The organism is Streptomyces sp. NPDC048275 (genome assembly GCF_040652275.1).
Taxonomy (GTDB): domain Bacteria; phylum Actinomycetota; class Actinomycetes; order Streptomycetales; family Streptomycetaceae; genus Streptomyces.
Map to the genome: position 1 here is coordinate 1 of NZ_JBEZLR010000091.1, position 40,897 is coordinate 40,897.

Here is a 40,897-nt window from a genome sequence, read left to right on the forward strand (position 1 = left end):
CGCTTCGTGGGCTGCAGTCTCCGCAGAGATCGCCACGGGTCTCGAACCGGAACGCGTAGCTCTTGATCCCCTACACCACGTCGCGGGACACGGCCTCGAACTGGAACGCGTAGCGCTTGATCCCCTACACCACGTCGCGGGACACGACCGAGGAAGCCACTACTGACCGCCCCGGACGCTAATGCCGCGGCAGGCAACGTTCGCCCCGCCGCGACGCCCAGCACGCTCCCCCACTACCTCAAGGGCGTGGGAGGTGCTCCCACTCGCCGCACCGGACGAAAGCCCAAGTACGTCCAGTACGAGGGCTTTCGGCCGGTGCGGCGAGAGCACCCACCGGACGTCGCTCCTTGATGGGAAAACGTTGCCTGGTGCGGAAACATTCGGCGCGGGAGTTCGAGGGCCTGATGGGGCGGATCGTGGGCCCCGCTGTGCATCGGAATGCTCCGTTGAGGTCGGCGTTGACCAGCTCGTCGGGGTTCAGCTCCGGCGATTACGACGGCAGGAAGTGCAGCTCGACGCATTCGGGGTGATCGGCGAGCCAAGTGCCGATCTTGCGAGATCGGTGCGCGGCGAGGCCGTCCACGACGATATGGACCCAGCGGTCGAAGCGGCCGGTGAGCCGGTCCGGCAAGCGGCACACCACGTCGGCGTCGAAGGTCCCGCTGGGCACCTGCGCCGCCGACCGCGCCAACACCGGCTGCTCCCCCGAGCAATTCCAGACCCCGTACGATGCCTCGGCTACCGCCTCGCCCTGGACCACAAGGTCGATGACCGCGGACCACAGGGCAGCCGGCAGGGAGCCCTTGCTCGTCGACGGCTCCCTGGCGACCAAACAGGGGCACGATGCCCGGCTCCGCCCCCCGCACCCCGGGCCCGTCGGCTGCGGTGATCGATGTCAGCGACCGCCGCCAACACGCCACCCGGCCCACCGTCCAGCTCCCCCAGAACGAAGGGCTCAGCGCGCCACCGACGGACAAACTCCCCGCTGTCTTCGGCAAGTCCGAGCCAGGTCGCCCAAACCATCCTGGTCGCCCTCATGGTCACCGTCGGCAACCTCGACATCCTCGAAACGTGGCTCTACCAGCGCACCGGCGCCCAACTTACCGATACCGACTACGCCGACACCCTCCTGCGGCCACCAGCGCAGTCGGAGAAAGCCCCGCCCGCGCGGACCGGACGGCCTCCTCCGCCCACCCGGTGAAACCCCAAGCGCAGAACAACCCCAACACCTGATCGCGGCCGGCCCCGGCCCCCGGGGCTGGCCGCTATGCCCTCAGCAGCCTGTGGCAGCACACCAACCCAGCCCCCGCTGGCGACCGCCGTCATCCATCACCCCGAACAGGCTCGAACAAGCCCCGGAAATGACGAAGATCCCGACCGATCATGCAAATCGGCGGGATCTCGTCAACCGCTCCCGAGCTAACTCAAAAGCAGTCGCATCAATCAAGGCGAACAGGACAGCCCCGCACTCCCTCGTATGCTGTTCCATGTGCCACCCTCCCGCCTGCGTCGCGTCGCCGTTCTTGTGCTTGAGGGTGCGAAGCCGCTCGATGTCGGAATTCCCGCGCAGGTTTTCACGACCCGCGCGAGCATGCCGTACGAGGTGCGGGTGTGCGGGGCGACACCTGGTCTCGTGACCGGTGGCGATGGCCTCGCGTACTACGTCGGCCATGGACTTGACGCACTGGAGTGGGCCGACATCGTCTTCGTCCCCGGCTACCGGTTCCCGGACCGTGACGATCCGCCGCAGACCGTCGTCGACGCACTGATCGCCGCCCACGACCGGGGCGCGCGGCTCGCCGCCATCTCGACGGGCGCCTTCGCGCTCGCCGCCACGGGGCTGCTCGACGGCAGGCGCGCCACGACGCACTGGCACTACGCACGGGCGCTGGTGGCGAGGCACCCGCTCGTTCAGGTCGACGAGAACGTGCTGTTCGTCGATGAGGGCAGCGTGCTGACGTCGGCTGGCGCCGCCTCGGGCATCGACCTGTGCCTGCACATTCTGCGCGGCGACCTCGGGGTGGCTGCATCGAACCACGCGGCCCGGAGATTGGTCGCAGCCCCCTACCGCAGTGGCGGTCAGGCGCAGTACGTGCCGCGCAGCGTCCCTGAGCCGTTCGGCGAGCGGTTCGCCGCCACCCGCGAGTGGGCGCTGCACCGGCTCGGCGAGCCCCTCACGCTCGACATACTGGCGCGGCAGGCGGGGGTCTCGCCGCGTACGTTCTCGCGGCGCTTCGTCGAGGAGACCGGCTACACGCCGATGCAGTGGGTGATGCGAGCCCGTATCGACATGGCCCGCGAGCTGCTCGAGCGTTCGCAGCGCAGCGTCGAGCAGATCGCTGCCGATGTCGGGCTCGGCACCGGTGCGAATCTGCGGCTGCACTTCCAGCGCATCCTCGGCACCACGCCGAGCGAGTACCGGCGGACCTTCACCCCGGGCGAGTAACCCGCCCGGAACCGCGTGGCGGGATCCTTTCGAACCGTGGCGATATCGCCACTGTCAGCGGTGCCAGCCGCGGACGAGCATGGTGGCGAAGGGAAGGTACATCACTCATGACTCGCATTGCCATCAACGGATTCGGCCGCATCGGACGCAATGTGCTGCGCGCACTGCTGGAGCGCGACAGCGCCCTCGAGGTCGTCGCCGTCAACGATCTGACGGAGCCCGCCACTCTCGCCCGGCTGCTCGCCTACGACAGCACGGCCGGCCGGCTAGGGCGCCCGGTGACTGTCGACGGGGACGCTCTCATCGTCGACGGCCGTCGGATCACGGTGCTGGCCGAGCGCGAACCGGCGCAGCTGCCGTGGGCCGAACTCGGCGTCGACATCGTCCTGGAAGCCACCGGCCGCTTCACCTCGGCGAAGGCCGCCCGGGCCCACCTCGACGCGGGCGCGAGGAAGGTACTCGTCAGTGCGCCGTCGGACGGCGCCGACGTCACGCTCGCGTTCGGGGTCAACACCGACGCCTACGACGCGGCCGTACACACGATCGTCTCGAACGCCTCTTGCACCACCAACGCGCTCGCGCCGCTGGCCGCGGTCCTCGACGAGCTCGCCGGTATCGAGCACGGGTTCATGACGACGGTGCACGCCTATACGCAGGAGCAGAACCTGCAGGACGGTCCGCACCGCGACGCCCGTCGCGCCCGGGCCGCCGGTGTCAACATCGTGCCGACCACGACCGGCGCCGCCAAGGCGATCGGCCTGGTGCTGCCGAACCTCGAGGGCAAGCTGTCGGGCGACTCGATCCGCGTTCCGGTACCGGTGGGCTCGATCGTCGAACTCAACACGACCGTCGCCCGCGACGTGACGCGCGACGACGTGCTGGCGGCGTACCGCGCCGCGGCGGATGGACCGCTCGCCGGCATCCTCGAGTACTCGGACGACCCGCTCGTCTCCTCCGACATTGTGGGCAATCCCGCCTCGTCGATCTTCGACTCGGCCCTCACCCGCGTCGAGGGCCGCCACGTCAAGGTGGTCGCGTGGTACGACAACGAGTGGGGCTTCTCGAACCGTGTGATCGACACACTCGAGCTCCTCGCCACCCACTGACTCGGCGCAGGGAAGGCCCCCGACCCCCGACCCCGCTTACGAAATCACCGGCATTGCTCTGAGCTGCAATGCCGGTGGTTCAGCGCATCAGTGCAGGTAGAGCGCGTGCTGATAGGGACTTGTTCACGCCTTTCGCCCAGCGTCCGTCCGGCCTCGCTGCCGGTGAGGGTGGTGGCATGAACAAAGTGTGGGAGTCGGCTGCGCAGGCGGTGGCCGATGTGGGCGACGGCGCGTCACTCGGGGAGAGACGCTTTGACGCGGGCAAGAAGGTTAAGGGCCGCAAGCGGTTCATCGTCACCGACACCCTCGGTCTGCTCTTGGCCGTCCATGTCGTCGCGGCGAACGTTCAGGACCGCGATGGGGGCAGGCACCCGTTGCTGTGGACGCGCCTTGACCACCCGAGCGTCCGGAAGATTTGGGCGGACCAGGGCTTCGCCGGCCGCCTGGTCGACTGGGCCGCGCAGATCCTCGGCCGCGAGGTAGAGGTCGTTCGCAAAGACCCCGGTCAGCGAGGATTCCAGGTACAGCCGAAGCGGTGGGCGGTGGAACGCACTTTTTCGTGGCTCACCGCCCACCGGCGCCTGGCCCGCGACTACGAAGCCAGCCCGGCTCACTCGGAGACCATGATTCGTTGGGCAATGATCGGCATCATGGTGCGCCGGCTCACGCGCACAGGTCCTGCTGCACGACCGGGTCCCCGACCGCTCACCCAGGTCTCGGCAGCGGGACAGACGCCTGGCTCGTAGGGGGATCGGCTCAGTCCACATCGTCACCGAGAAGGATCGCCTCCAATGCGAGCAGGTCCGCGTCATCGAGCTGTGGGACCGTCCAGCCGTTGGCTTGCGCGTGCGCGATGAACTGCGGGTCGAGTGTCACGTGGTAGCGCTCGACGTAGTGGGCCAGGTCCGAGTACCAAAGCCAGCACCCGTCCGTCAGCAGGTGCAGTCCGCCGATCACAGCGTTGTCGGGGCTCAGAACGTCACGCACGAGCGTGGTCGTCGCAGCCAGCAGGGCACCGTGCCGCAGGTATTCGACCAGCTCACGAGCATTCGCCGACGCCTCGACCTTGACCGCGGACCGCAGCGACGGCCCGTCTGGGCTGCCCTGTTCAAGCTCTCTGAAGTCGCCGACAAAGGGGACGCGCGCATCGCTCACCAGCAGAGGCTAGAACATCCCTCCATCCACGATCGGCGTAGATCTCAAACGCAGTCTGAAAGAGCGTTTTGTCCTGCCAGTAGTGTTTGGTCCCTGCCTGGAGGGCGAGTCAGCCTGGGATAGCTGAGGCGGAAGTTCTCGATGCGGCGTATGTGGCAGGTGACATCACGCGTCGGCCAGTTTCGGTCAACTCGCTCCTGTCTGATCCCAAAGCGCCCCCGGTTAACCCCGTTTGTGCCCTGGGGATGCACCGCGTCCGACGGTACTACCGAAACATGACGCGACACCGCCCGTATCCCAGTGATCTGTCCGAAGCCCGCTGGGAGTTGATCGAGCCCACGCTCACAGCATGGCGGGTCGAGCGGAGGGGCAAGGGCCTGGACATCGGTCGCCCGCCCGAGCATGACCTGCGCCGCATCATGGACGCCATCCTGTACGTCGACCGCACCGGGATCCCCTGGCGCTACCTGCCACACGACTTCGCCCCCTGGGAGACGGTGTACGGGTACTTCGCCGCCTGGCAGAAGGAGGGCATCTTCGCCCAGCTCAACGACCTCCTGCGTCGTCTGGTGCGCGAAGCCGAAGGCCGCAACGTCGAGCCGAGCGCCTGTGTGCTGGACGCACAGAGCATCAAGACATCCGCCAACGTGCCCGCGACCGGCCAAGGCATCGACGCGGGCAAGGAAATCGCAGGCCGCAAGCGCCATATCGGCGTCGACACTCTCGGCCTCCTGCTGGCTGTCTGGGTCACCGCCGCCAGCGTCTCCGACAACGCCGGCGGCATCCACCTGCTATCCCGCATCGCCGCCGCGAACCCCTGCGTGACCAAGGCCTGGGCCGACACCGGTTACCGAACGAAAGCCATCGACCATGGCGCCCGCCTCGGCATCGACGTCGAAGTCGTCCAACGCGACCCCGGCGTCAAAGGATTCAAGGTCATCCCCCGACGCCGGGTTGTCGAGCGGACCTTCGGCCGGCTCATGCACCACCGCCGCCTCGCACGCGACTACGAAACCCACCCCCACCGCTCCGAAGCCATAACCCACGTCGCGATGATCGACCTCATAAGCCGACGCCTCACCCGCGAATCCACCCCGAACTGGCGCGACACCTGAACCTCGAACCAAACACTACTAGCGGGACAAAACGCTCTTTAAGACCTCATTTCAATTGGCGAGTCTGTCATGGCAGACGAGTGTTTCTGCCACGTTCCCCGAAGCGCCGCCGACCGGGCTGCGGATGCCGTTGGCGGCGGGGTTCGGTCAGTCGCTCTCCCGGTAGTTCATGAACCAGTGGGTGTCGAAATAGCGGGCCATCGTGAACGGGTGGTGCGGGTCGATGAGGATGCGGCAGACGAACTCCGCGGCCTGGCAGTCGAAGGGGACGTCCTCGCCGTCGAAGGAATGGACCACGACGGGCCAGCGGTCGGGGTCGTCACCGTCGACCCTCCAGCAGTACAGGTTCTTGTGCTCAGTGCTCGCCCAGATGAGCAGGCCGTCCTGCCTGAGACTCGTCCACGGCTCCTGGTGCAGGTCCAAAAATCCGTCGAAGGCACCCTCGCCGAACGTCTCGACCATGCGCTTGTAGTCGCTCGGCAGCGCGGTGCCCAGGCGTGACGCCATCCCCGCCCAGTCCACGTCCGGCCGCTGGGCGGGCGGTACCCAGCCGGTGATCCGTATGAGCCGCTCCATCCAGTCGACGTCCTCGTCCGGAGCGACCGTCAAGGGTTCTGGCACCTCCCTGTGAGCGACCACCAACACCGGCCGCTCGTCCCCCTCGGCGTCCCGCGCCGTACCCGTGCCGACCCACTGATCCCCGTACGCCCACGCCCTTATCTTCACCGCCCGGTCCTCGAAGGGGACGAGAAGAGCCGCGCCCCTGGACTCGTCGACCGTCGGATCGGTGAAGCCGTCGAGGACAAGGGTGCGCGCGGCGCCGTACCTGCCGTCGAGCAGGTCGATCAGGTCCTGCGGGTCCAGGTCGCCGGGCAGGTACATGTAGCCGTCTCCCGAGCCGAGTTGGGCCAGCAGGTCGTTGACAGTCTCTTGCGTGAGCTCCATGGCGGACAGCAAAGCGCACCGCACTGACAATGGACGTGCTCACAGACGTACCGGACGTCGATCCGGGAGGCGTTGGACCCCGCTTCACTCAGCCCGGATCCACCGCAGGACCGCCAGCACGATGCTGGCGATCTTACCCGCGGGCTGGGCCCGCCACCGCGAGCCGATCTTCTTCAGGTGGCCGCGTATCAGGCCGGCGAGATAGTTCAGGGTGGCGCTCGACCAAGTCCGTCAGGACCCCTCGGTGAGACCGTTGTTTTTCTTCACATCAAACTCAACTGCCGCCGGGGGCCCGCCAGTTACACAGCTATTCACAGTTGGCCATGGTGGCCTGCTGATTCAAGCGTGTGCGCCGTGGGTGCTCGGGTCGCTGAGGTGGAGTGATGGCGCGGCTACCGTGGGTGCACGGCGTAGGTCAGGTGCGTCACCCGCGACGACGGCTCCGAACGGACTGGCTCCAGCGCGACCCTGGACGCGTCCACGCCCTCGAACAGGCGGATTCCGGAGCCGAACAGCACGGGCGACAGCGCGATCGAGAACTCGTCGATCAGGCCGGCGTTCACGTACTCCAGGATCGTCGCGCCGCCGCCCGCGATGCGGACGTCGCGGTCGCCGGCGGCCTCGCGGGCCTGGTCGAGCGCGGTCTCGATGCCGTCGTTGACGAAGTGGAACGTGGTCCCGCCCGGCCGCTCCCAGGGGTCACGCTTGGTGTGCGTCACGACGAAGACCGGCGTGTGGAACGGCGCCTCCTCCGGCCACATCTGCTCGCCGGCGTCGAACATGCGCTTGCCCATGACGCTCGCGCCGGTGCGCTCGAACGTCTCCCGCACGATGTCGTTGTCGCGACCCTCCTCGCCGCCCTCGCCCAGCTTCAGGTTCTCCCGGAAGAACCGCTGCGGGAAGATCCACTGCTGCAGTTCCATCCACTGCTGCCCCATCAAGTCCCCGAGGGACTCGGGCGCGATGAACCCGTCCAGCGACATCGACACGCTGAAGAACACCTTCCCGGCCATCAGCGCTCCGCCCCCTTCCGAACGATCTCGGTGACGTAGGCCGCCAGGTTGCTCAGGGTCTGCTGGCCGCCCTCGATCGCGTGGTACTTCTCGACCGCCTCGTCGCGCAGTTCCTTGGTGGGGAACACCGTGCGCATCACGATCCGGGTCGCCGCGCCGTCGGGCGCGAAGGTCAGGAAGGACTCGAAGGCGTTCGGGTCGTCGCGGGACTCACCGTGCAGCAGCGCGATCCGCTCCGGCGGGGCGATCCGCAGCCAGCGGATCCACTCGGAGTAGTCGGTCCCGTCCGGGGCGTGCAGCACGAAGTCCCACTCCCCGCCCTCGCGGAACTCGAAGGACCGCGTGGTGGTGGTGAACCCCTCCGGACCCCACCACCGCGACAGGTGCCGGACCTCGGTGAACGCCTCGAACACCAGCTCCCGCGGGGCGTCGATGACCCGGGAGATCACGATCTCCCGGTCGGCCGTCGCCGGCTCCGCCGGCGTTTCTTGCCTTGCCCTTGCCATCGGTCATTCCTCCTGCTGTGTCTGCTTGAGGTCCTGCACATAGGTGTCCAGCCGGTCGAAGCTCTCGTTCCAGAACCTCTCGAATCCGCCGACCCACTCGTGGACGGGCCGCAGCCCGCGGGCGTCCAGGCCGTAGAGGCGCTGCTTGCCCGCCCCGCGGACCCGCACCAGCCCGACCTCCCGGAGCACCCGCAGGTGCTTGGACGCCTGCGGCTGGTTCATCCCCAGTTCCTGGGCCAGGTCGGTCACCGGCCGCTCACCCGCCCGCAGCAGCGCCAGGATGTCCCGGCGCTGCGGCTCGGCGATCGCGTTGAACGCGTCCGACGTCGTCGCTGCTCGTGCCATGGCAGCCATCATATTCCCATATCGGAATACGTCAACCGGTTGGGAATCGGGCGAGTCTTGTCGGATGACGATTGCAGCCCCCAGCCCCGCCCAGCTATGGACGTGCGGTGAACCGCCCGTCAGGGCGCTTGTGCAGCCAGCCACGGTCGGCGAGCTTGGTCCTCTTCGCCCGCAGCGGCTCCAGCCTGCCGCGCACCGACGCGTCCAGGCCCAGCCGCTCGCCAACCGCCCTGACCTGCACCGGGCCGTCCGCTTCCCGCACGATCGCCAGGATCTTGCGGTAGTCGCCCGGCAGTGCACCCTCGTCGGCCACGTCGCTGCGGTGCGGGATCAGCAGTACCGCCCGCCCGGCCACCTTCGCCGATACCGGAGCGACCGCCTCGATATCGGCTTGGGCCTGCTCGGCCAAACGATTCAAAACCCGCTCCGCGATCGCCAGTTCCTCCCGCTCGACCTGCAACTCCTGCAACTACTTGGTCAACCGCTCGGCGAGGGCGTCCAGTTCGCTCCGGCGAGCGGTGATCCACTGCCGCTCCTGCATCTCCGCAGCCTCCCGCGGTCTCATGACGTGCCGCCCTGCTGGCGGACGTTGGCGGGGGTCGGCCACGGGCGCAGCCGAACCCGGCAGACCGTCGGAACCGGACCTGCCCGATGATCTACGGCACAGACAACAGCCGCCGACCGGCACGAGCCCCCGAATCGTCACTCACACCAGACCCGCGACCTGCGATTTCACGATGCACGTGGAACGTGCTGTCGGTGATGGACTGGGCCGTCGAGGCGGTCGAGGACTACGTCGAGAACGTCCGGCCGCGCTTCGGGTTCCCCGATCACCCGGCTCTGTGGATCACCGAACGCGGGGGACGCCTGCAGCCGAGCTCGATCAACGACCGGTTCGAGGCATACCGAGACGCCCTAAAGCTCCCCAAAGAACTAGTTCCGCACTCAATTCGTCATTCTTACGTCACGCATCTGACCGAGGACGGGGTGGACCGGCGCTTCATTCAGCAGCAGGTCGGTCACGAGTGTGACAGCTCCACGGCCATCTACACGCACGTCAGCGACGACTTCATGAACACTGCCCTGAGCAAGGCCCTGGCCCCGGCGTTCGCCGGCGTCTGACGAGGAAGGACCCGATGATGGCCGCCAAGCTCGACTACCACTGGCACCTGCGCAAGGTCATGGCGGACCGCGGGATGTTCTCCACCACCGACCTCATCCCGCCACTGAAGGAACGCGGCATCACACTGTCGTCGAGCCAGGTCTACCGGCTCGTCGTCGAAAGGCCCGAACGCCTTAGCCTGAAGATCCTCATGGCCCTGCTCGACATCCTCGGCTTCGCCATGAACGATCTCATCGAGCCCATCGCCGTGGCCGGCTCCGCGAAGAGGCCGAAGAAAGCTGCTGCGGGAGGGACTTCGGTTGCCGAAGGAGTCGGAGAACTGCGGCCCCGGCGGGCTCGGATCAGCGGAGTCGACCGGTGACCGGTCTCGCCGAGGAGGTCGTCGCGGATCCAGTCGGCCTGGTCGTGCGGCTCGTCGGGAACGTCGAAAAACACCTGACCGCCGAGCACGTCCGCGACGTCGTCTGCACGGTCGTACGCGCACGAGCAGGCCGCCGCAGCCTCGCCCAGGCCCTGCACGACGCTCCGTCGCTGCTACGGACCGGACAGCCACCGGCACCCTACTGCGTCGCGAAACTGCTGATGGCCCTGCACGACGCCGGAGCCCAGGACGTCGCACTGCCCCGCTGCGGCGAATGCGGACGCGCATGCCGCTACGTCGGCAGCAGCACCGGCGGACGGTGGGGATGCTCGCCCTGCTTCGACAAGCCGGCCGTCTGCGCGGGCTGCCACGAAGAACGACGCGTCGTCAGCCGGGACCGCAACGGCGAGCCCCGCTGCCAGAACTGCCCCGACACCGACGGCGATCCGCTTCGGGAACTGACCAAGCTGGTCACGAGCCTCGATCCCGCCCTCACCGACGACGCGGTCCTGGCCGCTCTCGGACGAGCCACCGTCCGGCCCGCCGGGCAGCGGCGCCTGGCCTGGGCCGTCGTCGCCCGCCCCGAGCTGCTGACCGGCGCCGGTTACGAAGCCCCCACCCCGGCTGCCCTGCGGTTCATCAACGAGCTCGTCGAGGCCGGGGCGACCAAGGTTGTCCGGCCGGCCTACCCGCGCTGCCACGAGGTGAAGGCGCTGTCCAAACTGCTGGAGGGCAAGAGGATCTGCCGGGCCTGCTTCGCCCGCCACGCGGCCGTCCCCTGCTCCGGCTGCGGAGCCGTGCGCGAGCCTGCCACCCGCGACACCGATGGGCGGCCGCTGTGTCCGAACTGCATGATCAGACAGCCCGCGAACCTGAAGGAGTGCGTCGGCTGCCGCCGACGCATGCCCGTCGCGAACCGGCTGCCCGACGGCCCGCGCTGCAACAACTGCCGCCCAAGGATCACCGCTGAGTGCGGCATCTGCGGGCGGATGGCGCCCTGCGAGATGTCCCGGGCCACCGGCCAGCCGTGGTGCGAACGCTGCCAGCACCGATGGGTGACCTGCAGCGGCTGCGGCACCGTCGCCCAGGCCCGCGGCGGCACCTGGGAGGCGCCGTTGTGCGCGAAGTGCACCAACCCTGACCCCGACTTCTGGGGCCGCTGCCCGGTCTGCACCACCACCTGGCAGCTCAGCCCCCGCCCTTGCCAGCGATGCGTCCTCGATCAGCAAGTACGCGACCTCCTCGGTGACGCCACCGGAGCCATCCGCCCTGAACTCGCTTTGTTCCACGCGGCGTTGATGAGTGTCGAACGCCCGGATGTCGCCGTTGCCTGGGTCTCTCGCTCGAAGGCGCGCGACCTCCTGGAGCGCATAGGACGCGACGAAAGGCCCGTCACACACGAGGTCCTCGACGAACTGCCCCCGGGCAAAGTGCTGGCCTACTTGCGCAGTGTGCTGGTCGCGACCGGCACCCTTCCGCCTCGCGACGAACGGCTCATCGCCCTGGAGAAATGGGTCGCCGAGACAGTCCAGGCCCGCACCGATCTCGCCGAGCGCCGGATCCTGCACGGCTACGCGGTCTGGCACCACATGCGCCGGCTCCGACGACGCCTTGCCGAAGAGCACGCGACTCGACTCCAGGACCTGAACGTTCGCTGCCACGTCACCGCAGCCGACAGCTTCCTCACCTGGCTCAACAGCGAAGGGCTGACGCTGGGGACCTGCACCCAGCTGGACCTGGAACGTTGGATGGCCGATGCCACGGTCAGCTATCGCGACGAGACCGGCCACTTCGTGCGCTGGTCGGTACAGCACCGGCATGCCCGCGGACTCACCTACGGCACCGTCCGCTGGACCGGCCCACAGGGCACCATCGACAGTGAGAAACGCTGGGACGATGCACGGCGCCTCCTCAACGACGACTCACTGCCGACCCCGGACCGCGTCGCCGGACTGCTGCTGATCCTCTACGCACAGAAGATCGCCACCATCAGTCAACTCACCGTTGCCGACGTCCACATCGACGGCGACACCGTCACGATCATATTCGGCAGCTCGCCGGTCGTCCTCCCCGCGCCGCTGGCCAGCCTGGTCCGCGAGCTCGTCGCGACCCGCCGCGGCAAGGCCAAGATCGGCACTCCGGACGATGCCCCCTGGCTGTTCCCGGGCGGCCATCCAGGGCGCCCTCTCACCGACAGCCAGATCGGCAAGCGCCTCCACAACATCGGAATACGACCCAAGCAGGATCGGTCCACTGCGCTGTTCACACTCGCGACCGAGCTTCCCGCCGCGATCCTCGCCCGGATGCTCGGCGTCCACATCAAGGTCGCCGTCCAGTGGCAGAAAGCATCGGCCGGGGACTGGGCCGCCTATGCCGCCGACGTCGCCAGCCGGAAGATCCCGTGAGTCTTGCCTCATGCGCTTGGCTACCCGAGACCACCATTGCTCTGGAGAAGCTGGGCGTTGATCCATCCGCCCTCTGCCGAGCAGAGGAACGTGACCAGATTCGCGCAGTCCTGCGGCACACCGAGGCGTCCCAGGGGCGTGAAGCGGATCATGTCCGCCTTTTGCTCTTCGGTCATCCACCCGGTGTCAGTCGGCCCGGGATTGATCGCGTTACAGGTCACTCCCAGATGGGCAAGCTCGCGGGCGGCGGCCAGCGTGATCCGGTCCATTGCCCCCTTGCTCGCCCCATAGGGCAGGTTGCCAGCGGTGTGGTCGCTGGTCAGGCTGACGATCCGCCCGCTTCCGTGCTGCCCGCGGAATCGCAGTCCGTACTCCCGGATCAGCAGCCACGTTGCCCGCGCGTTGACCGCAAAATGCAGGTCGAAGCTCTCCACAGTGGTGTCCAGCAAGCCGGAGTCAACCGACTCGCAATGGCAGAGCACCAGCGCCGTGACGTTCCCCAGCTCCCGCTCGACGCTGTCGAAGAGCTGAGCCGGCACCGCCGGGTCGCTCAGGTCCGCCTCGACCGCAAGCGTTCTCGCCCCATGGGACGCCACCTTCTTCCGCAGCTCTTCGGGCGCACCCGGCTCCATGCCCCACTGCATCCGCGCGTCATACGGAGTCCAGTACGTGAAGGCCACGTCCCAACCGGCCCGGGCCAGATTCAGTACCACGGACGCCGCGATCCCCGCCGAACGTCCCGCCCCCGTGACCAAGGCAAGCGGGCGCCCCGCCACTCCCACGTCCTGCCAGCTCCCCACGCGCGTCTCACCAGTCATGATCCTCATCCTGGCGGTCCGCCCTTCACGTGGCACTCGATTTTCCCGGGCCCTGCCACGCTCACTCCCCTTGAGGCGCGCAGACCCAGCCACCACAAGGAACACAAGGTGCGGATCAGACAGGTACTCGGGCAGTTCCAATACCCGACTCCACCATTAGGAACCTCGGCCTCCGGATTTGCCGATGAGGTCGCCGCCGACAAGGCCGTCGCCCGGTTGGACTACGTCGAGGACCTCTACCACGACTGGAACGAAGGCGGCCGGTCCTCCGGCGGCGCGGACAAGCGTGTTGAGGCCGAGTTCGACCGCATCCGGGCCGAGCTCGGCGACCTGCCAGGGGCCGTCGCCAGCCCGGAACGGCTCCGAACGATGCTGCGGCACCTGACCCGCACCCTGCACCCCGGCGCACTGAACGACTGCTTCCACCATGCGGAGACCGCCGTTTGCGGCAAGCGAGCCAAGACCATCCGGCAGCCCCTACCGATGCTCAACATGTGCGTGACCTGCCCTAACTCCCGTCGGTCGGCGGTCCATCTTCCCCGAATCCAGCTCACGCGAGACCTCGCTCGCGAGGAGTTCAAGGACGCCAGGGACCTTCCTCACTTCCAGGAAATCGCCATCCGCGAGTACCAAACCACCCTCGATAGCTTGGTCGCTGAACTCACCGACGAGGAAGGCAGCAACCAGTGACCGGCCCACGCACTCCCCAGACTGTCTTCGCCCAACTCTCCCGCGAACAAGAGCTGAGCGACATGGACCGGGACATCATGCGCGCGTTCGAGCGGCTGCTGGACGGCCGCCCGGAGATCACGGACGGCTCCGTCAACGTCGTGAACATCGCCGCCGAGGCGGGCGTCTCCCGGGCGTCCTACTACCGCTCGCCTGTCGCCAGCGTCATCAAGGAAATCCTGACCGCCCCCGACGCCAAGCGTCCCGAGGTTGACGAGCTCAAGGCCGAGGTGACCCGGCTGCGGAAGGAACTGCGCGAGTTTCGCCGAGAGAAGGCCGAGGAGGTCCGTGAGTTGAAGGCCACCGTCACCGTCTACGCGAACCAGATCCAGGTCCTGGCCTTGCGCAATGCCGAGCTGGAGGTCGACGCGGTCGCCCTTCGAGGTCAGATCGCCGAAGCGACCGGTGGCAGTGTCCGGCCGCTTCGGAAGCCATCAGCTCCCTGATCGTCGTGCCCCACCAGTGGCTGCCCCGCTTCGCTTGTCATTCAGCGTCCGGCCTCGAGCAGGCGGGCCTGATGATCACCCGTCCCCGCGTCCTGCCTCGGAAATGGCCGGCCTGGTGCCCGCCTCGCAGCGCAGTCGCAGCACTTCGGCACCGAGGCCGGCCCGCTCGGGCATGATCGGCTCCAACTAGAATCGGCGATGAGATGGGGGTGTGACGTGGGCGAGTGGCGGACCGATCCGACGTTCGCGATGTGCCGGGCGTTGGTGGACGGGGCGGAGCTGTCCTCGTTCGTGGGCGGCCCGTTCGACGTGCGGGCGGTGGCGGCCGCTATTCGGCCCGAGGCCATGGACGGATTCCTGCTCGACGAAGTTCCCTGGGAGCACTTCCCACAGGGGGATCACGTCAGAGAGGCCGTTCACCTGCTGCACACCGGCGACTCTCCCCTTCGCACCGGAACGGGCGTTGTGAGCGGCATGTGCGCCAACGACATGCGGGCCGCGACCGTGCTCGCCGTACCGTTCCTGATCCGGATAGCCGCCGACACCCGCCACCCCCACCATGCCGACGCGCTCGCCGAAGTCTCCTCCCCTGCCCGCGCCCGCCACTTCGGCGTCGCCTCCCGCAACGAACTTCTGCTCCACCGCGCCGACACCCGGGACGACACCCTCTACGACGATTACGGCGTCGAGGTGACCGGCTACCCGGCAGGCTGGTCGGTCGCCGCCGCCCGGGCCGTGATCACCGCCGACACCGCCCTCCTGCTGCCCCTCCTCAACGACCCCGGCCCCGCAACCCGCATCCGCGCCGCCTACGCGCTGGCGACCGCCGCCGACCCCGACCGCGCGGTCCGTGCCGCCTTCCGCACCTGGCTCGGCACCGAACAAGACCCGATCGTCCGTGCTGCCCTGGTCCTCGCCACCGCCGAAGCCACCCGTAACCACCCCCACCCACCGACCACCGAGTGGATCCGAGAGCTGTGGCGGGACCGGACACAGGTACCTGAGGTCCGACTGGCCGCCGCGATCGGCTGGCTCTGCCTCACCGACGAACCCACCCCTGACGATCTTTGCGCCGCCGTCGACGACCTCGCCTCCGACGAGCGCGCCCACGCTATGGACGCCCTGCCCTGGATGGCCGCTGCCAGCAGGTCCGGCGAAACGGGGCTGCGACACTGCATCCGAGAGATGCTCCATCCCGAACAGCCCGACCCGGCCGGGTACGACGACCCGTGGGCGCCGCATTGCTGACGGCGGTGGAGGGCGGCGTGTATGACACGTCGGCTTCTTACCCTGGCAGCTGTCGGCCCGGCACCACTCCTTCGTACCGCGCCATCCGTGAGACACCACATCTCTGGACACGCGTTCCGCTTGCATAACGCAGCGCGGGCAAAAGCCGCGGTGCAGGGTCGGCCAGGTCGAGTACAAGGTGGGCTCGCCGCCGGGTCCGGTCCAGAGCAACACCTCCCTGCGGAATCCCACCCACAACACGGCCGACCCGCCAGAGATCCGGGTGTCGTGCTCGCAGGAACACAATTCCCTGTCAAGTCCATGTGTTCAGCACTTGTGCTCCTCTGTGCGGTGGCAGCCGTCGAAGGAGTGAGACGGCCACCCAACGGTTGGGAAGAGCCGCTCCCGTCAGGAAGACTGTGTCTCATTCGCTGGCGCGATGTAGGCCGCTTCGAAGAAATTGATGAACCTGTGTTGGGCGACTCTCAGTTCGCCGCTGATTTCCCACCCACCCAGATTCTTCGAGGCGGCCCGCAGTTCTCTTCCTGCGGTGGTCGGTCGCTCCCTTCTCGTCAGGTCTCGACGGCCTGAATTCCTCTAGGAAGTAGCCCAGTGCCTTTCTGAAGCCGTCCTGGTTAAGCATCCCTGAACGTTTCGGACTACCGCGCGGCCCTCGCAGAGTTCTCCGTCATCCTGGCCGAGCAGATCCCGCTTTGGGTCTCAGCCCGGGAGCTGGCGCCCTGCCGGTGGGCGGGGACAGGATGCTGGCCGGGACCATCGAGGGTGCGGGTGAAGCCGCCGGCCAGCGGACGGGCGGTCAACCAGCCGCGCTGTGCTCGGTCTCCGGCACCGGAGGCAGCCAGTGCACGGCGTTGTCGCGGAAGGAGGTGTGGCTGGGCACAAGGTCTTTGCCGGTGGTGTCGTCGAGGGCGGTGACGTTGATGCCGATCTCCGGGATGTCGCTGTCGATCGCCGCGACACGGCTGCCACAGGTCGAGCAGAAACGGCGCTTCGCCTCACCCCCGAAGGTCTCGTACCAGGTCGGCTCGCTCTCACCGGTCCAGGTGACCGTCTCGAAGCCCACCCACCACATCACGGGGGTGCGGCCGGGTTTCTGGCAGTGTTCGTAGGCGCAGGTACCCGGTCAAGTTGATGTGTTCAGATCTTTCGCCTACGCCTGAGGCTGTGTGGGTGCGGCAGTAGACGTCGATGGGGCTTCGCCGAGCCGTGACTGACGCTATGTCAGCGCTGGCGGTCGGCTGCTGATGTGGCCAGTTCGGCGAGCTGGGTGGAGTGTGGCAGGCCGGTGAGTTCGGCGCGTGCTTGTTCGGCGCAGGAGGATGCCATCCGGGTCGCCTTGGCGAGAGCGCCGGTGCGTGTCAGCACAGCGAGAATGTCTCGGTGTGCGGTTGCGGGGTCGGTGCCGCCGCGGAATACGGTGGTCAGGCGGTTGCGGTCAGCTTCGTCGGCGGCTTCGTAGGCGAGCAGGACGGGCAGGGTGGGTTGGAGGTTGGCGACGTCGCTGGTGGCTGTCTTGCCGGTGACCTGGTCCTCGGTGGTGTAGGGGAGCAGGTCGTCACGGATCTGGAAGGCCATGCCGAGGTGTTCTCCGTACTGGCGCAGGGCCTGGTGCTGCTGTGGGGTTGCTCCGACCAGGATGGCGCCGGCCTGGCACGCGGCGCCGGTCAGCGCGGCGGTCTTGGCTTGCATGATGTTCAGGACGGTCGGCACTCCGCAGGTCAGGTCGCCGCGGATTTCGGTTTCGCGCATGAGGCCCTGGCACATGTGGCGCAGGGCCTCGATGGTGAACCGTGCTGCCTGCAGCACGCGCTCGGCGGGGCCGGAACTGAGCAGGGCCGCGACTCCGGCCATCGACAGGCCATCGCCTGCCACCAGGGCTTCGGCGAAGCCGTACTGCTCGGCGGTGGAGGCCCGCCCGCGTCGTACCGGGTCCTGGTCGATGATGTCGTCGTGGATGAGGCTGGCGACGTGCAGGCATTCGATGCCGGCCGCGAAGGCCAGCACCTGGTCGGCGGTGCCGCCGACGGCTTTGGCCGACTCCATGCACAGCACGGGGCGCAGGAGCTTGCCCGGGGGGAACAGCGCGTCCAGGCAGGCCAGCTCCAGCAGGCTGTCGCCGCTGCCCACCCAGCGCAGCAGCTCGGCCTCCAGGAGCGGAATGTACGTGTCGCCGGTGGAAGTCACAGCAAGAGACACGGCGCGTCCTTTCACAGGTCAGCAGGGGATCACGGTGCGCATGACGGGGCGCCACACATCGAGCAGCGTGCCCAGGGGAGGCTGCACCGGTCGGTGGAGGACGTCCTGGCTCGCGGCCAGCACGGCGGCGATGAGCAGGGCCAGGTGCTCACAGCGGGCGCGCCAGATGGCGCTCACGGGACCGTGGTCCACATCACGGGCTTTGTGCAGTTGCTCGGTGACCCGCTCGGCCTCGAACGCGATGAGGTCGGCCATAGCTGGTGTCCAGCGTTTGGACTTGATGTCCTCGGCGCGCACGTTGAACCGGTCGAGGTCCTCCAATGGCAGGTAGAGGCGCCCGTCGTCGAGGTCTTCCGACAGGTCGCGCAGCGCATCCGTCAACTGTGCGGACACGGAGAACTCGCGTACCAGCAGCTCATATGCGGGTTCGGTCGCGGCGCCCATCACCCGGTAGACCATGGCCATCGGGCCACCGGTTATCTGCATGCACCACTGGCGCAGGTCATCGAACGTGGGGAAGTCACGGAAGTCGAGGTCCCGCTGCATCGCGCTGAACATGTCCTCAATCACCGACAGGTGCATACCGTAAGTCCGGTAGGTGTGGACCGTGGCGTGCAGGACGGGGTCGTGAGAGCCGCCGGCGGCGAAGGCCGCCCAGGTGTCCTCGACAAATGCGGTGAAGTGCCGCTGACGGTCTTTGACCGGGCCGCTGTCGACGCAGAGATCGGCGCGGCACCCGTGTGCGAGCAGTGCCGCCACGTGAGGCCGAGCCGCTGCGGGAGCGCTGCGCAGGCCGTGATAACGGGCCGTCCCTCCGTCGGCGTTGGCCAGCTCTCGCACGCACACCGTGTAGCAGTGCCGAAGGACGGGATCAGTGATATCCGCCGCATCCAGCCATCGCCTTACCAGCATCTTTCAACCCTTTCTGCTCGACCGGCTCTCTTCCGGGGCCGGCGCTTCGCTCTGCGTTGAGGGCGCGACCCTCCCTTCGGAGGGCCCGTGTGAGCCGTCGCACCCGGGCGTTGCTCAGCGGGCTGTCGACGTGGCCCGTGCCGGGCTCGCAGGTTGGCGGTGCCTGGGTGGCCAAGGCAGACGGAAGGGCGGCCGTGTGGTCAGGGCGTCTTTGGTGCGGCGGTGGAAGGCAAGCAGGCTCAGAAGTGCAGCGCCGGCGAACCACAGGATCTGTACGGCCAGATCGCCGGGCAGAGGTGTGTGGGTGAAGCCCGCGGCGGTGGCGGCCTGCATGGTGCCGTAGGTGGGCAGGAATTGCACGGCAGCGCTTTTGGTGCCGCCGCTGGCCAGAGGGCTTTGCAGGCCGACATCGACGAGGCTGGTCATGACCAGGGCGAACATGCCCTCCACTTCCCGGCGCAGCAGGGAGCCGAAGACCACCCCGAGTGCGCCGTAGGTCATCGCTCCGCAGAACAGGGCCGCGGCAAGCTGCACAGGCTGGCGCGGGCTCCAGGCAGTGCAGATCACCGCGGCGGCATAGGCGGCGATGGTGCCGGAGGCCAGGGTCAGTGACGTGGTCTTGGCCAGGACAAGATGGATGCGGGGGTAGCCGGCCATGGCCAGGCGGCGGTCGAAGCGTCCGCCGTTGAACGTGACGGCGAACATCATGAACCCGGTGATCAGGGTGACGGCGTTGATGGCACCGGTGATCTGCGTGATCTGGTTGCCTGCGGGTGCCAGGAGCAGGCCGGTCGCGCGCAGCCTGAAGGTCAGGGGCCTGCTGGGGATGACGGCGTAAGCCAGGCTGATCCAGCAGGGGATGAACAGGGCGACCAGGACCATGGCGAGCCTGTTGCGGGTGTGCTCGACCAGGTCGAAACGGGCTGCTGTCACATACAGACGCAGGTTGCGCCTCACGCAGGCACCGCCATGGTGGGGTGCAGGACGCCGTCCTGAAGCCGCCACAACTCGTCCAGGCGCTCGGCGTCATAGGCCAGATGCGAGACGACGAGGACCGAGCGGCCCGCATCACGTAACCGCGCCGCCAAGTCCCAAAAGCGCTGGTAGGTGTCCCAGTCGAAACCCTGGTAGGGCTCGTCCAGCAGCAGCACCTGCGGGTCATGCATCAGCGCAAGGGTCAGGTTCAGCTTCTGACGGGTTCCGCCACTGAGCAGACCGGCACGCTCATCGGCGTACTCCGTCAACCGCAGCGCCTCCATGACCTCCCCGGCGTGCCGCAGATCAGGCAGCCCCCGTGCGACGCGGAAGAACTCCAGATGCTGGCGCACGGTGAGGGCGTCGTTGACCACCACGTCCTGTGGGCAGTAGCCGAAACGGGCTCCATGACGGACCGCGCCACGCTGCGGACGCAGCTCACCGGACAAAATCTTCAACAGCGTCGACTTGCCCGCACCGTTCTCCCCGACGATCCCGGCCAGCACGCCAGGCCGCAGATCAAGCTCTAAGCCCCGCAGAACCTCACGACGACCGTACGCATGACGCACGTCCCTAACCTCCACCACGCCCCCGGCTCGTAGACGGTGGTCAGGAACTCGCTGCTGACCACTCGCCGTCACGGGCAAGGTTAGGCATCGCATGTGGTCAAAAGTGCAGGTGGAGCCGCTGAATAGCCCGCACGAGTGAAGGTCGCGCCGTAAACGCGCGTGGACGGGCGGTCAACCGGTCGTGCTGTGCTCGGTCTCCGGCACCGGAGGCAGCCAGTCCACGGCGTTGCCATGGAAGGACGCGTGGATCGGCACGAGGTCTGCGCCGCTGGTGTCGTCGAGGGCGGTGACGTTGATGCCGATCTCCGGGATGTCGCTGTCGATCGCCGCGACACGGCTGCCACAGGTCGGACAGAAGCCACGCTTCGCCTCACCGGGGAAGGTCTCGTACCAGGTCGGCTCGCCGCCCTCGCCGATCCAGGTGAGCGTCTTGAAGCCCACCCACCACATCACGGGGGTGCCGCCGAGTTTCTGGCAATGTTCACACTCACAGGTGTGGGGGAACACCGCGGGGCCCTGGGCGGTGAAGCGGATGCGACCGCAGAGGCAGCCGCCGGTGCGATCCTCGGCTGGTTCGGAGCGCTTGGCGTCGGCGGTGGGGGTGGCGTTCATCAGGTGATCTCCCAGACGTGATGGGCAAGTTGGGCAGATCAGTGTGCCATCGCTTCCATGTTCGTCAGGAAGCCGTCGGCGGCCTGCGGTGACGGCAGCGGATGGACGGAGCCGTCCGGCGGGACGCTGGCCGATGTTCGGCTGCTCTGGCGTGTCGCCGGCCGCGTGCGCCGATTGCGGCCACTCAGCGCGAGTCGTCAGGGGCGGGTGGCGATGATGGCTTCGGTGCGTACGACTTCGTCGAAGACGCCGTCGGGGTTGAACTCGGTGAGCGCCTGGCGCAGATCGCGTTCGAAGGCGTCCTTGTGGTCGCCGAGTTGGGCGGGGCTGGAGTAGCTGTAGGAGAACTGCAGGCCGATGACTTCGTCGAGGGTGCGGGTGACGGTGCGGTCCCAGCGGGCGGTTTCGACGTTGGAGAACGGGGAGCGGGCCAGCACGTCCTGGTGGCGTTCCTTGGGGTGGGAATAGGTGCCCGACCCGGCTCGGCGCTCGGGCCCGAGGTAGCCGGTGCGGACATCGGCGATGACCTGGAGCCAGGGGGCGGGCTCAAGGTCGCCGGGGGCGCCGCCGGAGGCGAGGACGACGGCCCCGTTCGGCTCGATGAGCTGGTCGAGGTCGCGCAGGGTCTGATCTCGGTTCATCCAGTGGAAGGCCGCGCCCATCACGGTCAGCAGAACCGGTTCGAGGCCCATGCTGAGCAGGGTGGTGGAGTCGCCTTGGCGCCAGTCGATGTTGGTGATGTCCTGCTCGGCGGCGAGCTTGCGGCCCTCGTCGAGCATGCCGGGCTCGGGGTCGACGGCGGTGACGTGGCCGACGAACCTGGCGAGGGGGAGCGCGAGCACGCCGGTGCCGGTGCCCAGGTCCAGGACGCGCTGAGTGCCGTCGAGAGCGAAGCGCGCGGCCAGCATGTCGTAGAAGGCTTGGTCGTAGCCGGGCCGGAAACGGGCGTAGTAGGGGGCGGTGGAGGTGAACAGCTCGTCAGGCGTGTAGGAGGTCATCTCTTCAGTCTTTCGCGTCCAGTTGGCCGAGTGCGGTGTCATTCCGAAGAACGAGCCGGGTCCGGGTTGAGGTGCTGCCACCAGGTGCGCATGGGCGCGGCTCCGGCGCCTTCGTGTGCGACGGAGCCGTCGGGGTGGCGGTCTGGTCGGCCGAACAGCTGCCGCTCGATGTCGGTCAGGTCCTCGCGGTCCAACAGGTGGGGGGCCGGGTCGTCGACCGGGGCGAGCCAGCGGTAGCCGTACTGCATCATCACTGCCAGGCGGGGGTGGCCGGAGGTGTTCAGGCCGCCCGCGTGCCAGGTGCGGTTCTCGAACAGCAGCGCATCGCAAGGGCCGACGTCGGGGGTGATCGCGCCGGGCGGGTCGATGGCTCCGGCCGGGACGGTGACGGGCCCGGCGTCGGGGTGGCTGCCGGGGAGGATCACGGTGACGCCGGCGTCGGGGGTGAGGTCGCTGAGGAAGTAGGCGGCCTTGATCGACAGTCGCGGAACAACCTCGGTGCCGAGGTCGCGGTTGGTGGAGCTCATGTCGCGGTGCCAGCCGTGCCGCTCGGGAACGCGGATGGTGCGCGTGTCGCCGGGCGGGATGGACGGCATGTAGATCAGGTTGCTGGACATCAGCTGCAGGTTCGCGCTCAACAGGGCGACGAGGGTGGGCAGCACCTTCGGGTTGGTGACCAGCGGCAGGAAGACGTCGTCCATCGCGACGATGCCGCGGAAGCCGTCCTTGCCGTCGACGCTGCGGTCCCGTCCGCGGATGCGGTCGCTGGCCAGCAGCCGCATCGCCGCGACCGCGGCCTGTTCGCGCCACTCAGGGGCGATCACGTCGCGCAGGACGACGAAGCCTTCGCGTTCGAAGGCGTCCAGGACCTTCGGGTCGGGCCGGGAAGCCGTATCGAGGGGCGTCATCCGCTGTGCTCCTTGATCATGAGGGCGGCCTGGGCGGAGAGGGAAGCGGCCGAGAGGCCACAGTGCTCCAGCAATCCCTCCGGAGTAGTGGGGCGTGCGGGTTCCCGGTAGCCGACGACGTGGAACCGGCTCGTCTCGCCACGAGCGGCCAGCAGGGCGCGGACCGTGCCGGGATGGGTGGGGACGGCCATCAGGACGGGGGTGTCGGTGCCGAACATGCGGGTGAAGGTCCTCTCGGGGAGAGCGTAGGGCCAGTGCGGGGCCGGGCCGAGGACCGCGAGGTCGTTGACATGCAGATAGCGGATCTTGATCTCGGGGTGCGACCGACGTAGCAGCGTGACGGCGGCGGACAGCTCGCGGGCTGGGATGTCGCCGGCCGAGGCGAGGACGAGGTCCGGGCGACCGTGGTGGCTCAGGTGGGGCCAGACGGCGGCACCGTCGGTGAGCTCGTCGCGGAACGGGTCCGGCGGGAACGAGGGGCCCGGGTGTTTGTCGGTGATCAGGAAGTTGACGCGGTCGTGCCCGGCCAGCATCACCGCGAGGACGGCGGCGGCCCGCATCGCGTCCGCCGGGGTGTAGACGTGTACGAAACCGTCCTCGGTCTCCAGCATCGAGGAGACCAGGCCAGGGTTCTGGTGGGTGTAGGTGTTGCGCCAGCCCAGCGAGGTGATCAGGTAGTTGACCGACGGCAGCCCGCCCTGCCCGGTGAGGTAGCGCAGGCGCCGGTGCTTGAGGTGCTGGACAAGCAGGCTGGTGTTGACCGGGGCGAAGGCTTCGTAGGTGGCCAGCAGTGCGTCCCGGCCGGTCTCGGTGTAGCCCTGCAGCCAGCCGTGGCAGATCTCCTCGTTCAGGATCTCGCTCGCCCAGGGCGGCAGCGAACCGTCCGCCGACAGCTCCAGCCGGTTCGAGGCGATCTCGTCCGGGCTGAACAGGCGGAACGCCCCGTTCGCCGCGCGTTCGCGGACGACCGCAGACACGTCCGGCCAGGACTGGGGCCCCTTGGAGGCGAGCGGCGCCGACGGCCGCACCGTCTCCGGCTCGGCGGCGGGGCCCGGCAGCGCCTGGCGGACCAGGTCGGCCGGGCGGCCCTGGGTGGTGAACAGCTCGGCCGGCCGATAGGAGGCAAGCCAGGCCGCCAGGGCCGCGAACTCCGCGTCGTCGCGGCGGGGGTCTTTCAGCGGGGTCTTGTGGACGGCCGGGGTTCCGATGATCTGCCGCCCGGCCACCCGCTCCGGTCCGGTGTGGCCCTTGGGCATGGTCAGCACGATCACCGGCTGCCGCCCGCCCTCGCTGAGCGGCCGCAGCCGGGTGAAGGCGTCGGCCAGCAGCTGGCGAAAGCCGGGCAGGTCGGCACCGTTGTGGATCAGCGGCTCGTAGCCGAGGCCGGTGAAGTAGCCGCGTACCTCGTCCTCGCTCATGCCGGCCAGCAGGGAGACGCCGCCCATCTTCAGGCCGTTGGCCAGTACCACCGGCAGCACTGCCCCGTGATCTCCGCTGCCGGCCAGAGCTCGGCGTGCGATCCAGGCCGCCGCGGTCGCACCGGTTTCCAGTTCACCGTCCCCGATCAGCGGGACGACCAGGCGGTGCGGGGCGTCCAGCACCATGCCCTGCGCGACGGCAAGGGCGGGGCCGAGCTGTCCGCCGGTGTGCCGGACACCGGGGACGAGTGGAGTGATCTCCCCGCCGAACCGCTCCGGATTGGGGGAAGCCGGTGATCAAGGCCCTCAGTTCCGGCATCGACCAGCCCGGCCCGGTCCCGGTCAGGTGCAGGGTGCCGTTGAGGTAGGCGTGCGCGAGCGCGGACGGTCCCGCGTGCCCGGCGCCGTGCAGCACCAGCAACTCGGACCCGGCGGGCCGCCAGGCGGTGAGCGGACCGAGGTGGGCGAGCAGGAAGTTGACGGGCGGGCAGACGCCCCAGTGCCCGCGAGGGGTCTCCTTGACGTCCGCAGGTCGGAGCGGGCGAGCGAGGCGGGGGTTGTCGGTCAGGTAGAGCTGGGCGGCGGACAGGTGGTTCAGGGCCCGCCAGCAGGCGTCGACGGCTTGGTCGGGCACGGCCTGCGCGGCCTGGTGGGCGGTGTGGCTCCAGTCGGGGAAGCCGGACGGCCCGGGCGGGGCCGGGAGGCCGGTGCGCGGGGTGGCGGTGAGGGCCATGGGTCAGCTCCGGGTGCGGGTGGCGACCGCGTCGATGACGGCGGTGATTCGGGCGGCGCGGATGTCGTCGGTGGCGGATTCGCTGATCAGGTGGAGCATCTGGGCCTGCTCGTGGGCGGGCAGCGCCGACCAGTCCAGCCCGGCCTTCTCCAAGGCGGCGGCCAGGTCGTCGGGGACACCGCGGGCGGACTTCTCGCGGACGGGCTGGAGCGTAAGCGGGACGCCGGGCCCTTCCGTCTCGACGGTCTCGTGGGAGATGGCGGCCTGGCCGTGCAGCGAGATGGCGACGGCGGTGCGGGCCGTGCCGTCCGGGAAGGTCACTCGCAGCCGCTTCCCGCGCAGGCCGGCCGGTCCGGTGCAGGGCAGCATCAGCATGCCGCGGGCCCCGGATCCGACCGGACGGGCGAGAACGTGCAGTCTCTCACCGGTTGTCGGCAGCGGCAGCAGGGTGCGTCCGCCCCTAGGCAGGGCCTGGCCTCCGCGCGGCGGGGGCTGGGTGACGGCGATGATGCCGCCTTCGCCGCCGCTGTTGCGGCGAGCGGCTTTGTGCGTGAACAAGCAGCGGTCCACCGCGGCCAGCAGCCGGTCGGTGAACGCGTGCTTCCAGCCGCCCAGGCCGCGTTCTGCGGGGAGGTGCTCGGCGGAGGCAAAGGTCAAAGCGAACGAGACGCGGACCGGCAGCTCGTTGGCGAGCCGGTCCCGCAGTTCGGCGACGGCCCGGTGAAAGGCGGACGCATCGTCCAGCGCCGCGGCGATGATGACCTCGTCCCCGCCGAACGTGGCCGCGCATCCGGCTTCCCAGGGCTGGCTGTGGAACCAGTCCCGGGTGACGGCCCCGAGGCGGGCCATCACCTTGTTCCCGGCCAGGTGCCCGTAGCAGTCCGGCTCGGTGGCGTTCGCGCGCTCGACGTGGTCCTTGAGCCCGTCGACGTCCCCGATCGCCAGCCCGACCAGTCCCCCTCTGGTCAGGGCGGTGGCGAGGGCGCGGGGGATGTGGCTGTGGAAGTCGGGGAAGGCGATCAGGCCGGTCACCGCGTCCTCGCGGCTGCCGGTGCACCAGTCGCGCAGCGGCAACTGGCCGGGGTCGAACAGCGGCACCGAGCTGGCCAGCGGGTCGTGGGCGGGCGCCTTCGGGCAGTGCTTGCCGGTCGGGTCCATCAGCGGGCCTCCGAGGTCGTTGTCGGGACCGGTGCGGGCCCGGCGGGCAGCAGCAGGGGCAGGGTGGTGAGGGTGTGGAGGCGCACGGCGCGGGCGGAGGTCATCAGCGGGCCGCCAGCCATGCGGCGGTCCAGCCAGGCGGTGTGCCAGCCCGCCGCAGCGGCTCCAGCGACATCCGCCCGGAGCGAGTCACCGACGTGCAGGAGCTGGCCTGGTCCGAGCCCTGATGCGTGTTCCACGGCGGCGAATGCTTCACGCTCGGGCTTGACCGCACCGGTGTCGGCCGAATAGACCATCCCGTCCAGCAAGTCCCGGAACGCCTGCGGGGTCTCGGCCGGGATGGAGGAGCCGAGGCTGTTGGTCAGCGCGAACAGCGCGAAGCCCCGCTGCCGCAGCGCGATCAGGGCCGGTTCGGCGTCCAGGAACAGGTCCGGTTCGGCGGCCCGCTGCCGGGCCCGTTCCAGCACGTGCGTGAGTGGGCCGACCAGAGCGCGTCGGCCAAAGGCGGCGGCCAGGTCATGGGCGAGGTCCTCGGGGGTGATCCGGCGGCGCTTCGCTCCTTGTTCCATCAGCGAGCGGGCCTCGCCGAGCGAGATGCCCAGCACCTGGGCGACCTGTCCAGTGGTCGGTTCGGCTTCCGGACGCACCAGAGTGCCGCCCAGGTCGAAGCAGATCCCCCGCACTCCTGCCCACAGAGTGCGGCGTAAGCGGGGCTCGGCGATCACGATCCCGTCACCTCCATCACCGCCGCCCTCTCCGGCAGCACGGGAAGCTCGGCGAGCCCTGGGATCGTGCGGACCGGCAGCAGCCCGCCCTCGGCCCGGAGCGGGGTGGAGAAGATCTGCTGCCGCAGCGGCTCCAAGGTCATGTGCCACTCGACGGCCGGGACCTTGTCCCGGCAGCAGGCCCCGGCCAGGGCCAGGGCGGCGTGCAGCCGGTCGCCGTGCGGGAAGGTCGCCATGCCCAGATCCGCGGCGAGCTCGGTGGTGTGCAAGGAGCGGGCGAGCCCGCCCGACCAGCCCGGGTCGATCTGCCAGACGTCCACGCCGTCGCCGGTCAGCAGCCGGATCTGATCGGCCTCGTCGACGGCGTGCTCGCCCGCCGCCAACGGAACCCCTGCCCCGGCCGCGCGCAGCCGGTGCCAGCCCCAGGAGCCGGCCGGCATCAGTTCCTCGGCGAAAGCCACCTCCAGGTCGGCGAAGACGGGCAGCAGCCGCATCGCCTCGTCCAGGCGGCAGCGCCCCAGAGCGTCGACCATGAACCGGGCCTCGCCCGTGGCCTCCCGTAACGGGCCGAGCGTCTTCGCGACTGCCTTCGGCCCGGCGAGGATCAGGGGCTTGGTCAGCGGCCACTTCTGTCCCCAGAACCCCGCGTCCGTGATCCAGGCCGCCGCCTCGCGGGCCGCCGGGTGGGCCGGGTCGAGCCCGAGGGCGGAGGCGTAGGCGGGAACGGCGGGACGGATGGTGCCGCCCAGCAGATCGGTCACGCTCACCTCGGCGGCGCGGGAGGCCAGGTCCCAGCAGGCCAGTTCGACCGCGGAGGCGGCCTGCCGGGCGTGCGCCCCGCTGCGGTGCCGCCCGGTCTTCTTGCGGTAGGCCAGGCGGCGTGGTGCGGCGGCGTCGTGCCCGATCAGCCCGGCGGCCAGGTCGTCGGTGATGATCTGCGCGACCGTCTCGCCGACCGGGGCCTGCCAGCCGGAGATACCGTCGCCGACCAGTTCGATGGCGAACCGGGTGCGGTGCTCGGCCCAGGCCGGGCCCGCTGGCGGCTCACCCGCCGCGGCGGTGATCGGCGCGGGCAGGCCGGGCGGGAGCCCGGCGGGCTGCGGGGGCAGCTGCCAGGCACGAACCGTCCGGATCACGCTCGCCGCTGCGGCGGCCGTCCGGGCGGGGGCGGGGATGGTGAGGGCCGTCATCAGACCTTCGCCCCCGTCAGTTCCTCACCGGCGAAGGTGAAGCACCACGGGCTGCGGTAGTTCTGCCACCACTGCGGGTGCAAGCCCGTGGGGCCGAAGAGCTCCTCCAGGCTGCGGCGCATGGTCAGGTGCCACTCGATCGCCTCCGACCCAGGGGTGCGGTAGACGTCCATGAACGCGTTGTGGGCCTGATAGGTCTGGAACCGGGGGAAGGTCGTGGTGACCGGCACGAAGTCCTTCAGGTGCTCGACTGCGTCCTCGATCGGGTCCAGGCCGACGATGTAGGTGAAGTCGGTCGTGATGCCCCGCTCCTTGGCTCGCCCGAGGGCTGTGGTCATCTCGGCGGGCGTGAGCTTGGCCTTGGACTCCTTGAGGATCTGGCGGCGTTCGGTGAAGCACTCGGCGGTCAGCGTGAGGTGGAACGGGGCCAGGCCGGCGGCGGCGTCCATGCCGTCCTCGCTGGTCAGCACCGAGGACAGGAAGTGCAGGGTGCCGGTGCAGCCGTTCGCGCTCATGGCCGCGCGGACCTCGGCGAGGTGATCGAGCGCGAGATGCTCGTAGAGGAAGCAGCCGGTGCAGACCGTCACCGTCTCCACCGGGGCGAGGTCGGTCATGCCGGAGTTCGCCGCCAGCGCCCCGAGGTAGCCGGACAGGTCCAGGGCCTTGATCTTCGGGTCGGAGGCGTCTTCGAGGGTGTTGGGGCAGAACACGCAGCCGGTGCACTGGCTGCGTGCGTTGGAGTTGAGGGTGAGCATCTTGGTGCCGTTGCGCCAGTAGCCCAGCACCGCGTCGTCGTCCTCGATGCCGTCGACCTCACCGACCTTCTCGCCGTTCAGCCGCAGCTCGTGCTCGTCCAGTTCGAACGGCGAGTCCTGGCGGCCGAGCGAGAGGATCAGGAACAGCGGGGTGTCGGGGCGGGAGTCCAGCCGCAGTTTGAAGCGCATGCGGGGCTTGGCCAGCGGGGACCGGGCGCCGGACGCGTTCAGCGCGATCAGCAGCACATCCTCGGGGTTGATGTTCCACTCGCGGGCCACCTGGTCAAGGTGGCGGACCGATTCGAGCATCTGCATGTCCCTTTCTCGTGGCGGGAGTTGGGCAGCGGAGGTTTGGTGCGGACGTGCGGTGGATCAGGCGGGGACGGGGACCAGGGGCAGGCGGACGACAATCCGCTTGCCGCCGGTAGTGCTGTCCGGGACGACCTCGGCCCGGCCATGGACCTCCCTCACCAGGGCGTTGACCAGGAACAGGCCGCGGCCCCCGAGGTCGTGGGCAGCTGGCAGGGGCTTCGGCTTGAACGGGTGGGCATCCGCGACGGCCAGCACCAGCTCGGCCCCGTCCTCGACGGTGAAGGTGACCGTGGCGGTAGGCGAGAGCAGGGCCGCGTGCCGCACCACGTTCGTCACGAGCTCGCTGATGATCAGGCACGCGGTGTCCACGACCTGCTCGGACATGCCCCAGCTTGCAAGGACTTTGACGGTCTCGCGGCGGGCCAGCGGGACGTGCTCGGCCGTGGAGATCACCTGGAGGTCGTGGTGCATCGCAGTGCTGGACATCGCGCAGCTCACCCTCTCTCCGGGCGGCAGCCGCCCGGACCGTGACCGAGGTAAGGGCCCCAGCACACAGGGGTGTTCACCGTCGTGAACCCACCGGCCCCGAACCGGTTCAGGGCCGACGAAGCACCGCCGCACGGAGTGTTCGCGTACGAAGCAACGTGCTCCGTCGCGTATGGACTCCACGCACGGGTGTGTACGGGCGAACGTGCTCAGCCACGTACGAGCGCGCACTCAATCGCGTACGGGCTTATTGTCCCCAGCCGGGCGCAGAGGCGCCGCCGGTCAGAGTGGTAGACCGATGCGGTGGGCCAGGCCCCGCAGGTCCCGGGCGGTGTGAGTAGGCAGTTGCCGGTCGGTGAGGAACTCGACGGTGTTCCTCACCGGCGCGTTGGCGTGGATGCGCTGAGGGGCGATCTGCTCGGCGGTCAGCAGGGCCGCGACCGCCTCGGCCTCCCGGCCGCGCAGATGGGACAGGGACCGGCCCAGATCGGCATGAAAGGCGGCCTGCCTCCCCGGAGCGTGTTCCAGGGCCTCGGGATGCACCCCGCCCCCGGCGGTGACGGCCTCGCCGTGCAGACCGAGATCGGTGTTGAGACTCACCTGGTGGATGCCGACGTTGGTGGGGCCGAAGTTCAGATGCCAGGCCCGCGTCTCGCCAGTGCGGCCGGCGAGGTTCGCGGCCTCGGCGAGGTGGCCGCGAACCTCTGCAGCGCGGGCCCTCCCGGACCGTTGCCGATCCTGGGTCAGCGAGGTGGCGGAGATCAGGTGGAGTTCGCCGAGCAGAGCGTGCGCGTCCGAACTCGTCAGATGTGCTTCTAGGGTGTTGGCTGCGGCGGTGGCCTGGGCCAGGGCCTGGGTGGGGCTGCCGGCCGACATCAGCACATGGGTGTGGAAGAAGCCGGACAGGGCGGAGTAGACCGGGTCGTCCAACTCCGCGATCGCTTCGGACGCCCGGGTGACGGCGATGAACGCCAGGTCGGTGTAGCCGAGGTTCTTCAGCAGCAGCGTGCAGGCCGGGTGGTAGGCGTCCGCCAGCAACTTCAGCAACGCGAGCCGGGCACCGCCGACGGCGGCCTCGGCAGCGGCGTGCAGGTCGGCCAGTAGCGCGGGCAGCCCGGCGGCGAGGGTGCCGTATTCGGCCGCGTGGTAGAGCCGGTTGGCCTTCTCCACCCGCTCGGCCAGCACCGCCGCCGGAACCCGGGGCGGGCGGCGGTCCGGCGGGGTGGCCATGGTGATCCCCATCAGCGTCAGCCGCAGGGCCGGGATCGCCTCATGCGCCGCGCTCGCGTGCGGGTCTGCCGGGGCGAAGGGTTGGCCGGTCAGCTCGGACGGGGCGATCTGCAGGGCCTCGGCGAAGGCGGTGATGTGGCTGGAGCGGTCCAGCAGCCGTCGGCCATTCTCCACCATCGACAGGTAGCCAACCGACACCCCGGCCAGGCCGGCCAGGTTGCGCAGGCTCATCCCGCGCTGGCGGCGGGCCGAGCGCAGACGCTCGCCGATCCTCCGGGCCTGTTCTTCGTCCATCGCCCCGCCTCAACTTCCGTGCGTCAGCCGTAGCGTAGAGCCCGTCTTCTGCCCCCAGGGGTCTTTCCCGCCAAGACGGGCGGCATCACCGCAGCCCGGCACGCTCGGCCAGATCCCGGACCGCCGCGGCCTGAACGGTGGTGCGGTCAATGAGCGCGGCGACCAGGTCCCGGGCGAAGGGGTCCAGCCGCAGCCGCAGCGGTGCCACGGCATCGGCCTCGACGAGCCGGGCCGCGGCCTGGTCGGCGCGGCCCTGGCGGGCCTCAGCCGCTGCGGCGACCAGCAGCAGACCGGAGCGGTTGGCGCCGCTGAGGGCTGTCTGGTCCGCTGTGCGGGCGTGGTCGGCGGCCTCGCCAGCGTCGCCGTACTCGGCGGCGACGACGGCGCGGGCCGCGACCACCAGGGACGACTCCCGTGCGTCGGTGGCCCGTTCGGCGGCGGTGGCAAGGAGTTGTTCGGCCTCCGGGCGGTGCCCGGCCATGGCCTGGGCGACAGCGGCCAGCGCCGCCACTTCCCAGTCGGCTCCGGCGTCCTTGGCCCTTTCGGCGCGGGCCAGCGCGTACTCCGGCAGGCCGAGATCGATCAGCAGCCGCACCTCCTCGACCAGCACCGGCAGCGGCTCGAGCGTGCCGGGGCGAGCTCGGTGCAGCAGCATCCACGCCAGGTCCTTGTAGCCCAGGCGCCGCAGCAGCCCGGCGCCCAGCACATGCGCGTCCACGCGCAGCCGCACCGCCTCTTTCCGCCCGGGCCCCGCAGCGGCGGCCATGGCGCGGTCGGCCGCCTCGATCAGCTCCGGCAGTGCGAGGGCGAGATGGTGCTCGTCGCCCGCGGCATCGGCCCGTGCGGCGGCCCGGGTCCGTTCCGCCAGGTCTTCCAGCAGCACGCCGGGGGCCGTGTCAGCTTGTCGGCGGACCAAGCGGCGTCGCAGGTGGAAGGCAACCGCCCGCACCGCCGCGTGCTCCTCCCCGCGCGGCGGGTAGGGCTGACCGGTCAGGTCCGCGACATCGAGCCGCAAGGCGGTGGCCAGCGCCGCCAGTCGGCCGCGGCGGTCCATCCACTCCCGGCCTGCCTCCAGCCCGGCGAGGTAGTCGAGCTCCAGACTGGTGCTGGAGGAAAGGTCATCCCGGGTCAGTCCCCGGCGGCGGCGCCAGGCGGCCAGGCGGGCTCCAATCGGGCCACCGGCGGCCGTCTCATCCAGCTCGCGCATCACCAGATTGCTCGCATACCCACTCGCCCGAACCGTGTGCTCTGCCAGGACAAAGGGCCGCCCTCTCGTTCCGGGGAGGATCAGGTCCCCCGTGGCGGGCCGCATATGCCTGTCGCGCGACACATTAGTCACACCGCTGAAGGCCACGCGAACGGGCAGGTGGCGCGCTCGGTCAGGGCAAAGGAGAACTTGGTAACCAGTCCGTCGACATCCTCGCCCCCGTCCAGTCGAGCCGGGCCAAGGACTACGTCCGCGAGCTCAAACCGTCCTTGCCGCTGGCGGCGTGAGCCGGCCGTCCGCGAGTTCATCCTCCGGCCCCGCAAGAAACTCGGCGTCGCCGCGTGACGGTCTGCCCTCTTCAATCGCCGGACGGGCGGAGCGGGATGACGTTGCCGGGGACAGGTTGCTACTGGCTGTCGGGGCGCCGGAGGATGAGGACGGCTGCCGCGAGGGCCATCTGCTCTGCTCGATGCCGGGACTCGGCCTCGGCAGCCCGGGAGTCCTTGAGAGCTTCCTTCAGGCGGACGACCTCCTTGCGGAGCCGCTTTTCGACTTCCGGCGTCTGGTGCGTTTCCGTACGCACCCGCGCGTAGAACTCCTCCTTGAGGTCGGCGTGGCGCTTTTGCAGAGCCATGCGGTGAACACCGGCCTCGGCGGCGAGCGCGACCACCGTGAGGCTGCCGTTGGAGCAGGTGGGCTGGCCGGCAAGGAGGCGGTCCATGGCCGCGCGGATGCGCGAGCGTTCGTCCTCGTGCTGCTGGTTCATGCGATGGCCTCCTCGGCGAACTGGGCGGCGGAGTCGTGGGCGTCGGCGAGAGAGCGGAAGCGGCCTGCTGTTCGGCGAAACCGGTCGCCCAGAGGCTGGGGCACGAGGGCTGCCTTCGCATCGAGCCGATCAGCGTGCTCTCGTGCCGCCTGCGCGTGAGTGTCGGTGCGGATCGCGTTGCCGCAGCCGAGCTGGCAGGCGAACTGGTTGGGTGCCGTCGCCCCGGGATCGGGATCGCAAAGGGCGGTATCTCGCTTGAAGGCGCAGATGAGGAACGCGTCCGGGTTGTCGAAGAGGACGAGGCCGTCGCGCGCGAGGAACTTGGCGGCGGCCTTCGGGGTGGTCAAGGCGCCTTCGAAGCTGGGGATCGAGGTTGCTCCGATGAGGGCCCGTCGAGCGGCGGGACCGGAGATCTTCTCGCCAGCCGCCGCGGCGTCGCGCAGCCGCGCTGCGGTCTGCGCCGCAGCGAGCGCGGTCTCGACGTCGAGCTCCCCGTGGAACCCCCGACGACCCCGGTTGCCGTAGCCGGTGGAGGTGCGGGCGTCCAGGGCGGTGCGCATGTGTCCGTACTGGATGGCGAGGGCGACCAGGCCGCCGGGGCGGCGGGCGATGTGCCAGGCCAGGGTTCTGCGCAGACGGCTCAGTCCAAGGTTGCCGTGCGGGTCCTCCGGCACCATCTGGGCGGGAAGGCCCTGGGCGGTGGCCTCCTGGTTGATCCACGACACGAGATTCTCGACTCGGCGGCCCAGGCTGGCGCGCTTCAGCGCACCGTGGTGCTTGCGCTGGGAGACGACATCGTGGTGGGTGGAGCTGAACAACAGCTCGCCCTTGGGGACGATGCGCTCCAGAACGCGGATGGCGTTCACGACGGGGGTGATCGCGACCCAGGGGACGGCGCGCTCCTCACCAGCGGAGATGTGGTGGCCGTCGGAGTCGCGGACGTTCTTGTAGTGGTGGGATCGGATCAGGTGCCGCGGTATGGAGCCGTCCTCGTTGGGTTCCGGATCGGGGCAGCAGCCGGACCGCAGCGATTGGGCCTCTTGGGGGCGCATCCCGGTCAAGTAAAGGATCACGATGGCGGCGGCCGTGGCCAGGTGCCGTACCAGGATCGGCGTCTCCTCATAGTCCATGAACTCGCGCCAGGGCCGCCCCTCGATCCGGCCCATCACCGGCACCTGCATCGGGCTGGGACCGGGCCGCCGGGCGACGAGCGCACGGAGCCCGCGCCGAGTAGCGAAGTCGTGGACCTGGTTCCAGCTGGCCCCCGTGACCGCCGCGACATAGTGGTGGGCCAGGGTGACACCGTGCTTTCGGCTCATGGTGGCGGGCAGGAGAGACCCGGAATCGACCAGCGGCTGCAGATAGTTCTTGACGGCTGCCAGACCCCCTCGGGTGCTCGGAGTGGCCTTCACACGGTCGTGGATGCGGCGGCGCTCGGCCCAGGCGGCCAGGATGTCGTCGGAGAAGTCCTCGACCAGGCGGATCGACCACGTCAGCAAGGGGCCGATCACGGTCGGGTCCAGCGGCTCTGTTTTGTTCTCCCCGCCCGCCTCTCCCGTCGCGGCTGGCAGATAGTCGTCGACGCCCTCCTTCTCCCAAGGCGGCTGCGTAATACCGCAAGGGCTGACGGACAACTGGTCGAAGGCCCACAGGTCCGAGAGCCAGCGCAGAACCGTCAGGGCATAATCGCGCGTGCAGCCGCTGGTGCACTTGGCGGCGTACGCCTTCCAGTGCTCCACGGTGCAGTCGCTGAGCTGGGACACGCCTTGCCGGTCGAGCCAGCGTGCGAACTTCAGCCACTGCAGGATGTTGTCGCGCATGCTGGTCACGCCGTCGCGTCCCCGGTTCTGAAAGCCCCGTTCCTGTACGTAGGTGGGGCGCAGCTCGCCGTTGATCAGGACCCAGATGAGGTGCCTGAACTCGCTTCGCAGGGAGGCGGGGCACCTCCTCAAATTGAGGATGCTGTCCCCGGGGTTGTCGATCAACGGTCCCATCGACCAGACGTCGTCGCTGTACCGGGAGTTGGGGTGGGTGTTGCCGGCGCTGATCCACCGGTCATGGACCACCGGGCTCTCCGGCCCCGGCAGGGGAAGGATGTAGGGATCGGCCTCGATGGTCAGAGCTGTCGTCACGAGGCGAGGTCTCCCTTGAGCAGATGGTCGGTGATCATTCGGTCGCGGTCTGTGACCCGGGCCAGAGCGGCGTCCCAGGTGCTCTCGTTGACCTTTGTCCGCAAGTCATCGAGTCGCTGGAGGTGTTCGTCCCATCGCTTGCGCCAGAGTTTCTCCGGCCAGCTGGAACGGAGTGATATCAACTGGCGGCGCAGAAGCGCGAGGCGCGGGTGGTGGCCGGTATGGACCCGGGAGTTCTCGCAGGACAGGCAGAGCAGGAAGTCGGCGCCGCAACCCCCGCTGGGGTCCGGCCAGGGGCTGCTCTCCTCGTCCGCGCAGTCCGCGGTCGCGGTCTCCTGGTGGGCCGCGTCGGCCGCGTCCGTGAGCCGCCCCTGAAGGTGTAGTCGCGGGCCTGTTCGACGGCTTCCTCGGCACCGGCCGCGATCACGCCCACGGCGGCCTCCTGGACGTTCTCGTCGGGCAGGACGTAGACGCTCTCGTGGGTGCCACGTTTATGCTGCAGCGGCTTGCCCGTCGTCGTGACGGTGGTCCTGCGAGCGCGTTGGAAGGGGGAGCCGATCTTGTGAGCTCTCGCCCATACTCGTGCATCGGCCTTGGACACCCCGAAGCACAGCGGGCCGACGTTCCGGGGCCGGTCCAGATTGGAGTCCACGTCAGTACGGCGCCGGTTGCGGGCGACCATCAGCAGGTCGTGGCCGGGGGACAGGGCGGCGGCCAAGGCGCGCCCGTGCTGCGTGGCTTCCAGCACCTGGGTGATGAGCCGGCCCGGCGAGTCCGCGCTGGAGTCGGTGTAGTTCTCCGTGTCGAACCAGCGCCCCTCTCCCGAGCGGCGCTTCTCCACCAGGACCTCGTAGGTGACCGTGGCCGTCTCTCCCGCGGAGGGAGTGATGACGGGCACGTGCAGACGGTCGAAGACGGACAGATTCCAGCCGTAGCGGTCCGTCATCATCACGGCCAGGGCTGTCAGTTCCGCCCGGCTCAGGAACAGCCGTCCCGTTGTCTTCCCGCGGTTCTTTCCGCGCAGCAGCGCTTCGGCTCGGGTGTAGACCTTCCCGTCTTTGTCCGGGTACCCGGGCAGTTCGCCCGTGGCGGCGATGTGCTCGAGGGTCGCCCCGATCCTCCAGGCCCGGCTGGCCGGATCCAGTGCGCCGGCCTGGTAGCGGGCCAGCAGAGTGGTGTTCTCCCGGATTCGCAGCAGCGCGGCCCGGAACTGCCGTTCGGCGGCCAGGAGGATCTGGTCGCGCTCCGACGGCCGGTAGGACTGCTTGGACGGCTTGCCCTTCTTCGGCACGGGGCGGGCCAGTTCCTCGGCGGCCAGGCCCTGCGCCAGTCGCGGCTCGCGTTTCAGCAACGTCCGAATCTTGGCCAGGGCCTCGCGCCCGCCAGGGGTGTCCTTGTGGTTGTTGCGCCAGAGCCGGAGTATGGCAGAGGTGAGGTCGCCCAGGTCCTCGGCCGGCTGGCCCTGGTCCTTGAGGAACCGAGCGAAGACCTCGATAGACCGCCAATATGACTCCCCGCTCGCGTGGCTGTTCCACCCCATGGACTGCTCGGCGAACGCTCGCGCAAGGGAGCAGCGCATCGGCTGTGGCACGGCGATCGCGGCGAAGTCGAAGACGCGCTCGAAGCCCTCCTTGTTGACCACGGTGACCTGCAGTCCGTCGGCGGCTATTCGCTGGGTTGCCTGGAAGTCCGGCGGGGGCAGGACGGCTTTGCGGCCCCGACCGCTCATGACGCTTCCGCGATGGGCAGGGCGTCGACCAGCAGCTCGATGTCCTGGATTCCGGAGGTTTCCCGAGCCAGCTGGGCGAACAGGCCGTTCAGATCCTTCGTCCGGTCCGTCTCGCCGTGTTCCTCTTCGGTGTCGAAGGCGAGGATCGATTCCAGCTGCATGTGCATCACCGGGTTGAGGTAGTGCTCCTTCGTCGTCTCGACGTCCCGGTGCCCCAACAAGGTCTTCACCAGCCACCACGGATCGCCGTAGAGCTGAGCGAAGTCGCGCCGGTCTGCGGCGGTCAGCCCGTACTTCTTGTCCATGAGCTCGTTCAGCACGATGAGCATGTAGAGCGCCATGGAGTGGCGCGCGGCATGCGGAGTCGCGTACGGCACCTTCCCCCTGACCGCCGCCGGCCTCAGAAGCCGTGGGACCTCCCGTTCCTCCGGCGTCAACAGAGCTTCCTCGCACCGCTGGTTGGCCTGCCAGAACACCGTGTTCCACCGGTCCGGCAGCATCGGCATGCCCTGCTCGGTCAACCACAGCCATGCTGGCTCCGGGCCGTGCGGCCCCTCGATGAACAGCCACTGCCGCTCGCGCCAGTCCAGCAGGCTCAACTCCCGCCGGCCTGCCACCCCGTCTCGGTCGACCCAGTGCACGACCGGAGCCCGGCCCTGTGTCAGCTTCGTGACCAGTCGCATCAGCGGGAGCTTCTCGTAGCGGCCCTCCTGCTGGGCACGCTCGATGGCCCACGTCCGCTCGGACTCGCTGTAGGCGCCGAGCTGGCGCACCGACTCGATCGACGCGTAGTAGGTGCGGTCACGCTTCGACCGCGACAGGGCGCTGGCCACCTGGCCATGGCAGTAGCGTCCAGTCCGAAGGCGCCGGGTCGGCACTTCGAACGTCAGCATCGCCCCGGCCTCCTGCCGCCGCAGGCCCGAACTCAGCGTCAGCCCGACGAACGAGGTGTTCCGCAGTTCGGTTCGTCCATCCCAGCCGGGCAACGGTGCCCCTTCTCGGCCGAGTCCTCGCAGCCCCAGGTCTTGCCACAGGCCCCAGGTTCGCGGCGTCAGCCACACCACTCGGGAGCTCCGTGCACTTGCCTCCCGGTCCGCGCGACGCCCCACATCCAACGGGAGGGGACTGACCTTCGCCCATTTGTAGAGCAAGGTCAGCGCGGCTGCCTCCCGGTTCCACTTCGCTCCGCCAACTCGCTGCGGATTCAACGGCGAATCGACGCGGAATTCCTTGTACGCCCGCAAGTCCGCGTCGGTCGCCGCCCGCCAGTGAACGCCCCGCCGCCAAAGCCACGACAGCAGCAGACGGATATCCGTCGCGTAATTCCGGCGCGATTCTCTCTCCAGGTCGCGAAAATCGGGCGAGAGAGCGAACTGCAGCAATTCCGCGTCCACGACGAAATCAGGCCGTACAAATACCGGGTCGCCCGGCCGAAGTCCCACCGCCTCCAAGGCGGCAGGCAGGTCGTGGACCCCCAGCACCCCCTCCTCCGGCAGCGGCCCCCACCGCTCCGGATCCGGCACGAACACCAGCCGCCACTCGTCCATCTGCCACCCCTGTGAGTCCCTTGAACTCACTCAATCATCAGGGAAACACAGATGTGGATCGATCGGGCTGCCGGTCACCTCGTACGCGATGTCGCCACACTGGCAACGCCCCGTCCGGCGTTCGGGCTCGAGGCCAGAGGCGACAGCGACGGTCAGAGGGACGCCCTCGGTGTCATCGACGACCGCGCGGATTCCCGCAAGGCCGGATGTCGCGCGGGGGCGTGCCGCGTCCGTGGTCGGATGATCGGAGCCCGTGCCGGAGCCGGTCTGGTCAGCCGGCATGGAGAGCTGATCGGAGGTGCGGGAGGCGCTGGACATGAGGTACCTCAAGTCGAATCGGGTGTGGCAGCCGGATCGCGGCCTTGGCGAGGATGGATGGCCCTGAACGTCAGGTCGTCAGCTGATGGGGATCGCTCGGGACAGGGCCGGGCGAGAGGCGCGTGAAGTGCTCGGCGGCGATGATCGTGCGGCGGATGTCCTCGGGCAGGCGGGCGAGGAGGCCGGGCAGGGGGCGCTCGCGTGCGACTTCTCCGCGGTGCGCGGTGATCGCGGCCCACTTCTGTTCCGCCCACGACGTCACGTCGACGGTCGTGGTCACGTACTCGTCCGGGAGGGAGAGCACGGTCTTGCCGACGCCGGTCAGCAGCGGTCCCAGCACACCGATCCCGGAGTGCGGGTGAGTGGCCGCGTAGAAGGCGCGAATCTGCCAGGGCGCGCCGGCCTCCGGGTAGAGATGCGCGAGCCCGGCGGCCTCCACCGCGAGCAGCGTCACCCGGTGCGTGTGGCGGTGGTCCGGGTGGCCGGTCAGTTGGCCGATGGCGTCATGGGTGACCACGATGTCGGGACGGAACTCCCGCAGCTGCGCAACCAGTTGGACAATGACCTCGTCCAGGGGCGCGTCGCAGAGACGAGTGCGCCCGGGCGCCGACGAGTCGTTGCGGGCATCGCCGTACCCGAGCATCCTCGGTCGGCCGGCACCGAGGACGGCCAGTGCCTCAGCGAGCTCGTCCGCCCGATAACTGTCCGGCGCCCATGTGGCGGTGACGACCCCCGTGCGTGCACCTCCGGCGGCATGTTGGGCGAGGACGCCTCCTGCGAGGAGACTTTCGTCGTCCGGGTGAGCGAAGACGCCGAGCAGTGACGGCATGGACGGCGAAGCGGATGTGATCACGGATGGTGCACCTTGTCATGCTGGGTTGGTGGACAGGGTCGCCGAGGCGACCCGGGATGAGTCGGTGAGCCGCTGGAGCATCGAGAGACGCTCACGGTAGGGGGCGATTTGGCCCGCCGCGTGCCGTTCGGGTACGCCGCGGAGCCCGGGTTACAGAGGCCCTGCGCCTGTGCGTTCCGCGAAGGCCTTCAATCCGGTCAGGCGAGGGCGTCGTACGAGCAGTTCCCGGGTCAAGGCACGGACCGAGGGTCGGGAGGCCTCTTCCGAGGCTGCTTCTTCCACTGCGTGCAGAGCCGTGAGCGCGCGCTCGTAGTCCCCCACGGCGATCAGTGCGCGCGCGGTGTCGGTTCCGAGCCTGGCCCGGCGTTCGCCGGTCGGCAGCGTGCTGGGGTGGAGTCGCTGGGCGGCCCGCACGGCGGCGATGTCCTGGCCGAGCAGGTGATGCACCCCGACCTGGTACAGCTGGACTTGACCTGCGGTGAGGCCGCCCGAGTACGACTGCGGGGTCCGTGCCAGCCGGCCGGCAGCGTCGGCGGCCATCTCCATCAGGGACAGTGCCGTGGTCCTTCGGCCTTCGAGGGCGGCGGAGTAGGCGGCCGTGAGCGCCAGAGAGCCCGTCGCCGACACGAGCGGGGGCTCAGGGGTGCTGGAGGCGGCGCCGGCCAACATTGTGATCATGTCCTGTAGGAGCAGCACCGCGTCAGCGGCCCGTCCCTGGCGCCGGAGCGGGGTTGCGCAGACGCGTGCGGCCTCGGCCAGCACGAGGACGTTTCCCGAGGACTCGCCTGCCGCGACAGCAGACCGGGCGCGTTCCCACGCCTCGTCGCTGTCACCGGACTTCACCGCAACCTCGCTCGCCAGGATGTGAACCCGGGCGAGCAGCGCGCTCGCCGCCTGCCGACGCGCACCGATCGTGTGGGCTTCAGCAGCCAGCGCGTCTCGGCGCAGGCCCGGAAGGGCTTCGGCGAGGTCGGCGTAGTGCGCGGAGCGGAACTGGGCACGGCCGACGACAAGTCGGTCCGAGTGATCTGTCCGATGCCCGCTGGGAATTGATCGAGCCCGTGCTGTCCGCCTGGCGCTCCGAGCGCCGCGGCCGGGCCCTGGACTTCGGCC

The 40,897-nt window shown here is 69.2% G+C and carries 41 protein-coding genes and 3 pseudogenes; 11 read left to right on the plus strand and 33 right to left on the minus strand.

All coding sequences use genetic code 11. The features are described 5' to 3' along the window. Positions 1 to 490: 490 nt before the first annotated feature. Entirely contained in the window at positions 491 to 832 is a 342-nt protein-coding gene (locus AB0D57_RS36650) for a hypothetical protein (RefSeq protein WP_362083533.1), read from the minus strand. A 645-nt stretch (positions 833 to 1,477) separates the two neighbouring features. Here AB0D57_RS36650 and AB0D57_RS36655 point away from each other — a divergent pair. From AB0D57_RS36655 to AB0D57_RS36665, 3 genes and pseudogenes are all read left to right on the plus strand, one after another. Next, positions 1,478 to 2,446 carry a helix-turn-helix domain-containing protein gene (locus tag AB0D57_RS36655; protein ID WP_362083536.1) on the plus strand — a complete coding sequence of 323 codons (969 nt, stop codon included), beginning with the start codon at positions 1,478 to 1,480 and terminating at the stop codon, positions 2,444 to 2,446. A 107-nt stretch (positions 2,447 to 2,553) separates the two neighbouring features. Then, entirely contained in the window at positions 2,554 to 3,552 is a 999-nt protein-coding gene (gene gap, locus AB0D57_RS36660) for a type I glyceraldehyde-3-phosphate dehydrogenase (RefSeq protein WP_362083539.1), read from the plus strand. Between the two features lie 251 nt (positions 3,553 to 3,803). Next, a pseudogene (locus tag AB0D57_RS36665) lies at positions 3,804 to 4,298 on the plus strand (transposase); the annotation flags it as partial. Between the two features lie 10 nt (positions 4,299 to 4,308). On the opposite strand, the gene AB0D57_RS36670 reads toward AB0D57_RS36665, so the two are convergent. Beyond that, positions 4,309 to 4,707 (minus strand): hypothetical protein, encoded by a 399-nt coding sequence (locus AB0D57_RS36670; RefSeq protein WP_362083543.1) that lies wholly within the window; start codon positions 4,705 to 4,707, stop codon positions 4,309 to 4,311. Between the two features lie 275 nt (positions 4,708 to 4,982). Between AB0D57_RS36670 and AB0D57_RS36675 the strand changes: the two genes are divergently transcribed. Next, on the plus strand, positions 4,983 to 5,822 hold the full coding sequence (locus AB0D57_RS36675; RefSeq protein WP_362083546.1) for an IS5 family transposase: 840 nt from the start codon (positions 4,983 to 4,985) through the stop codon (positions 5,820 to 5,822). Positions 5,823 to 5,969: 147 nt separating this feature from the next. On the opposite strand, the gene AB0D57_RS36680 is transcribed toward AB0D57_RS36675, so the two are convergent. The 5 genes from AB0D57_RS36680 to AB0D57_RS36700 form a co-directional block, all read right to left on the minus strand. Beyond that, on the minus strand, positions 5,970 to 6,767 hold the full coding sequence (locus tag AB0D57_RS36680; RefSeq protein ID WP_362083549.1) for a hypothetical protein: 798 nt from the start codon (positions 6,765 to 6,767) through the stop codon (positions 5,970 to 5,972). Between the two features lie 392 nt (positions 6,768 to 7,159). Beyond that, positions 7,160 to 7,780, minus strand: a complete 621-nt coding sequence (locus AB0D57_RS36685) for a dihydrofolate reductase family protein (RefSeq protein WP_362083552.1) — start codon at positions 7,778 to 7,780, stop codon at positions 7,160 to 7,162. Further along, positions 7,780 to 8,286, minus strand: a complete 507-nt coding sequence (locus tag AB0D57_RS36690) for an SRPBCC family protein (RefSeq protein WP_362083555.1) — start codon at positions 8,284 to 8,286, stop codon at positions 7,780 to 7,782. Before AB0D57_RS36690 ends, AB0D57_RS36685 begins: the two co-directional genes overlap by 1 nt. A gap of 3 nt (positions 8,287 to 8,289) precedes the next feature. Next, a complete protein-coding gene (locus tag AB0D57_RS36695) occupies positions 8,290 to 8,631 on the minus strand; it encodes a metalloregulator ArsR/SmtB family transcription factor (RefSeq protein ID WP_362083558.1) in 342 nt (113 codons plus the stop codon). 94 nt (positions 8,632 to 8,725) lie between these two features. Then, positions 8,726 to 9,100 carry a hypothetical protein gene (locus tag AB0D57_RS36700; protein ID WP_362083561.1) on the minus strand — a complete coding sequence of 125 codons (375 nt, stop codon included), beginning with the start codon at positions 9,098 to 9,100 and terminating at the stop codon, positions 8,726 to 8,728. Between the two features lie 293 nt (positions 9,101 to 9,393). Between AB0D57_RS36700 and AB0D57_RS36705 the strand changes: the two genes are divergently transcribed. Genes AB0D57_RS36705 through AB0D57_RS36715 form a run of 3 tightly spaced genes read left to right on the plus strand, consistent with a single transcriptional unit; the run spans position 9,394 to position 12,520 of the window. Continuing rightward, positions 9,394 to 9,753: a tyrosine-type recombinase/integrase gene (locus AB0D57_RS36705; protein ID WP_362083564.1), complete on the plus strand. Its 360-nt coding sequence runs from the start codon at positions 9,394 to 9,396 to the stop codon at positions 9,751 to 9,753. 17 nt (positions 9,754 to 9,770) lie between these two features. Beyond that, a complete protein-coding gene (locus tag AB0D57_RS36710) occupies positions 9,771 to 10,115 on the plus strand; it encodes a helix-turn-helix transcriptional regulator (RefSeq protein WP_362083647.1) in 345 nt (114 codons plus the stop codon). Beyond that, on the plus strand, positions 10,112 to 12,520 hold the full coding sequence (locus AB0D57_RS36715; protein WP_362083567.1) for a site-specific integrase: 2,409 nt from the start codon (positions 10,112 to 10,114) through the stop codon (positions 12,518 to 12,520). The genes AB0D57_RS36710 and AB0D57_RS36715 overlap by 4 nt, the downstream gene beginning before the upstream one ends. Positions 12,521 to 12,540: 20 nt before the next feature. On the opposite strand, the gene AB0D57_RS36720 is transcribed toward AB0D57_RS36715, so the two are convergent. Further along, a complete protein-coding gene (locus AB0D57_RS36720) occupies positions 12,541 to 13,338 on the minus strand; it encodes an SDR family oxidoreductase (protein ID WP_362083570.1) in 798 nt (265 codons plus the stop codon). A 108-nt stretch (positions 13,339 to 13,446) separates the two neighbouring features. Between AB0D57_RS36720 and AB0D57_RS36725 the strand changes: the two genes are divergently transcribed. The 3 genes from AB0D57_RS36725 to AB0D57_RS36735 all read left to right on the plus strand — a co-directional run bounded on the left by AB0D57_RS36725 (position 13,447) and on the right by AB0D57_RS36735 (position 15,761). Then, on the plus strand, positions 13,447 to 14,028 hold the full coding sequence (locus AB0D57_RS36725; protein WP_362083573.1) for a hypothetical protein: 582 nt from the start codon (positions 13,447 to 13,449) through the stop codon (positions 14,026 to 14,028). Beyond that, on the plus strand, positions 14,025 to 14,513 hold the full coding sequence (locus AB0D57_RS36730; RefSeq protein ID WP_362083576.1) for a hypothetical protein: 489 nt from the start codon (positions 14,025 to 14,027) through the stop codon (positions 14,511 to 14,513). The genes AB0D57_RS36725 and AB0D57_RS36730 overlap by 4 nt, the downstream gene beginning before the upstream one ends. A 216-nt stretch (positions 14,514 to 14,729) precedes the next feature. Next, positions 14,730 to 15,761, plus strand: coding sequence for a hypothetical protein (locus AB0D57_RS36735; protein ID WP_362083579.1), 1,032 nt, complete (start codon positions 14,730 to 14,732; stop codon positions 15,759 to 15,761). Positions 15,762 to 16,557: 796 nt separating this feature from the next. Here the strand turns inward: AB0D57_RS36735 and AB0D57_RS36740 are convergent. The 25 genes and pseudogenes from AB0D57_RS36740 to AB0D57_RS36860 all read right to left on the minus strand — a co-directional run bounded on the left by AB0D57_RS36740 (position 16,558) and on the right by AB0D57_RS36860 (position 40,462). Then, positions 16,558 to 16,824, minus strand: coding sequence for an aldehyde-activating protein (locus AB0D57_RS36740; RefSeq protein WP_362083582.1), 267 nt, complete (start codon positions 16,822 to 16,824; stop codon positions 16,558 to 16,560). Between the two features lie 158 nt (positions 16,825 to 16,982). Further along, on the minus strand, positions 16,983 to 17,957 hold the full coding sequence (locus AB0D57_RS36745) for a polyprenyl synthetase family protein (protein ID WP_362083585.1): 975 nt from the start codon (positions 17,955 to 17,957) through the stop codon (positions 16,983 to 16,985). Between the two features lie 18 nt (positions 17,958 to 17,975). Beyond that, on the minus strand, positions 17,976 to 18,797 hold the full coding sequence (locus AB0D57_RS36750) for a squalene/phytoene synthase family protein (RefSeq protein WP_362083588.1): 822 nt from the start codon (positions 18,795 to 18,797) through the stop codon (positions 17,976 to 17,978). A gap of 186 nt (positions 18,798 to 18,983) precedes the next feature. Next, on the minus strand, positions 18,984 to 19,826 hold the full coding sequence (locus AB0D57_RS36755; protein WP_362083591.1) for an ABC transporter permease: 843 nt from the start codon (positions 19,824 to 19,826) through the stop codon (positions 18,984 to 18,986). Then, positions 19,823 to 20,428, minus strand: coding sequence for an ABC transporter ATP-binding protein (locus AB0D57_RS36760; protein WP_362083650.1), 606 nt, complete (start codon positions 20,426 to 20,428; stop codon positions 19,823 to 19,825). The genes AB0D57_RS36755 and AB0D57_RS36760 overlap by 4 nt, the downstream gene beginning before the upstream one ends. A gap of 156 nt (positions 20,429 to 20,584) precedes the next feature. Continuing rightward, the gene (locus AB0D57_RS36765) at positions 20,585 to 21,025 is read right to left on the minus strand and encodes a GFA family protein (RefSeq protein ID WP_362083593.1); all 441 of its coding nucleotides are present in this window, start codon (positions 21,023 to 21,025) and stop codon (positions 20,585 to 20,587) included. Positions 21,026 to 21,222: 197 nt separating this feature from the next. Continuing rightward, positions 21,223 to 22,023, minus strand: a complete 801-nt coding sequence (locus AB0D57_RS36770) for a class I SAM-dependent methyltransferase (protein WP_362083596.1) — start codon at positions 22,021 to 22,023, stop codon at positions 21,223 to 21,225. 38 nt (positions 22,024 to 22,061) lie between these two features. Continuing rightward, a complete protein-coding gene (locus tag AB0D57_RS36775) occupies positions 22,062 to 22,931 on the minus strand; it encodes a phytanoyl-CoA dioxygenase family protein (protein WP_362083599.1) in 870 nt (289 codons plus the stop codon). Beyond that, positions 22,928 to 23,542 (minus strand): hypothetical protein, encoded by a 615-nt coding sequence (locus tag AB0D57_RS36780; protein ID WP_362083653.1) that lies wholly within the window; start codon positions 23,540 to 23,542, stop codon positions 22,928 to 22,930. The genes AB0D57_RS36775 and AB0D57_RS36780 overlap by 4 nt, the downstream gene beginning before the upstream one ends. Further along, a pseudogene (locus tag AB0D57_RS36785) lies at positions 23,522 to 24,565 on the minus strand (phosphoketolase); the annotation flags it as partial. The gene AB0D57_RS36780 and the pseudogene AB0D57_RS36785, both read right to left, overlap by 21 nt. Further along, complete coding sequence (locus AB0D57_RS36790) at positions 24,483 to 25,082, minus strand: hypothetical protein (RefSeq protein ID WP_362083602.1); 600 nt, start codon at positions 25,080 to 25,082, stop codon at positions 24,483 to 24,485. The pseudogene AB0D57_RS36785 and the gene AB0D57_RS36790, both read right to left, overlap by 83 nt. 3 nt (positions 25,083 to 25,085) lie before the next feature. Continuing rightward, entirely contained in the window at positions 25,086 to 26,240 is a 1,155-nt protein-coding gene (locus tag AB0D57_RS36795) for a hypothetical protein (RefSeq protein WP_362083605.1), read from the minus strand. Next, positions 26,240 to 26,965, minus strand: coding sequence for an HAD family hydrolase (locus AB0D57_RS36800; protein ID WP_362083608.1), 726 nt, complete (start codon positions 26,963 to 26,965; stop codon positions 26,240 to 26,242). The genes AB0D57_RS36795 and AB0D57_RS36800 overlap by 1 nt, the downstream gene beginning before the upstream one ends. Beyond that, positions 26,962 to 28,155 (minus strand): enolase C-terminal domain-like protein, encoded by a 1,194-nt coding sequence (locus tag AB0D57_RS36805; protein WP_362083611.1) that lies wholly within the window; start codon positions 28,153 to 28,155, stop codon positions 26,962 to 26,964. The genes AB0D57_RS36800 and AB0D57_RS36805 overlap by 4 nt, the downstream gene beginning before the upstream one ends. Further along, positions 28,155 to 29,225, minus strand: coding sequence for a radical SAM protein (locus AB0D57_RS36810; RefSeq protein WP_362083614.1), 1,071 nt, complete (start codon positions 29,223 to 29,225; stop codon positions 28,155 to 28,157). The genes AB0D57_RS36805 and AB0D57_RS36810 overlap by 1 nt, the downstream gene beginning before the upstream one ends. A 57-nt stretch (positions 29,226 to 29,282) precedes the next feature. After that, positions 29,283 to 29,708, minus strand: coding sequence for an ATP-binding protein (locus tag AB0D57_RS36815; protein WP_362083617.1), 426 nt, complete (start codon positions 29,706 to 29,708; stop codon positions 29,283 to 29,285). A gap of 282 nt (positions 29,709 to 29,990) precedes the next feature. After that, on the minus strand, positions 29,991 to 31,232 hold the full coding sequence (locus AB0D57_RS36820; RefSeq protein WP_362083620.1) for a helix-turn-helix transcriptional regulator: 1,242 nt from the start codon (positions 31,230 to 31,232) through the stop codon (positions 29,991 to 29,993). Positions 31,233 to 31,317: 85 nt separating this feature from the next. Then, a complete protein-coding gene (locus tag AB0D57_RS36825) occupies positions 31,318 to 32,439 on the minus strand; it encodes a helix-turn-helix domain-containing protein (protein ID WP_362083623.1) in 1,122 nt (373 codons plus the stop codon). Between the two features lie 406 nt (positions 32,440 to 32,845). Then, the gene (locus tag AB0D57_RS36830) at positions 32,846 to 33,205 is read right to left on the minus strand and encodes a hypothetical protein (protein ID WP_362083626.1); all 360 of its coding nucleotides are present in this window, start codon (positions 33,203 to 33,205) and stop codon (positions 32,846 to 32,848) included. After that, the gene (locus AB0D57_RS36835) at positions 33,202 to 35,337 is read right to left on the minus strand and encodes an integrase (protein ID WP_362083629.1); all 2,136 of its coding nucleotides are present in this window, start codon (positions 35,335 to 35,337) and stop codon (positions 33,202 to 33,204) included. The genes AB0D57_RS36830 and AB0D57_RS36835 overlap by 4 nt, the downstream gene beginning before the upstream one ends. Beyond that, positions 35,334 to 35,519, minus strand: a complete 186-nt coding sequence (locus AB0D57_RS36840) for a hypothetical protein (RefSeq protein ID WP_362083632.1) — start codon at positions 35,517 to 35,519, stop codon at positions 35,334 to 35,336. Before AB0D57_RS36840 ends, AB0D57_RS36835 begins: the two co-directional genes overlap by 4 nt. Continuing rightward, on the minus strand, positions 35,516 to 37,066 hold the full coding sequence (locus AB0D57_RS36845; RefSeq protein ID WP_362083635.1) for a hypothetical protein: 1,551 nt from the start codon (positions 37,064 to 37,066) through the stop codon (positions 35,516 to 35,518). Before AB0D57_RS36845 ends, AB0D57_RS36840 begins: the two co-directional genes overlap by 4 nt. Continuing rightward, entirely contained in the window at positions 37,063 to 38,613 is a 1,551-nt protein-coding gene (locus tag AB0D57_RS36850) for an integrase (RefSeq protein WP_362083638.1), read from the minus strand. The genes AB0D57_RS36845 and AB0D57_RS36850 overlap by 4 nt, the downstream gene beginning before the upstream one ends. A gap of 388 nt (positions 38,614 to 39,001) precedes the next feature. Continuing rightward, positions 39,002 to 39,784: a PIG-L deacetylase family protein gene (locus tag AB0D57_RS36855; protein WP_362083641.1), complete on the minus strand. Its 783-nt coding sequence runs from the start codon at positions 39,782 to 39,784 to the stop codon at positions 39,002 to 39,004. 150 nt (positions 39,785 to 39,934) lie between these two features. Further along, on the minus strand, positions 39,935 to 40,462 hold the full coding sequence (locus AB0D57_RS36860) for a hypothetical protein (protein ID WP_362083644.1): 528 nt from the start codon (positions 40,460 to 40,462) through the stop codon (positions 39,935 to 39,937). Positions 40,463 to 40,812: 350 nt separating this feature from the next. Between AB0D57_RS36860 and AB0D57_RS36865 the strand changes: the two are divergent. Next, positions 40,813 to 40,897, plus strand: a pseudogene (locus AB0D57_RS36865) (IS5/IS1182 family transposase); the annotation flags it as partial.

Excerpts from the sequence above, each read along its gene's own strand:
- AB0D57_RS36655 (WP_362083536.1), top strand. The coding sequence starts at position 1,478 with ATGCTGTTCCATGTGCCACCCTCCCGCCTGCGTCGCGTCGCCGTTCTT.
- gap (WP_362083539.1), top strand. The coding sequence starts at position 2,554 with ATGACTCGCATTGCCATCAACGGATTCGGCCGCATCGGACGCAATGTG.
- AB0D57_RS36675 (WP_362083546.1), top strand. The coding sequence starts at position 4,983 with ATGACGCGACACCGCCCGTATCCCAGTGATCTGTCCGAAGCCCGCTGG.
- AB0D57_RS36680 (WP_362083549.1), bottom strand. The coding sequence starts at position 6,767 with ATGGAGCTCACGCAAGAGACTGTCAACGACCTGCTGGCCCAACTCGGC.
- AB0D57_RS36685 (WP_362083552.1), bottom strand. The coding sequence starts at position 7,780 with ATGGCCGGGAAGGTGTTCTTCAGCGTGTCGATGTCGCTGGACGGGTTC.
- AB0D57_RS36690 (WP_362083555.1), bottom strand. The coding sequence starts at position 8,286 with ATGGCAAGGGCAAGGCAAGAAACGCCGGCGGAGCCGGCGACGGCCGAC.
- AB0D57_RS36695 (WP_362083558.1), bottom strand. The coding sequence starts at position 8,631 with ATGGCACGAGCAGCGACGACGTCGGACGCGTTCAACGCGATCGCCGAG.
- AB0D57_RS36705 (WP_362083564.1), top strand. The coding sequence starts at position 9,394 with ATGGACTGGGCCGTCGAGGCGGTCGAGGACTACGTCGAGAACGTCCGG.
- AB0D57_RS36710 (WP_362083647.1), top strand. The coding sequence starts at position 9,771 with ATGGCCGCCAAGCTCGACTACCACTGGCACCTGCGCAAGGTCATGGCG.
- AB0D57_RS36720 (WP_362083570.1), bottom strand. The coding sequence starts at position 13,338 with ATGACTGGTGAGACGCGCGTGGGGAGCTGGCAGGACGTGGGAGTGGCG.
- AB0D57_RS36765 (WP_362083593.1), bottom strand. The coding sequence starts at position 21,025 with ATGAACGCCACCCCCACCGCCGACGCCAAGCGCTCCGAACCAGCCGAG.
- AB0D57_RS36770 (WP_362083596.1), bottom strand. The coding sequence starts at position 22,023 with ATGACCTCCTACACGCCTGACGAGCTGTTCACCTCCACCGCCCCCTAC.
- AB0D57_RS36775 (WP_362083599.1), bottom strand. The coding sequence starts at position 22,931 with ATGACGCCCCTCGATACGGCTTCCCGGCCCGACCCGAAGGTCCTGGAC.
- AB0D57_RS36780 (WP_362083653.1), bottom strand. The coding sequence starts at position 23,542 with ATGCTGGAGACCGAGGACGGTTTCGTACACGTCTACACCCCGGCGGAC.
- AB0D57_RS36790 (WP_362083602.1), bottom strand. The coding sequence starts at position 25,082 with ATGGCCCTCACCGCCACCCCGCGCACCGGCCTCCCGGCCCCGCCCGGG.
- AB0D57_RS36795 (WP_362083605.1), bottom strand. The coding sequence starts at position 26,240 with ATGGACCCGACCGGCAAGCACTGCCCGAAGGCGCCCGCCCACGACCCG.
- AB0D57_RS36805 (WP_362083611.1), bottom strand. The coding sequence starts at position 28,155 with ATGACGGCCCTCACCATCCCCGCCCCCGCCCGGACGGCCGCCGCAGCG.
- AB0D57_RS36810 (WP_362083614.1), bottom strand. The coding sequence starts at position 29,225 with ATGCAGATGCTCGAATCGGTCCGCCACCTTGACCAGGTGGCCCGCGAG.
- AB0D57_RS36815 (WP_362083617.1), bottom strand. The coding sequence starts at position 29,708 with ATGTCCAGCACTGCGATGCACCACGACCTCCAGGTGATCTCCACGGCC.
- AB0D57_RS36820 (WP_362083620.1), bottom strand. The coding sequence starts at position 31,232 with ATGGACGAAGAACAGGCCCGGAGGATCGGCGAGCGTCTGCGCTCGGCC.
- AB0D57_RS36825 (WP_362083623.1), bottom strand. The coding sequence starts at position 32,439 with ATGCGCGAGCTGGATGAGACGGCCGCCGGTGGCCCGATTGGAGCCCGC.
- AB0D57_RS36830 (WP_362083626.1), bottom strand. The coding sequence starts at position 33,205 with ATGAACCAGCAGCACGAGGACGAACGCTCGCGCATCCGCGCGGCCATG.
- AB0D57_RS36845 (WP_362083635.1), bottom strand. The coding sequence starts at position 37,066 with ATGAGCGGTCGGGGCCGCAAAGCCGTCCTGCCCCCGCCGGACTTCCAG.
- AB0D57_RS36850 (WP_362083638.1), bottom strand. The coding sequence starts at position 38,613 with ATGGACGAGTGGCGGCTGGTGTTCGTGCCGGATCCGGAGCGGTGGGGG.
- AB0D57_RS36860 (WP_362083644.1), bottom strand. The coding sequence starts at position 40,462 with ATGATCACAATGTTGGCCGGCGCCGCCTCCAGCACCCCTGAGCCCCCG.